Below are 57,671 nucleotides of genomic sequence, written 5' to 3'. Positions count from 1 at the left end.
CCTGCTGCAAAATCAAGGCAGCCGTGGTGGAACAAGATGAAACCGAGCAAGGTTCCAGGGCTATTTTAAACTATGGACATACAGTGGGTCATGCCCTGGAGTCTCTAACGAACTATGAACGTTACTTGCATGGTGAGGCGGTTGCTGTGGGGATGGTGGCGGCAGCTCGTTTGGCCTTGCAGCAGGGGTTATTATCAAAGCATGATTATCAACGGATTCATTCTTTATTGGACAGAGTAGATCTTCCCACGGCAATTCCAGCGGATCTGAAACCAGAAAGCATAACGAGATTAATGTTTTATGATAAAAAAGTGAACAATGGCAAGTTAACCCTAATATTACCGCTAGGCATTGGCAAGGCGAAAATTTCCCTGGATTTTCCTGAGAATCAATTGTCTGGTTTATTTACTAATGGAGTGAGTTAGTGTGCCGCCACCAAAACAGAGCAGAAAACTCCTGGGAGATATATTGATTGAAAATAGAATTATCACACAGGAACAATTAAATGATGCTCTGAAAATTCAGCAGCATACCGGGGACAGGCTGGGGGAAATCTTAAAGCTTGGCTTCGTTACAGAGCGGGATTTGACCAACATGTTAGAAGCTCAATTGGGTATTCCCCAGGTAGCTCCGGGCTATTGGATGAATCTGGAGCTAATGAATCTGATCCCGGAACATATTGTCCGTCGGTATAAAGCCCTGCCGGTATCCAAAGAGGGCAACACTCTTACCGTGGCTCTGGTGGACCCCTTAAATTTAGTAGCTATTGATGATTTGCGGTTAATCACTGGCCTGGAAATTGACACTGTACCGGCTTCGGAAAGGGACATCGAGTACGCATTACAAAAATTCTACGGCATGCCGGAACTGGAAAGGGAATTACAAGATTTTGAAGTGGTAGAGAACCAAGCCCTTCATTTGGAACAGCCCGATGACATGATGGATGAAGCTCCCATTGTGCGGTTAGTTAACTCTATTATTATGCAAGCAATCAATGATAAAGCCAGTGATATCCATATAGAGCCCTCGGAAAATGGGGTGAAGGTCCGCTACCGTATAGATGGTGTGCTTCGGGAAGGTATGGTACTACCTAAACAGTCCCGGGCTTCCCTGACATCCAGGTTTAAAATTCTTTCCCAGCTAAATATTGCAGAAAAAAGAGTTCCCCAAGATGGCCGTATTAAAATCAAGTACGGGGAACGGGAGCTTGACCTAAGGATTTCTACCATGCCCACGGTTTTGGGAGAAAAAGTAGTAATTCGGGTATTGGATCAAGCCAACCAGGTCACAGGCATTGAGCAACTGGAGTTTTCCCAGGAGAACAAGAAGAAATTCCAAAAATTGTTGAATACATCCTATGGTATGTTCCTTATTACTGGTCCTACGGGGAGTGGTAAAACCACCACTCTTTATTCAGCCCTAGCCCAAATCAATGATATGAAAAGAAATATTGTCACCATCGAGGACCCCGTAGAGTATATGCTGGAGGGGATCAGCCAAACCCAGATTAACCCCAAGGCCGGGTTGACTTTTGCCACTGGCTTGCGGGCTATCCTTCGCCAGGATCCGGATATCATTATGATTGGTGAAATTCGTGATAAAGAAACAGCAGAAATAGCCATACGGGCTGCCACCACGGGTCATCTTGTGCTGTCCACTTTGCACACCAATGATGCTTCGGGAGCACTAACCCGTTTGATGGATATGGGCATTGAGCCCTTTTTGGTCTCCTCTTCGGTTTTGGGTGTGGTGGCTCAGCGTTTAACCAGAAGGATTTGCCAACACTGCTTGCTGGAATATACCCCTGCCCCGGATAGCCCCGAGAGGATTTTTATGGGGCTAGGAGCTAATGCGCCGGTTCGTCTTTACCGCAGCCAGGGTTGTCAGGTTTGTAACAATACCGGTTACCGAGGACGGATTGCCATTCAGGAAGTATTAACGTTGACTCGGGAGATTAGAAAATTGGTGAATGAAAAGGCCTCATCTGACGAAATTAAACGGCAGGCCTTGCAACAGGGACTGGTTACCCTAAAGGAAGATGGAATTGCCAAGGCCATGGAGGGGTTAACTACCATTTCTGAAGTGATGCGCGTAGCCTACTCAGACGAGGATTAAAAAAGGGGGAGGCAGGTGTGGATATAGATAGTTTGCTCACAATAGCCTGCGAGGCAGGGGCTTCGGATGTGCATTTAGCCGTGGCCTGTCTACCAGTCTTCCGAATAAGTGGCCAATTACTGCCTGTGGATGATCCCTGGTTTGCAAGAAATAAATATATGATACCCGAAGACTTACAAGTAAAATTACTTCCCGATCAAATGAATGCTATGGCTAAACAGCTGATGCCACCCGAAGGCTTCCAAAAATTTATGGCTACCGGGGAACATGACTTTTCCTATGCCATTGCCGGAGTCAGCCGTTTCCGTATTAATGCCTATAAAGAGCGGGGTAACAGCTGTCTTGCGATTCGCCTGGTGAGTCAAAGCATCCCTTCCTATCAAGATTTGGGTCTGCCCGATGTGCTAGTCCAATTAGCCAAACAGCCCCGGGGTTTACTCTTGGTTACAGGGCCTACGGGCAGTGGTAAATCAACTACCCTAGCCGCCATGATTGATGTACTCAACAGCGAAGAGCGATTACATATTATCACCCTGGAGGATCCTATTGAATTTCTGCATTGCCACAAGAAATGTATGATCAACCAGCGTGAAATTGGCCAAGATACCGATAATTTTACCGTAGCGCTCCGTTCCGCTTTGCGGCAAGATCCCGACGTTATTCTAGTGGGAGAAATGCGTGATACTGAAACCATCTCCACTGCCATTACTGCGGCAGAAACCGGTCATTTGGTGCTGGCTACCTTGCACACCTCCAGTGCCGCCCAGACCATCGACAGGATTATCGATGTCTTTCCTCCGCACCAACAGCAGCAAATAAAAACTATGTTTGCTAATACCATCCAAGGGGTGGTTTCCCAACAACTAATCCCCCGCCTAGATAGAAAGGGCAGAGTCGTGGCCTGTGAAATCATGGTAGCCACGCCAGCCATCCGCAATTTAATCCGCGAAGGGAAGTCCTACCAAATCCTTTCACAAATGCAAACTGGTTCCAAGTATGGCATGCAAACCATGGACGGGTCATTAAAAGCTCTTTATCAAGCCGGCCAAATTTCTCTGGAGCAGGCCTTGGCATTTAGTGTTGACACAGAAGCTCTGAAAAGAATGATTTAGCTTGTCAAATTTTTGCCAAAAAAATAAAAATTAACCACTTTAGTTAAGTATAAAAGGATATAGTGGCTTCTTTGTAGAATATTGTTAACTGAATTATCCAATTTATCAAATAATTATACTGATTGGGAATTTTCTTTCTCAAGATATATTTAACCAACAGATGGAGTTGCTTATGCCTCAATATGCATACCGTGCCAGGGATAACGTCGGGCAATTGCAGACAGGCTTCATAGAGGCTCCCCAAGAAAGTACCGTAGCTTCCCAATTACGGGAGCGTAACTTGTATATTGTAGCTATTAAACTTGCACCGGGAAAGAAAAGGGAACTATTTTTGGCCAAAGGTGGCATGGGATTGGCCCTGCCAAGGGTCAAACTTAAAGATTTGGCTGTATTTTGTCGTCAGTTCGCCACCATTATCGAAGCGGGTATCCCGATTCTTCAAGCTCTTCATATCTTAATCCAGCAGGCCGAAAACAAAAAATTAAAAGAAATCCTGGTAGGAGTAGGGGAACAGTTGGCAGCTGGCCGCACCTTGGCAGAATCGCTAAAGCGCTATCACCAAGTCTTTCCCAATATTTTTATTAGCATGGTGGAGGCAGGTGAATTAGGCGGTGTGCTGGATCAAGCACTGCTTCGTCTGGCAGATCACTTTGAAAAGGAGCACGATATCAGGGAAAAAGTTAAGTCGGCCATGACCTATCCTATCATGGTCATTTGCTTAGCACTGGCTGTCGTTGCGGTTTTGCTGACCTTTGTATTACCCCAATTTATTACCATGCTCACGAACATGAACGTAGCATTACCGCTGCCGACCAAGATTGTCATGGGTATCAGTAATTTTCTGCAACATAGCTGGTATTTGAGCCTAGCAGGCATGATTGTAATCCTGCTGGCTCTGCGACGTTTTACCAGAACTGAAAGAGGCTCCTTGGTCACCGACAGACTAAAATTAAAGCTGCCGCTGTTTGGTAAATTAAGCCAAAAAGTGATTATCTCCCGGTTTTGCCGAACCCTCGGTACACTGCTACATGCCGGGGTGCCCATTCTGGTGGCACTGGAAGTGGTAAAAAAGACTGCCGACAACCAGTTGGTGAGTAATGCCGTAGCAAAGGCAGAGGAAAGCGTCCGGGAGGGTTTAAGCATAGCCGAGCCGCTGGAACGCAGCGGGGTCTTTCCACCCATGGTAACGAAGATGATAGCCATTGGCGAGGATACCGGCACTTTGGATAATCTGCTGGAACGGGTAGCCCTCTTTTATGACCGTGATGTCAACGATCTGGTATCCCGGTTATCTTCTCTGCTGGAACCTATTTTGATGATGATCATGGGTTTGGTCGTTGGCTTTATTGTGATCTCAATGCTGCTGCCGATGCTTACCATCTTCAGCAGTGCAGGAATGAGTGCCTTATAGCGGTTTATTTTATAGTCTACAAAGGAAAGGGGTGGACCTGGAATGAAAAAGTGTCAGGTTTTGCTGAAAAAGCTTACGGAACAAAAAGGTTTCACCCTGGTAGAAGTGATGGTAGTGATTGTTATTATCGGTATTCTGGCGTCCGTTACTATACCCCAGTTTTCCAAGCAGGCTGATAAGGCTAAAACAGCTCGGGCAGAGGTAGAGATGAAGTCGATGGCCAATATAATAAACATCTATTATGCTGAGAAAGGGCAATATCCTATGAAATCTAATGACGATACCGATGGCACCGTTGCAAAGGTATTAAAGGACAACGGGCTAAAATGGGGTAGTAGCGATGCGATTAAGGATCCCTGGGGAAATGCATATTTCTACGATGCAACCGTAGAGAGTTCCAAAGTGACAGGCTTCAAATTATATTGTTATGGCTCCGATCAAGCAACTGATAAGGAGAGCAATATTACCATATCTGGTAACAAAGATAGTGTTACTGCTCCTACAACAGGAAAAGTAACAACAATAACCGGTGTGAAAAGTGATGGTAGCACCTAATAAGACAAGACACTTTGGTTTCATTAGAAAATAGTAACACCATATCCATACTAACCTTTCAGTTATTATCAAGATAGAAATTTCTATGGAGATATTTCGTGAAATGTACATAGTTTTATTCTTTTTGGGTCTCATTTTAGGCAGCTTTTTAAATGTTTGTATCTATCGAACTCCACGGGGAGAATCCATTGTTTCACCACCATCTGCTTGCCCCAAATGCAAAAATAGACTTTTAAAAAGAGATCTAATTCCTGTCATCAGTTACTTATGGTTATGGGGAAAGTGTAGATTTTGTCATGACTCCATCAACCTTCGCTACCCTATCATAGAACTACTTACGGGCTTATTATTTGCCACAACCGCCTACAAACTTGACTACTCCATAGTTACTATCCAGGCATTACTCCTAATTTCTGCTCTGATCGTTATTTCCTTCATAGATCTGGACCATTACATCATCCCGGATAAAATGTTAATTTTTCTTCTAATCACCTGGATAGCCTTCCTGCCTTTTACAACCGTAGACTACCTAAATTCCTTTGCCGGTTTAGCTGCTGCAGGAGGACTTTTCCTTATGATCACGTTCGTTAGCAAGGGTGGCCTAGGTATGGGGGATAGTAAGCTGGCTGCGGTGCTTGGCCTCTATTTAGGCTGGCCCAATGCCTTGTTGGCCATGTTTTTGGCCTGCTTTCTAGCGGGAATCGTAGGCATTTTCCTAATCCTCTTAAAAATCAAATCCCCGAAGGACATCATTCCCTTTGGACCTTTTATGGCGTTGGCTGCCTTTATCACACTTTTATGGGGAGACCAGATTTTGCATTGGTACACGAGTCTCTTATAAAATAAGAGGTTTACATAAAATGAAAAATCTTAAAATAAAGCTTTTACACTTTGTTCGTTCAAAAAAGGGCTTTACTCTCGTGGAGATGGTGGTTGTTATGATGATCTTAGGGGTTGTTGTGGCGATAACGCTCCCTAATTACAGCCGCCCCTTTAGTGATTACAAACTTTACACAGCCGCCAGACAAATGCAGGTTGAGATAAGATCGTTACAGCAAAAATCAATGGCTTTAGATAATACGATTCTGACCAATAGTATGCAATTCGGTCAGGGTATCAATACCTATACGATTACCGAAGTAATTTCGGTTTCTCCCGGTAAAGTCCAGTATCGGCCGCCGCGAATGATCAAATTGCCCGAAGGCATCAGTATCCTTGCTACATCTTTAAACAATAACCAATTAAACATTAGTAAAAATGGCAGTGTTAGTACTGGTGGTACGATAACACTGAGTAGTGCTGTGACTGGCAAGAGGCTCTATGTTATTGTTGCCACCGGGGCGGGTAGAGTTCGACTGAGTAATCTATTGCCAAAATCACAGGATTCATAAGGGGAGAGCTGATTGCCTAAGGGAAAAGCAAGAAATGGTTTTACCTATATTGAGGTTGTCATTAGCGTCCTACTTCTGAGTGTCGTTTTAATCCCCTTATTTGAGTTGCTTGTTCGCAGTAATTTGCATGCTGTCGAGGCGCAGAAATCAACTATCGCACTCTATTTAGCTCAAAGTAAGCTGGAGCAGTATAGTAACACGCCTTTTTGCGATATTAACTCGGTAAATAAACAAACCTATCCCAATAATCCGGGATACGATTATGCTGTTGCGGTAAAGGAGACGGCCCATGTCAGGGGCTATCAAGCTAAGACCATCACAGTGATTATTTATTATCTGGTTGGCCAGGTAGAAAGACAGGTATCTTTAACCATGGAGAAGACAAACCGAGATGTTAAAGCTGACCAACAAGCAGACTAACCATTTCAACCAGGGGTTTACCTTGGTGGAAGTGATGATTTCAATGGTTATTTTGTTAGTTATCCTTTCAGCCATTTTAATGATCTATCAACAAAGTGTCCACCTCTTTCGCCAAAACGATGTGAGAGCGGAAGTTGTAGACAATTTGAGAATAAGTCTGGACCGAATGACCAGGGAATTAATGACCTGTAAAGAACTGAAGTCCGCTCAAAATGGTCAATTGGAGTTTACCACCACCAAATCGAACGGCAAAGATATGGTGGTTACGTACTATCTGCTTCCCGCTCAAAGTGAGATCACTGATGAGGCTACCAACGAATTGGTTCGTAAAGTGGGTTCTAATCCTGCCAACACCATTAGTCTGTTTATCAAGCACATGCAAGTGGAGCGTATCGATACGCCCATCCCCTATAGCAATGCCCCAGAGGGTATCTGGTATGCCACCAGTGTGCGAATAACCTTAACCGGCGGTTCTAAATTTCTGTCTAAAGACATTGTGATGAGTTCAGAAGTTTCCCTGCCATCTCTGAGAGATGTTCGGTACTAAGGGGTTTGCTTATGCCAATCAGTAAGAATGAACAAGGATATGCCATGTTGTTATTGATGATGGTTATATCCTTTACGGTGTTACTTAGCACCGCTGCCTTTTCCATTGCCACCGAAAATAAAAAATCAGGTGTGCTGGGGCAACAGCAACTGCAGTGCTACTATATTGCGGCAAGCGGTTTGGAACATGCCCTGGCTCGAGCAACCACTGAGCTGAATACTGCCCAGGATAAATTATATGGCATGAGTTCCACCTCTTCCCTTACCGAGTATGCCCTGGGAAATGTTGCTGATGGTTCCTACAAAGTATCTGTAGAGAAAATAGGAACGAGGGAATATCGATTCAAATCTGTAGGAACGTTGGGGAATATCACCAAATACTTGGAGGCCGTAATTCAACTGAATAATGATATGGATTTTGCCCGAGGCGTGTGGGTAGGTGGTAATCTTATTAACAGTGGGGATTTGTCGGGGCAATGTATTACAATGAATTCTGATATAACGGTAAAAGGTTACACAGATATCAGTCAAGTTCTGATTAAGGGCAATCTACATTCAGACAGTTATGCAAGATTGCGGGGAGTTAAGGTTAATGGCAAGGTTACTTCTGCCACCGGTTTTGTGGATATTGATGCTTATAACGGGTTTGGCATTGATAGATGCTCCGTGGTGGGTCATGTCACAGCGGCCGGAGATGTTGCCGTAAAAGGAACTGCCGGGGATATTTACAGCGGAGGAGCCGTTACGATTCAAGAAGATTCGCAGAGAGATGGATCGAAGGCAGGGAATATAACCTGTCGTAACGGTGCTGTTATCAGTAATTCCACGGTTAACAGCATTAATTCCGAAGGAAATATTACCATCCAGTCCTCTACGGCAGGGGGCATTCTAACTAACGGGATGGCCAATATTCAAGATAGCACTACCGGTAGCATTAAATCGAAATTGGGCCTAACAATTAATAACACCGCCCAAAACAAAAACCAAGAGAAAATCAATGGCAGCTTGTATTCGGCAGGCGATATTCGTGCGGCTGGCACCACTATTGAACAAAATGTTTTGGGCAATAGTATTTACTTAGATAGTTCTGAAGTAAAGGGCTATGTCTTTGCAAAATCCGGCGTGGTACAAAAAACTAACGGCTCTGTGGTGAGGGGAGTTTTTCCGCCTAATCTTAGTTATGAATATAAAGATAGGTTTACCTATGAAACCCAAAACAAGAATGTTTCAGCAAAGTTGCCATCCTTTATTAAGAACCTTGCGTGGTATAGTCAACGTACCCCGGAGGATCATAAAATACTTTTGGGCCCTAATGATTCCGCAATAGAAATTAATGATGACTCTACTGATAAACGATATGATCTTTCCCAAATGAGCGGTATCTATATCATCGAGTCACCCTACCTAAAACCAAAAGTATATGTCAGTGGTCGTTACCGGGGTAATGTAGTGATTGTTGTGGATGGGGATATCTATGTGCCAGGGGAGTTACAACCAGAAAAGAGTAGCGATAGCATGGCGTTAATTGCTAATGGTAATGTTATTTTAGGAAATCTGTATGATACACAAAACCCCTTTACTATTCGAGCTTTGGTTTATGCCAATAACGACATGTCTATTTATGGGGCTATAGTTACGGGTGCTCTTATTGTAAATAGAGATTTAGATATTTCAGCCTTACATACCTTTCATTATAATGCAGATTTGGTGAATTTACCCTTTTTTAATAAAGCAAAACCTCCCTTTACAGTGATACGCAAAGAAAAATATCCGGTGATGAGAGAGGAATCCTAGGGTGAAAGCAAACGTACGCAGCCTATCAGCACATCTTAATAGGGGAAACAATGTCGGGACAGGGTCAAAGACAGGTGGCTTATCCTCGTTAATTAGTTTCCTAACCAAGAAAAATTATGCCTTGGGAATCGATATCGGTAGCCGCTTCCTAAAAGTAGTTCAAATTAGTAAATCCGGCAAAGACGTGCAAATTGATTATTATGGTAGCATTAAGACTCCCCAGGAATTAGGGTCGAATTCTTTTCCCGAGGAAATGTTGGCGGCTGAGTTGGCCAGGCTGCTAGATCAACTCCCGGTTAAAAGGTGTCCCATCAACGTTACCATTGGTGCTAAGATTATCACCAGACATATTCGCATGCCCGAAATGCCAGCTAAGGAACTGGTAACAGCGATAAAATGGGAAGCGGAAAAATATATCCCTATTCCGGTAGATGAATTGGTACTGGATTATGTCAACCTGGGATCTCAGAACCCGGAGGGACACAAACAAAGTCATATTTTGCTGACAGCCATTACTCGAGAGACGGTGGAATTCTATCACCGTGCTTTTTCTTTCGCCAACTTACAGCTTGCCGCTGTTGATTTGTCCGCCTTTGCCATCTGGCGGGTTTTCGTAGGTATGAATAGAGACTTTCCCAAAGAAGTTACCGCCTTGCTGGATTTGGGTTACAGCAGCAGTCAGATGATTGTGGTTAAGAATCGGAAAATTGTTTTTACCAGACTGCTTCCCGTAGGTGCTCGGACCATTTTTGATACTTTAGCCCGAAATCTGCAGATGGACCTGCGGGACATTAGGCAAGCTTTTGAAACCGACCTGGAACGTCTGACGGTTGGTAACGATAACACCCCTGGTCTGCAGGAGTTTTTGGGAGAGGGAATTGGTGATTTTGTCCGAGAGGTTCGCAGATCACTGGAGTTTTTCAGCAATCAGGAAAAGGATGAAGTTAGCAGGATTGTGATTACTGGTGGTACCGCAAATTTTGCCGGCATTGATCTACTTTTGGCCGAAGAATTAAGGCTGCCTATTAAGATTGGCAGTAGTATGATCCCGATGAAGGACAGACGTAACGAAACCTTAGATCCCTCCTATACAGTGGCCTTGGGATTAGCCCTGCGGGAGGTGGTGAGAAGTGTACAAAGTTAATCTATTACCCCCGGAACTTATGGGCTGGCAGAAAAAGGTGGACAAGCGTCGACTGGTCATGGGTGCCCTTTGTTCAGTACTGGTCGGCATAATGCTGCTTGGCTATGGAAGATTTTTGTACAATGCCGATAACCTTCGCCGGCAATTGCAAGACGTAGAAACAGAACTGACACAGTACCAGGTAGCGGTTGCTAATGTACAGAAGCTGACGGTAAAAAAAGAACAGAATGAAAAAACTGCGGCAGCATTGCAGAGAATTATTGAGACGAGAAGAGTATGGGGGTCCACCCTGGAGGATATCAGTCTAACTATGCCTGTGGATCTCTGGTTGACGGGTTTACAAATTGTAGATGACAAAACGAAACTTCCCCAAAAATCCGTGACCACTGCCCAACCAGGCAATGAGGTTAATCAAACCACCCAAGCAGTGACTGGGAATCCTACGGAACAAACCATCACACCAAATCCACCCAGTGTGATGATCATCGAGGGAAAATCCGGCACCACTCCTTCCATTGGAGTTTTTCAAAAACATTTAACCAATCTTATTTATTTCTCCTCCGTCCAATTAGAAAATACGGAAGTGAGTGATGAGGATGGTACCTTTACATTCACGATCATTGCAGTTCTGAAAGAGAGTGACAGGAATGCTGCAGACTCTAAGTAAACGGGAAAAAATAATGCTCTCGGTAGTAGGGGTAGTTATGCTGGGGTTTGTCTTTAGTCAATTTATCCTGACACCTCAGGTTACTGCCTATAAGGAGATGAAAGCAGAATTGGAGGAACAAACACAGCAGTTGATACAAGTGAAAGCTCTGACTAAATCCGGTACCAATCAAGATCATCTGATCCACCAATCTGAAAAAAAGTTAAACCAAGTGGAAAACCAGTTTAAAACAGAGGTTTCTGATGGGGCGGGCATGGTCAAACTTGCCCTAGAAACCATTCATGAAAAAATAGAACTTATCGGCTTTAAACCTTTGCCTATCCAGGATAAAACCTATTACTACGAAGCTCCCTTTCGCATGGTCCTGCGGGGGGATTTTCTGGATATACTACGTTATTTTAAAAACTTGGAACAGCAGAAGATACTTCCTAATCCGGTTGAAATTAGGGATTTAAAAATTACCCAGCCAAAGCTAACGGATAACGATAAGCAAAATGACAATTCCGGAGGAATATCAATGGGAATGATCAATACCGAAAAAAATTTTAATTTAGCAACTGGGAGCGTGGAAGCAAGTTTTGTCTTGATGACCTATTCCACCCATGATCTACAATCCCGGTTGGCTCTGGAGGAGATTCGCCAGTGGGCAGTAGGACGGGAAAACCCCTTTTTGTATCCAGGCCAAATTTCTCCGTATCTTGAGGTTAAGCCAGTGGAAGGAAATACTATAATTATGGAAGAAGTATCTTTATCGGAAGAAACCCACGGATAGCTTGCCGTGGTTTTTTTCTGAAAAGAGTATAATATTGGCATAAATAAGAATAGAAAAGTAGACAATAGAATGATAAAAGAGCTAAACTAGTACCATGATTTTCTGGTTAGGGGGTATTGATTTGGTAGATAAACAAATCCTTAAAGAAGTATTGGATATGGCTTTAGGAAACGGCGGCGATTTCGCCGATGTTTTTGTGGAAAACAAGCAAGTAACCGGTGTTGGTATGGAAGCCGGACGCATTGAAAGGGTTAATTCGGGGCTTGATGTAGGTGCCGGTATTCGAGTGTTATCCGGGGATGCCACGGCCTATGCTTATACCAATGACATTAGTAAAGCCGGTTTGCTGGAAGCCGCCCAAATTGCCAGCCATGCTGCCAAGGGGGGTAAAAAGGATTTTACGATTGACCTCACTACGGTGAAACCGGTAGTTGACTTTCAGTTTACCAAACGTCCCGAAGACATTAAAACGGAAGAAAAGGTAGCGGTGGTTAAGGCTGCAGAAAAAGCTGCTCGAGCAGTAGATACACAAAAAATAAAACAAGTCATTGTGGGTTACGGTGATACTGTGCAAAGAGTAATCATTGCCAATAGTAACGGAACCTTTGTAGAAGATGAAAGAATTCGCACCCGTTTAATCGTTAATGCGGTGGCGGCAGAAGGTGATACCATCCAAACAGGTTACGATGCTGTAGGTAGTCTCTGTGGTTTTGAATTGTTTGATCGGCTAAACCCAGAGGATGTGGCCAAGCAGGCTGCAACTAGAGCAGTTCAAATGCTGACAGCAAAACCTGCCCCTGCAGGTAAAATGCCGGTGGTGATGGCCGGGGAGGCTGGGGGAACCATGGTGCACGAGGCCTGTGGACATGGTTTGGAGGCCGACCTCACCCAACGGAATCTGTCGGTATATGCGGATCAAAAGGGACAATTAGTGGCCTCTGAATTTGTTACAGTGGTGGATGATGCAACCTTACAGGATAAATATGGGTCTTACCGGTTTGATGATGAGGGAGTTCCCTCCCGCAAGGTAACGATGATCGAAAATGGGGTCTTAACAGATTATCTCTACGATTATCTTACTGCCACTAAGGAGGGGAGAGAATCCAATGGTCATGGCCGTCGGGAATCCTATCAGCACAAGCCTTTGCCAAGGATGGCCAACACCTTAATTGCTCCGGGGAAAATGGATCCTGAAAAGATTATCAGGGAGACCAAAAGCGGCTTATTGGTTCAGAAGATGGGTGGTGGCCAGGTTAATACGACCACCGGAGACTTTGTTTTCGATGTAGCCGAGGGTTATTTGATTAAGGATGGAGAAATCGGTTCGATGGTACGGGGGGCTACTCTGACAGGTAATGGACCGGAAGTATTAAAAATCGTGGATATGGTGGGATCTGATTTGGGTTTTACCATTGGTACCTGCGGTAAGGATGGGCAGGGTGCACCAGTTTCCGATGCTCAACCTACCATGCACATACCGGAAATCGTGGTGGGTGGAACTGCCCACGGTGATGATGATAAAAATCCTGCTATTAAGAGGATTAGGAGAATATAGCTGAGAAGAGGAATAAAAAGCGGCCCAAACAAAGGGTCGCTTTGCTATTTACAGATAAGTGGCCAGACACACCTTTTTACCACCCATCATATGTTATGGTAAGAATGACGCTAGGAGGCCTTATACCTGTATGGGTTGGATACGAGGAGTCTAGGGGGTAATGGGTGGTGAAAATAGGAGATATTGTAACCCGAAAGATTTATGGAGAGGATATGCAATTTTGTGTATTGGGTTTTTATACAAATCAACGAACTGGGGAAAAGGTAGCCATATTGGCCCTTTTAGACCCGAACCTGATAGTAGAGGCGTCGGTACAGGAGCTAAATCCGGTATCGGCCAGAAAGCTATTTGCCTTAACACAAAACTTTGTTCACTAACCGCCCAACTCAGGGCGGTTTTACTTTACACTTTTTGGCTAAAGTATAAGACATACATGCAACTAAATTTGGCTCCATCAGAAAAGGATCATGTTACAGGGTATGGTGTTATCCATACTAACCTTACAGTTATTATTAAGACAGAAAAACTAAGGCTCCCACTTGTATCAAGGCCTTGGCGCAATTCCGGGATCATCAGTCCCATCAATTATTATGTATTTAGTGCGGAGGAGTTAACAAAAGAAGTTAATTAAAAAATATAGCGCCAATCCATGGATTGACGCTATATTTTATGCCCTGATTCTAACAGATGATTAGTAAACTTTTGGATGTAATATATTTGGTTTTTTAAAACTCCTAGAACTTTGCCAGTGCCAGTGAACTTAGCTATAAAAATGGTACTCCTGGTTATAATAAATTTAACTACAAAATTATCTTTAAAATGGAAAAATTTTATCTCGGAAAGGGAGAACAATATGAAACAAAAAGGGGCCTTTTTTCTAACTGTAATCATTGTTTTTGGTTTATTAATAGTATCAGGATGTGCTGCTGATAAGGAGATTATTGAAAATGCTTCCTATATAGGTTCGGATGCCTGTATTAGTTGCCACCAAAATATTGCCAATCACTATGACATGACAACTCACGCCAAAATTTTTACAAGCTTAGATAAATATCCTGTAAACTGGGATCAAAATGTCACTATATGGGCTAGTGCCGAGGGGGAAGATCTCCAAAGTACAAAATTAAATTTGAAAAACTCCCTAGGAGTAATGTTGGATCACTATGTGGTCAGTAAGATAGAGGGAATTCCAGGTTTTCACAGAGTAGCTGCTTTAGAGAAAACGGATACCGGTTATGAGCTACACTCCATAGATATAAAAGATGGGAATGAAAAGGAATGGGTTGCCAAAAGTTATTCTAATTGTGCAGATTGCCATAGTCCCGGATTAAGCACTAAAGGAGTAGGAGCGAAAAGACTTAAAGCCGGGCTAAGTTGTGAAACCTGCCACGGACCTGGATCTGTCCATGCCCAAACAAAAAAACCAGAAACTATTATCGCTAATCAGAATGCCTGTATTACGTGTCACACTCTTGGCAAGCCAGAGCAGGCTAAAGATGGGAATTTTTTAATTGCAGATACCCATTACGGGGTTCGAAATTGGTTTGTTTCGGACCATTACACCAGCGGCTATTTAAATTGCTTAAGTTGTCATACTCCCCACAGCGCTAATAAACAGGGGAATATGCTAAAACAAGACTCCTTTAAAGAAAACTGTGCTACTTGTCATGGACGTAAGGAATTTAATCAAGATGAAATTATGTGGAAAAACCCTACAGATCTTCGCGGTCATTTCACCCGGGACCATAGTTTTGGTAAACTCCTATATGAAGATTTAGGGGATAATCCAGAAACGAAAGAAATTGAAATAACGAATCCTGAAGCTATTAAAACAATCAAGAACTCATCCAAAGGGGGGGAGTAAGATGATTAGCCTAAACAATCTTTATATCCAATATATTGGGTTATTAATAGTAATAGCAACTGTCGGGACGCTTATAATAGCGGTGGCTCATTATATTGCAGTTGGCCCTAATGCAAAAAGCTTAGGTAAATTGAAGCCGGAAATACAAAGATTTAATTTCCTAGAAATATCATCCCATTTTTTGAGAATGGCTAGCACGATCATTTTAGCCATTACTGGTATAGCCTTTGCTGTTTACAATACCCTTGGTTTAAGTTATCAATTTCTTTTACATATCCACCTTTTTTTTGCTGCACTATTTGCCCTTTCTTCAGTAGTATCAATCCTAATCTGGATGAAAGATAATACCTTTAAAAAATATGATTGGGAATGGCTTAAGGTAATGGGGGGATATCTAACCAAAAAAGAAATCCATGTTCCCGCCGGCAAATTTAACGCAGGACAAAAACTTTTTTTCTGGCTTACTACTTTTTTAAGCATTTTTCTCATATTTTCCGGCTATTTATTAACTTACCCAGCTCAATTCTCTGTCCACATAGTGTTATGGGCATCCATTATTCATGGTGTTTCAGCAGTTACGCTAATAGCGGTAGTGATAGGTCATGCTTATTTAGGTAGCTTTGCTAACCCTGGAACAATTGGGACTATTACCCATGGCATGGTAGCCAAAGAATGGATTAAACTTCATCATCCTAAATGCGGCGATTGATGGGTTTGAGAATGTTATAAATTTTGTAGCTAATGCGTAGATAGCTAATTTGTTTAGTTACTACGCATTTACTATCTAATGCGAAAGGGTACTAAGGGCAAGTCACGATCTTATTCAATTAAGAGTATTTTTTTCTGCAAAGAGAACATATTGTACACAACTGCTTGTTTTTTTGGATATAATTAACACTGGATAACTTATTTAACTCGGACTTTAAAATATTCACATAGGTTCTCCTAGAACAACTTACATGGGGAATTAATTTTCAGTTGCTAACCAAAGCACTTCGCAGGTAGTATGTAGTGCTTATAAAATCAATTCTAATAATTTAAAGTTCTACGGTAACAATACTTATGTGTGAGGAAGGAGTGTCATTCTTTTGACTAAACAATATTTACAGATAGCCCAGGATGCCGTGCAAAAGGCTACCAAGAGCGGTGCTGCCATGGCTGAAGCCTATTTATTAAGTAGTAAAGATTTATCTATCGAAATCCGGGATGCAGAAGTAGAAACCATGAAATTAGCTGAGGACCGGGGGTTGGGAGTCAGGGTAATTACCGATGGTCGGGTAGGCTTTGCTTTCACCACAGAGTTTAGTGCCAGTGGTTTAGACCAGGTGGTGCACCAAGCCTTAGCCAATGGTTCCAATACGGAACCAGATCAGTTTTATAAACTGCCCCAGGTGTCGGGAGAGTATCCAGAACTTAATCTCTATGACCCCGCCATCCGGGCAGCTACAGTGGAACAAAAGATTAAAATGGCTGTAGAAATGGAAAAAACAGCCAAGGATTACGATAAAAGAGTAAAAATTATTGAAAGTGCGGCTTACCAGGATGCCGAAGTGGAAGTAAGCATTGTCAATTCTCAGGGGTTGCAGGCTCATTACGAGGGGGCTTATTGCGGTATTTATTGTGCCCTGGTGGCTGGGGAAGGGGAAGACAGTCAAACCGGTTTTGCCATGAAATATGGCCTGAAATTTGCTGAACTAGACCCTACAGTTATTGGACAAGAGGCAGCCCGGCGGGCAGTACGTATGTTGGGAGCCAAACCAGTTAAGTCTCAGCGGGTGCCGGTGGTGTTAGATCCCTACATTGTTACTAATTTTCTGGGTCTGCTTTCTCCGGCTTTGTCCGGTGAAGCTGTCCAAAAGGGTCGGTCCTTGTTCGCCGGGAAAGTGGGTCAAAGGGTTGCCAGTGAGTTGATCACCATTGTTGACGATGGCCGCCTGGCAGGAGGAATTGCTTCGGCACCCTTTGATGGGGAGGGCGTGCCCACCTCTGAAACAGTGCTCATAGATGCTGGTCAATTGAAAGGGTTTCTGTACAATACCTATACCGCTGCCAAGGAGGGGCTTACCTCCACCGGCAATGGTGTCCGGGGCTCCTTTAAAGGTACACCGGAGGTAGGAACCACCAATTTCTTTATCCGACCTGGCAAGATGAATCATGAACAAATGATCAAAGAAGTTAAAAATGGGCTGTATGTAACCGAGGTGATGGGTATGCACACCGCGAATCCCATCTCCGGGGATTTTTCTCTAGGTGCGGCAGGCATTTGGATTGAAAATGGCCAATTTACCAAACCCGTTCGTGGTGTAGCCATTGCAGGCAATATTATGGAACTGCTTAGTGCAGTAGATGCCGTAGGGAATGACTTGGAATTCTTCGGTGGCAAAGGGGCACCCACTGTTCGTATAGCTTCGTTGTCCTTAAGCGGCAGCTAAGGTTGTTTATTACGACAAGCGCATGAATGCACAGATTGTAAATTTTCTATTAGAAAAATGTGTATTGTACCCTGTAGGGGCGAGCTTTGCTCGTCCGCAAGCCCGATACCCTAAAGGGCACAAGAAAATGGCATAAGATCATGATTTTCGGGCGTGCAAAGCACGCCCCTACAAAAACCCCTTCCGCATTAATAGAAAATATGGTAAAATGTGCTCTGGTAACGCAGATATGACGTTTGTCTAGTTGTAGGGAGATATTCAAATATGAAAATTTTGATCCTTCACGGCCCCAATTTAAATTTCCTGGGAAAACGAGAACCGGGTATTTATGGTTCTACCACGCTGGAAGAAATCAATAATAGCTTGCAGGTACTGGCACAGGATTTGAAGGCTGAAGTAGATTTTTTTCAATCCAATCATGAGGGTGCCTTAATTGATAAACTTCAGTCAGCACACTCGTTAGTGGATGCAGTGGTGTTTAATCCCGGAGCCTACACCCATTACAGTCTGGCGTTGCGGGATGCTGTGGCTTCTATGCAAGTTCCGGTCATTGAAGTGCATTTATCCAATATTCATGCCCGGGAAGAGTTTCGCCATCAATCTGTGATAGCTCCGGTGGCTGCAGGCCAAATCACTGGCTTTGGCCCGGCTAGTTATCTGCTTGGATTAAGGGCAGCAGTAACCCTGGTCCAATCCGGGAGGAAAAAAATTTGAACCAGAGAGTAAAGAGACTTCGGGAACAAATGTTCCAACAGGACGTTTCTTATCTTTTGATCACCGATCCAAAAAATCGATTCTACCTCAGTGGATTTACCGGTTCCACTGGGGTTTTACTGATTGGGTTAGAGGAATGTTTTTTTCTTACAGATTTCCGGTATATTGAGCAGGTCAAAGAACAATGCCCCGGTTACAAGTTGATAAAAGTAGAGCAGCAATCGCTCTTTGCCTCTTTGACTCAAGTATTAAAGGGATCTAAAGGTGATACGCTATCTTTTGAAGAAAACCACCTAACTGTCAAAGAATATTTGGAGTTAAAGGATATGCTACCGGGCGTAGCCTTACAACCGGGCAGTGGTCTGGTGGAAGACCTAAGAATGATCAAAGACTCTGCTGAAATTCCGATTATTCGGCAGGCTATGACCATTGGAGATAAAGCCTTTCAACATATTCTCGGTTTTATTAAGACAGGCATCTCGGAGAAAGAATTAGCTTTGGAGCTGGAGTTTTTCATGCGTAAACAGGGAGCCTCCGGCATTGCCTTTGATACCATTATGGCCTCCGGCCCACGGTCGGCCCTCCCCCATGGAGTGGCCAGTGAACGGAAACTGCAACGGGGCGATTTCCTAACCATGGATTTTGGGGCTATCTATCAAGGATATCATTCAGATATGACCCGTACCGTTGTGCTGGGTGAATCCACGAACAAACAAGATGAAATCTATAAAATTGTGCTGGAGGCCCAGTTGGCTGGTTTAGCTGCTGTTAAAGCAGGGGTACCGGCTAGGGAAGTCGACGAAACTTCGCGTTGGGTAATTACTGAGCGAGGCTATGGCGAATACTTTGGTCATGGCACTGGCCATGGCGTGGGTTTAGCTATTCATGAAAGACCTCGTGTGAATACCAAAGACGATACCATTCTGCAGCCAGGCATGGTCATCACCATTGAACCAGGCATTTACCTGCCCGATTGGGGTGGGGTGCGTATAGAGGACAGTGTATTGGTAACCGAACAAGGTTGTGAGATACTTACCTCTTCACCTAAACTTGAATTGTTAAAACTTTAGTTTTTAGGAGGGCGAATTATTTGATCTCTACCAGTGATTTTAGAACCGGTCTCACCCTTGAGGTGGACAATGATGTGTACCAAATCGTGGAGTTCCAGCACGTAAAACCCGGTAAAGGTGCTGCCTTTGTGCGTACTAAAATGAGAAATATGCGTACCGGGTCTGTAATTGAAAGAACCTTCAACCCTAACGAAAAATTCCCCCCGGCTCGGATCGAGCGCCAGACAGTACAGTATCTATACAATGATGGTGAAAACTTTAATGTTATGAACAATGAGACCTTTGATCAGTTTGCTATTTCCGCAGCGGACATGGGTGATGCTGTTAAGTGGCTGAAAGAAAACATGAACCTCACCATTGCCACTTACAATGGTGCTATTATGGGAGTAGAATTACCCAACACTGTTGAACTGGAAGTAACCGATACCGCACCGGGCATCAAAGGGGATACCGCCTCCGGTGGCGGCAAACCGGCTACCCTGGAAACCGGTGCAGTGATTAACGTACCTTTCTTTGTTAACGTAGGTGACATACTGCAGGTAGACACCCGCACCGGCAGCTATATTAAACGGGTATAATTCCAGAACCAGAAGTTGCCCGCTTGCAAGTGGCCCCTCCACCGGGGCGTGGATAGAAACAAACCAGATTATGTTTAAAACCCCCTGAACTGAGGAATAATACTGTAATGTATTTATGGTATTAAGTAAAGGGGGTTTTTGCATGGATACTTTAAAGTCAAAAGTAGCCTATCTACAAGGATTAGCAGATGGTATGAATCTATCTGCAGACAGCAAAGAAGGTCGGCTCTTCCATGGTATAATCGACGTTCTGCAGGATTTTGCTGAGCAATTGGATGGCTTGGAAGAAGCCCAGGAGCAGTTGGAGGACTATGTAGAGACCATTGATGAAGATCTTTATACGCTGGAAGAGGATCTAAATGACTGTGAGTGCTGTGATGAGGAAGATTATGTTGAAGTAGACTGCCCTGGTTGTGGTGAAACAGTTATGTTCCACTCAGACATTTTGGAAGACGACGATGTTATTGAAGTTACCTGTCCAAACTGCGATGAAGTGGTTTTTATTAACGATGATCAATATAGCAGTGCTGATGAGGTCGAAAATATGGAAGGCTACGAGCATAACAGGTGATCGTAACTGGTTTACAGGGGACAGGGCTATGGGGCGCTGTTCCTTTATGTTATTTTTAGGGATCAAGAATTTTTTCTTGCAAAGGGCTTTAAACTGAGATAAAATAGATAAAAATTGATACCGAATGTCTATGAAGGAGAAAAGTAGGACAGATCCCAGTCTCACAGGGAGGAAACGTCACCGACTGTAAGCGTTTCCAGGCATGGCTGACTGAAGTTCTCTCCGGAGATGCCGACTGAACGAAAGAAGTAGGTTAGGCCGTAGTTCCCACGTTACAGGGAAGGGGGTATCGGACTTGGTTCCCGTACTCTGCACAAGGGGGTCTCTTTTTCTTTTGGAGAGATCAACTAGGGTGGTAACGCGGCAAGCTTTAGGCTTCTCGTCCCTATTGGGATGAGAAGCTTTTTATATTTTAGCCGTGTTTGATACGAGACAGTCCTGTACTCCTAGAGGGGGTCGTTGACCAATAAGGGTGGTACCGCGGAAGTCTGTTGACTTTCGTCCCTTAGTAAATTTCAAAGATTAAAATTTACGGAGGGATTTTCTATGGTAGTGGTTATGCAACCCCAAGCAAGTAAAGAACTCATTTCAGAGGTAAATGCCAGGCTAACGGAAGCAGGTTTTTTGACACAGGTGATTTACGGGGTGAAACGGACGGTGGTAGCCGCTGTGGGCGATCGCCGGGCCATTGAGTCCATGGGTTTGGAAGCTTTGCCCGGTGTAGAAAAAGTGGTGCCGATTATGCAACCCTATAAACTGGCCAGCCGGGAAGTAAAAGAAGAGAGAACCATCATTAACGTTAAAGGTGTAACCATCGGCGGAAGGGAATTAGCGGTTATTGCCGGTCCCTGTGCTGTGGAAAGTAAGGAGCAATTAATGGAGGCTGCTTACTCTGCCCGTCAGGCAGGTGCTAGATTGCTCAGGGGTGGTGCCTTCAAACCTCGGACTTCTCCCTATAGCTTTCAGGGTATGGAAGAAAAAGGACTGGAGTTGTTGGCTCAAACTGCACAGGAGACCAACATGGTTACGGTAAGTGAAGTTATCGATGAAGAGAGCCTACAAATGTCTCTGGACTATATAGATGTGCTGCAAATTGGCACCAGGAACATGCAAAATTTCCGTTTATTAAAAGCAGCAGGTAAATCGGGGAAGCCGATTCTATTGAAAAGAGGCCATTCCGCTACCGTAGAAGAATGGCTGATGGCTGCTGAGTATGTTATGTCCGAAGGGAATCAGCAGGTAATTCTCTGTGAGCGGGGAATCCGTACTTTCGAAACCGCTACCCGTAACACACTGGATCTCAGTGCTGTGCCGCTGATTAAAGGTTTAAGCCACTTGCCCGTGGTGGTAGATCCCAGTCATGCCACTGGTAAACGGGATTTGGTTGCCCCGATGTCCTTGGCTGCAGTGGCGGCCGGTGCCGATGGACTTTTGGTCGAAATGCACCCGGATCCGGCCCGTGCCCTATGCGATGGTCCGCAGTCTTTAAATCCCCGGGAATTTTCCGAACTAATGGAAAGAATGAGACCGGTAGCAGCTGCAATGGGTAAAGAGCTATAGGTGGGGGATAAAATGAGAAAAATTGGTTATCTAGGACCCCGGGGAACATTTTCTGATCAGGCGGCGCTACAATATTTGGGAGAAGAACAGGCAGAATTGGTGCCTTGTAATACGTTAGAGGATGTTTGTCGGAGCGTTATAGAGGGGATTTGTTCTGAGGGGATACTTCCCATAGAAAACCTCATTGAAGGCTCTGTGAATCCAGTATTGGATTTGTTGTTGGAAACTCCCCAGGTAACGATACAGGCAGAATTTATGTTGCCGGTAGCGCATTACCTGTTAGCCCCGTCCGAGAGATCTCTATCGGAGATTAAGACAGTACTCTCTCATCCTCAGGCTTTGAGCCAGTGCCGTCAATATTTGGCTAACCATCTTCCGCAGGCAATATTAGTGCCTGTGGAAAGTACGGCTCTGGCTGCCAAGCGGTTGGTCGAAGAGGGGGGGCATGGCATGGCTGCCATTGCCCCCTTGGCTTCAGCCAACAGATATGGTTTAGCCATCCTTGATAAAAATATTCAGGACCAGCCTCATAACTGCACACGTTTTGTGGTGATTGGCACGGAGCCTGTTCCTATGAAAAATGACACTTATAAAACCTCATTGGCTGTTTCCGCCATTGATTGTCCAGGAGCACTCCACAGCATTCTAAAAGAATTTGCCTGGCAGGGGATTAACTTAACTCGTATTGAATCCCGTCCGGCTAAGACATATTTAGGGGAATACATTTTTTATATAGATCTGGAAGGCCATCGCTGTCAGCCTGAGGTTGCCGAGGTTCTGCAAAAGCTGGCGGATGAAAGCCGGGGCATCAGCATTCTGGGGAGCTATCCGGCCAGCCGGCGGCTACAGGGCCAGGAACCAGAACCGTCAATGGCCACTCTGCAGTCTCTCCGGTCAGATATTGATCTGATTGACAGGCAGTTGGTACAATTGCTTGGCAAACGACTTAAGCTGGTGAAAAGGGTGGGAGAATTAGAGCAGCAGCAAGGCTCTGTCAAGGAGCCCTCTCCCCCAAAGGAACAACAGGTGCAGGTGGCAGCTATCCGCCAATTGGCTGTCCAACAGGGTCTCTCCCCGGATGTAGTGGAAAAGTCATACAGATTATTGTTAGATTATTTTGTACAAATTTAGACGGAATAGTTAGCATATCGGCCATAGCCAGACTTAGAATAGATATTTGCATTGTAGTAAAAGATAAGTTTTAGTAAAAATATCAAACCTTAATTTGGAGTAAATTCCAATCTTATTGACCCGAAGCATTTAACGACCTTATAATATATTTGTTGAAACTTTTTACGAAATGGGGGAGAAACTCTTGTCAGGCAAAAAAATTCTTATTATCGGTGGTGTAGCTGCAGGTCCTAAGACTGCCGCCAGAGCTCGCCGTTTAGATCCTGAGGCTCAAATTACCATTCTTGAAAAAGGAAAACACATATCCTATGCTGGGTGTGGCATGCCTTTTTATCTTTCCGGGCAAATTCATGATTTCGACCACTTGTATTCCACTGCCTACGGTGTGAAGAGAGACCCCGCTTTCTTTAAAGCGGAGCGTGGTGTGGACGTAATTCTGGGCATGGAGGCCATCTCCATCGACCGGGCCAATAAGAAAGTGGTTGCCCGCAATGTAGATACCGGTGAAGAAACAGTTTTTGAATATGACAAACTAGTTTTGGGCACGGGTGCTTATCCCATTACGCCGCCCATTGAAAACCTGGATTTAAAAGGTGTTTATCGCCTGAACCACTTAACCGATGCTGAAAAGATTAAGCAGGCTATGGATGCCGGTGAAGTAAACGATGTAGTGGTTATCGGTACTGGCTTTATTGGCATGGAAGCCTTAGATGCGGTATTTAACCCCATGCGTACAGTGACCGTAGTGGAATTTAGAGATACTATGCTACCGGGTATTCTGGATCCCGATATGGCCAAACTCCTGTATAAGAACCTTTACGAACAGGGTATTGAAGGTCGCTTTGGCGAAAAAGTACTCCGTTTGGAAGGTGAAGAGGGCAAAGTTACCCGTGTTATCACCGACAAGAGTGCCATTGATGCTGATGCTGTTATTCTAGCTGTGGGAGTACGTCCCAATGTGAAGCTAGCTCAAGAGGCCGGGCTTACTATTGGTGAAACCGGAGCCATCAGTGTTAACGAATATATGCAGACTAACGATCCCGACATCTATGCCTTGGGTGATTGTGCCGAGAATACCAATCTGATCACCGGCAAGAAAGTCTTTGCTCCCATGGCTACCTATGCTAATCGCCAAGGGCGTGTGGTGGGTGACAACGTGACAGGTGGCAAATCCACCTTTAAGGGTATCCTGGGTACCGGTGTACTGCATTGCATGCATGTGAATGTGGCTCGCACTGGCCTCGGTGAAGTTCAGGCCCGTGCTTTAGGATATGATATTGAGACTGTTCGGGTTTCCACCTTTGATATGACTCACTATCATCCCAGCAGCAATAAAGTGTTGTTTAAAATGATTGTCGAGAAAAATACCGGCAAGATTTTAGGCATCCAAGGCCTTGGCCAAGGTGAAGTGGCCAAGCGGATTGATGTGGTAGCTACCATGATTCAATACGGTGGCACCCTGGATGACCTGTTGGAACTGGATCTGGGCTACGCACCTCCTTTCAACACACCCATTGATCCTATGGTACACACTGGCAACACCTTAAAGAACAAGTTGGCGGGTGTGGCCAAAACCTATACTCCTGAAGAAGTTGAAGCAAAGCTGGAGCGCGGCGAGGACTTTCTTTTGCTGGATGTCCGTACTCCCCAGCAGTTTAACATGCGCCACATTGAGGATGACCGGGTGCAGCAGCTTACCTTGGGTGATCTAAGAGATAAACTGGATCAAGTACCCCGGGATAAGGAAATTGTTACTGTCTGTGTTATGGGTTCCCGGGCTTATGAAGCAGCTCGCATCTTGGAGGGCGCTGGGTTTAAAGATGTAAAATTTATGGAAGCCGGCATGGAAGGCTGGTCCTTTGATATGGATGAATAGGAAATAACCAAAAGGTCCTGTGCGAAACTTCGCACAGGACCTTTTTAACACTTTCAGAAAGTATAAAATTTCTATTGACGAAAGTATAAGAAAAACTAAAGTTTTTGCCTGCCCCTATAGGTTGTGACCTTTAGGTTATGCCCTATAGGGTACGTCAAAGACTTGGTGCAAGACAAGTTTTTCTAAGAGTCAGCAGTTTTATAAAAAGTTCGAATTAAGCTATACCAGAATACAAGAAATAGTAATTCTATACCAGGGCTAATATAAAAGAAGTAAAAGAGTGGTGTCCTAGGTATAAACAGTGTCAACATGAGTAAGGCCAAGATTAAATAAACAAAATTAATTTTTAATTTGCCAGGTTTAATCAATATTTTGATGTAGTCTATCGAAAAAAGAATAGTTAACAGGAATGTCCAAACTATTTTCCAAATATATACAGGCAGATAATTGAAATGTGTAGAAGAATAGCTGAGAATATATTTCGTTAAAAAATAGTATCCCGTCAGAAAAAGTACAATTAAAATTGCGGTTAGTATATCTGTTGGCTTTAAAGACTTCATAGGAAGATATTTGCCCCCCCTCCCTTTTGAGCATAGTAGCACTATTGAACTAAAATGTAAATATAGTGTCTAGTGTCAAGGGGACGGTTCTCTTGACACCTAATAGCACCTAATAGTATGGATATAGAAAGATTGGTGGAAGAAGTAAGCAAAGCACAAAAATAAAAAAATCTATGATTGGGTGCCTTTAAGGCACTCTTTTTTGTTTTTGGCTACCTTAAAATGGAATAATTTGGAGCATTAGCCAATATGTATAACATAGGGAGGGACAAACTATGTCAATCTTAAGGCCAATGCAGGTGCTGGATGCCGAACAAACAATGTTGGATGAAGTACTCACTTTATTACCCCCCAGCCTACGTGATATTCTAAGTAATTTGCCGGTGGCCATTAAGAACTCTGTTGAAGAAATACGTGTTCGCCAGGGGCGCCCACTTATGTTAGGTCTAGCTCAGCGAGATGGTTACGTTTCTCACCAAGGTGCAATTTTGGATTCTGAAGTAGGGGCCTACCAGGTTAGTGCAACAGACATTGAACGAGTTACTCAACTGGTAAGCAGAAGCTCTCTCTATGCCTTAGAAGAGGAATTAAGAAACGGTTTTATTACCTTGCCCGGCGGGCATCGCGTGGGTATTACCGGTAAGGTGCTCACCGAACAAGGACGGGTAAAAAATATTAAATACATTTCCAGTTTTAATTTTCGTATTTCCCGGGCCGTGCTAGGAGCTGCAGACAGGGTGCTGCCTTATCTGATAGCGCCGGACGGTAGATTTTTTCATACCGTGCTGGTGTCACCGCCTCGTTGTGGTAAAACTACCCTGCTAAGGGATCTCGTCCGGCGGTTGAGCTCGGGGGTGCCGGAATTGGGGTTTCCGGGAGCTACGGTGGGAGTGGTGGACGAGCGTTCCGAGATTGCAGGCTGTTACCGGGGCGTGCCCCAACGGGAGGTTGGCCCTCGTACCGATGTGCTGGATGCCTGTCCGAAGGCGGCAGGTATGATGATGCTGCTGCGTTCCATGGGACCCACGGTGATTGCGACGGATGAAATTGGTCGCCAGGAAGACATTGCTGCACTGGAAGAAGTGATTAATGCCGGTATTAAAGTTCTGACAACCATCCATGGTTCTTCCCTGGAGGAATTGGCAGACCGACCGGCACTGCAATATTTGTTTCAAATTAAAGCCTTTCAGCGGTTTGTTATACTGGGCCGCTCCAGAGGTGTGGGAACGGTGGAAGACATTATTGACGGCCAGACCCTACGGTCGTTGGGGGTGAAGTTATGCTGAAATTATTGGGAGCCGCGGCAGTCGTTTTCTCCTGCACCTTGATCGGTATGACAGTGGCTAGTGGCTACAGTCGGCGGCCCATGGAAATTCGGGCGTTATTAAATGCCCTGCAGATGCTGGAAACGGAAGTGTCTTACGGGGCGACCCCTCTACCGGAGGCCTTGGCCTTGGTGGCAGAGCGTTGTGATCCACGGATTGCTTTGCTGTTTAACCGAGCCAGCGAGGAATTGCTAACTCTGCGGGGCATTACCGCCAGGGAGTCCTGGGAAACAGCTCTCAAGGAATTTTATCCTAAGTCAGCTCTCAACAGGAGTGATCGTACCATCCTGCTGGAACTGGGCAACAGCCTGGGGGTTTCCGATCGGGAAGATCAATTAAAACATTTAGCCCTGACCAGGGAGCAGCTTAAACTGGAGCAGGCTAAGGCGGAGGATGACTCGCAGAGAAATACCAAGGTTTATAATTACCTGGGTTTCCTGGGGGGACTTACTTTGGTGCTTATCTTCATCTAGTTAATCAGGAAATGTGGAGGGAGAGAAAAATATGGGCAATATCGACCTCATTTTTAAAATTGCCGGTGTAGGTTTATTGACTGCCGTACTCAGTACCCTGTTAAAGGAATATAAAAAGGATGACTACGCGATCTTGGCTACCCTAGGGGGACTTACGGTAGTGCTTTTTTGGGTGGTTCAATTGCTGGGCAGCCTGTTCGACCAAGTGAAATCAGTTTTCAAGTTGTTTTAATACTAATCTGCATTTAATTAGTTCCCATAAAGCGGATTAGTAGATACTATTTTCCGCTGTTGCGGACAAACATTTGTCCGCATTTTAAATGAAAAATAGTATAAGCGGGCGTCAAGGGATGGTGTCGAGGTATGGACATTTTTCAAATTGTCGGATTGGGCATGGTGGTTTGCGTTTTAGCGATTATTTTACGCCACCAAAAACCACCCATGGCCACATTACTAACCATGACGGCTGGCATCATCATTTTTATCATTATGCTGCCGCAAATTACTGCAGTATTTAGCATTTTTAGAGATTTATCCAGTCAGGCCAATGTCAACATGGTGTACATGGGAACCATTTTAAAAATTGTCGGCGTGGCATACATTGCGGATTTTGGTTCCCAAATCTGCCGTGATGCTGGAGAAGGTGCTTTAGCTTCTAAAATTGAGTTTGCTGCCAAGATCATTGTTTTGGTAATGGCAGTACCCATTATCGTAGCCGTTTTACAGTCCTTACTAAAACTGGTGCCTTAAGGTGGAGATCGGATGCCTAGAATATTCTATATCACGCTACTCTTTTGTTTGCTGTTATCCCCAATTCCTGTACAAGCAGCACCGGAACAGCAGGTCCTCAGTCCAGAGGGGCAGTTGGCTGAACTGGAGATAGGCAAGCTGGAGGAATTTATAGATCATCTGAATGAAGAAATTGAAGGAGCCATACCGGAGCTAAACTTTAAAGAATTAGTGCTTCAGGTTATTAAAGGAGATGTGGATGTACAAGTATCCGATATCTTCACCGGCTTATTTAAGTATTTGTTTAAAGAAGTGGTAGCTAACAGCTCTCTGCTGGGAAAATTAGTGGTTTTAGCGGTTATCTGTGCCGTATTGCAAAACGTAATGTCTTCTTTTGAGAAGGGAACAACTGGTAAACTGGCCTATGCAGTCAGCTACATGGTACTAATGACCTTGGCGGTGGGTTCCTTTACCTTAGCATTGAATATTGGCCGGGAAGCTATCGATACGATGGTGCTCTTCATGCAGGCACTGTTGCCGTTGCTACTTACTCTGTTAGCTGCCATGGGAGGAGTGGCTTCTACGGCGATTTTCCATCCTATTATTTTTGGTTCCATCACGGTGATTGGCACAGTCATTAAAGTAATTGTGTTTCCCTTGCTTTTCTTCTCGGCAGTACTAAACATTTTAAGTTATTTCTCCGAGAAATTTCAGGTATCTCGTTTGGCGGATCTAATGAAAACCGTAGCCATGACAGTATTGGGACTTTGCTCGACAATCTTCCTGGGTGTTTTTGCCATTAAAGGAGTGGCCGGTTCGGTAACGGACGGAGTAGCAATTCGGACGGCTAAGTTTGCCACGGATGCCTTTATTCCTGTGGTAGGTGGTATGTTTTCCGATGCTTTGGATGCCGTGATCGGATCTTCGTTATTAATCAAAAATGCTGTGGGTATAGTCGGTGTCATTATCATTTTTATCTTGACTATTTTACCGATGCTAAAGATTTTTGCGGTGGCTTTTGTCTATAAACTGGCCGGAGCCCTGATTCAACCGGTGGGGGACAAGCAAATGGCCGACTGTCTCACTGGCTTAGGAAAAAGTCTATTGTCGGTTTTTGCAGCGGTGGCCACCGTAGGGTTGCTGTTTTTCTTCGCCATTACCATTATTGTGGGAATGGGTGATTTAATGACCATGTTACGGTAAAGAGGGGTGGTGATGAGTTGGAAAGTATCAAGGCGTTGGTACAGGTTTTAGTCATCATCATCGTTATGACGGTATTTATTGAAATGTTGCTACCCAGCAGTATTATGCATGACTATGTCAAGCTGGTGATGGGCCTGCTGGTAATTGTAGTGGTGCTGGAAGCGGGTGCTACTCTGGTAAAACAGGATTTTAAGTTTGCCTTACCTGCTTTACAACAAAACTCCCCGGGTCCTCCCCTAGCAACCATTATCGGGGAGGGACAGAGATTGGCTAGTAAAAACAAAGAACAGGCTCTGACAGAGTACCAGCAGGGTTTAGCAAAACAAGTATTAGCCCTGGCAAGATTACAAAAAGACTTAAACGTAACCAATGCACAAGTGAAAACCACCGGCAACCCCGAGGATCCTGAATATGGCCGTTTAGCCGGTGTGGTGTTAGAAGTCTCTGATTCCCCGATTGAAGGTGGTTCTCAGACCGTAGAAAAGGTGAGCCCTGTGGAGATTACCGTGGGGACCAATGGTTCGGTAAAGGATAGCACGGGCACCATTCTGGTAAACAGTGACCAAGCTAAAAAACTAGCCCAGACAGTGGCAAATTTTTATAACATTCCGGTGGAGCAGGTGCAAGTAGTGCGGGCGGGGCAGGAGTAATCAGATGTAATTAGGTAATTTATGTTGATTTTAGCTAGGAGCATTTTGGCCTTAGGCCATCTTTAGGGGCTACGAGTAAAGGTTTATCCAAAACCCAAGAGTTTAAGGCCGATTCAAAAGGAGGTAACCCTATGAGCTTTCTCAAAAATCTTTTCGGAGCTCCAGGCTCCGACGGACCACACAAAGAACAAGCCAAGAAACTAAAATGGTTGGCCGCCACAGCGTTGATTGGTATTTGCCTCTTGTTTGCAGGGGGGCTGGGAAAGGACAACGCTGCTAAAGTTCCTACCCCGGAAAAAGAGCATGCTGTGGCTAAGCAGGAGAGGCAGACAACCGAACAGAAGGCTATGGCCACCGAGGAAGATTATCTAGCAGAAAAGGTATGCAAAATGCTGGAAGAGGTGGAAGGTGCAGGTAAGGTAAAGGTAACAGTACGCTTAGACACATCCACTCAAACGGAATATGCAATAAATACCAGCACGGGTAAGAAAACCACCCAGGAAAAGGACCAGTCCGGTGGTACTCGAGTTCTCACAGAGGATACCGATACCGGACAACTGGTGCTGGTCACTCGTAATGGAGAAGAAACTCCGGTGATGAGCCGAGAGATTGCGCCCAATGTAGCTGGAGTACTGGTGGTTGCGGAGGGGGCCAGTGATCCCGAAGTTAAGGCCCGGCTATTTCGGGCCACCCAAGTAGCACTGGGTGTAGAATCTCATAAAGTAATCGTTATGGCCAGGAAGGCAGGTGAATGAATATGTCTAAGCGGTATTGGTTTCTGGGGCTATTAACGGTGGCAGGAGTTGCGCTGTTAGCCGTAGGGTGGCAGGGTGGTATGAATAAAGTAAACCACGCTGTTAAACAGGCAAATTCTGTTAGCGTTGAGAAAAAAACAGATAAACAAACAAAGGATGACATTCTCATAAAGCCTGACACTAAGCCCTCTGGCAATGCAGTGGAGGTAAAGCAGGAGAACAAACAAGAGAACAATGCTAAAATAGATGATGCAATGACAACAGGCAGCGGTTTCTTTGTGGAATACCGGTTAGAACGGGAGAGAAGCAGGGGACAGCAAATTGAAATTGCCCGGGAAATTATCAACAATGCCGATTCTGACCATGAGGTTCGTAAAAAAGCCCAGGAACAAATGTATCAAATTAGTGATGTTTTGCAAAAGGAGCTGGAAGTCGAAAGTCTCATCCGAGCTAAAGGTTATAGAGATTCCGTGGTATTCCTAGAGGGGAAAACCGTTACCGTGGTTATTCAATCGAGAGATCTTAATCAGGAGGATGCTATGAAGATTACCGACTTAGTATCCCGCAGTACCCAGGTTAGTCCACAGAATATCGTGATAATACCGAAGTATTAAAGGTTATTTGCCATTGGTTTAGAAGATGGGCCTAAAAATTCTGCCAAAATTTTATTGTCCCGAAAATTTACATTATTTGACTAACCTACAGAAAAAGACTTTTTTAAAGCCGAAGTCTTAAACAACTGCTTTCTCAAAAAGCCGATGGCCAAACAACCTTTTGACTTTACGGTAACTCTTTGCTACCATAGAAAAAGTTGGTACAAAAACCAAAACACTGGTACGAGCCATAGAAATATTGTATACTTATCTTTACTTGGTAGCCAAATTCTCACTCCTTCTATATAATTTACATTGTAGCTATATTCAGTCTTTATTAAGCAATTGACAAACACTCTCAGGTTGTTTACTTGCATAATAACCTGAGTTTTCTATTGTTTTTAGTCGGGAGGGGAATTTATGTCACATCGTTTAAAAATTACCGATACAACTCTACGTGATGGGCATCAAAGCCTGTGGGCTACTCGTATGGCCACTGAAGATATGCTGCCCATTCTAGAGAAACTGGATCAAATGGGCTACCATTCTCTGGAGGTATGGGGCGGAGCAACCTTTGATGTTTGTCTGCGTTTTCTCAATGAAGATCCTTGGGAACGTCTTCGTCTGATTAAAAAACATGTTAAAAACACGCCTCTGCAAATGTTGCTACGGGGGCAATCATTGCTTGGCTATATGCACTACCCCGATGATGTGCTGGAAGCTTTTATCCATAAAACAGTTGAAAGCGGTATGGATATTATCCGTATTTTTGATGCTCTCAATGACATTCGCAACATGGAAAAAGCATTACAGGTCACTAAGCGGACCGGTGCCCACGCGCAGGCTACCGTAGTTTATACCGTCAGCCCTGTTCACACCATTCAGCACTATCTAGATACAGCCCTTCGCTTGGAAGAAATGGGTGCCGATTCTATCTGCATTAAAGATATGGCTGGTCTGTTGGCTCCCTTTAAGTCCTACGAACTGGTTAAACTCTTTAAGGCTCATTTGAGTGTGCCGGTGCAACTGCACTGTCACTACATTGGTGGTATGGCTGTGGGGGCTTATCTCAAAGCCGCTGAAGCAGGGGTAGATGTGGTGGATACTGCTTCAGTTCCTATGGCATTTGGTGCGTCCCAACCGCCGGTTGAGACAGTTGTCCGGGCTTTTAAAGGCACTCCCTATGATACCGGATTAAGTATTAAATCCTTGTTTGAGGTAGCTCAATATTTTGAAGATCTCCGCAAGGAACTGGGGCAGCAACGCGGCGTAACCCGAATTAACGATATGCGGGTATTTGAACATCAAGTACCTGGTGGTATGATTTCGAATCTAGTATCTCAGTTAGAACAACAGAAAGCCCTTCATCGTTTGGATGAAGTGCTGGAGGAAATTCCCCGCGTCAGAGAAGAATTAGGTTTCCCACCCTTGGTTACCCCTACCAGTCAGATTGTGGGTACCCAGGCGGTGCTAAATGTGCTCACCGGGCAACGATACAAACTGATACCCGGTGAAGTGAAAATGTATGTCGAGGGCTGGTATGGTCAACCCCCGGCTACCATTGACCCGTCCATCAGCCGTAAGGTTTTGGGAGATAAGGAGCCCATCACCTGCAGGCCTGCTGACTTACTGGAACCCAAACTGGATAAACTAAGGGAAGAAATAAAAGATTTGGCCATTAGCCAGGAAGATGTACTGTCCTATGCCATGTTCCCCCAGGTAGCCCGTAAATTTTTCGAGGCCCGTAAAAAGGGAGAAACCGGACCACAGCGTAAGGCAGAATCAGTTAAACCGGGGGCACCAGCCGATGCTAGTGGTACCAAGAGGACCAAGGAGGCCAAAAACGTGAATCTTAGCGAATTAAAAGAACTAATTAAAGTATTAGACCAAACTGATATAACTGAAATAGATTTAGAGAGCGATGGTGTAAAAGTATCTATTCGTAAGGGTGGTAAAGTATCTGCCACGGTGGCCGCTCCTGCGGTAGCACCGGTTACCGAAGCAGGTAAGGCTGCGGAACTACCAACCACTACGATGGTTACAGCCAGCCCTGTGGAAACTGCTCAGCCTGCTGAGGATTTAATCCCGGTTACTGCACCGATGGTTGGTACTTTTTATCAGTCCCCTGCACCGGATGCGGACCCCTTTGTTAAGGTGGGAGATACTGTAAAAATGGGTCAACCCTTATGCATTATTGAAGCCATGAAATTAATGAACGAAATCGAAGCCGAAGTGGCTGGAGAAATCGTAGAAATTCTGGTAGAGAATGGCCAGCCGGTAGAATATGGACAAAAAATGTTCTTGATTAGGAAAAAGTAGGGAGAGCACATGTTTAAAAAGATTTTAATAGCAAACAGGGGAGAAATAGCACTGCGGATTGTCCGTGCCTGCCAGGAGTTAGGAATCAAGACTGTCATGGTCTATTCCGAGGCAGATCGGGATAGTTTGCCGGTACGTCTAGCCGATGAAGCCTATTGCATTGGGCCGGCCCCCTCGGGTAAAAGTTATTTAAACATCACCAATATTATTAGTGCAGCGGAAGTCTCCGGGGCAGATGCCATTCATCCAGGTTATGGTTTTCTGGCAGAGAACGCCAACTTTGCAAGTATTTGTGAAGACTGTGGTATTACCTTTATTGGGCCTTCACCCCATGCCATCGAATATATGGGTAACAAAGCCTTAGCACGCAACACGATGATTAAAGCAGGTGTGCCAGTGGTGCCTGGTTCCGAGGATGCCATTAAGAGTGAGCAGGAAGCTGTGGCAACTGCCAAGGAGATTGGCTATCCGGTATTAATTAAAGCCTCTGCCGGCGGTGGCGGGCGAGGCATGCGAGTGGCACATAGCGAAGAAGATTTAGTAAAAGCTATCAACACCGCCAGGAACGAAGCCCAGGCCGCTTTTGGCAACGGAGATGTATATCTGGAAAAATATGTAGAGCAACCCCGCCATATCGAATTTCAAGTGTTGGGGGACAAAGAAGGGAACATTGTCTACCTGGGCGAAAGGGATTGCTCTGTCCAACGCCGCAACCAGAAGGTTATAGAAGAAGCCCCTTCAGTGGCTCTATCGCCCTCCTTGCGTCGAAAAATGGGTGACATAGCCGTTAAAGCAGCCAAGTCAGTGGGCTACTATAATGCGGGCACAGTGGAGTTTCTCTTAGACAAACATAACAAATTTTATTTCATAGAGATGAATACCCGTATTCAGGTGGAGCATCCTGTAACCGAATTAATTACCGGCATTGATTTGCTTAAAGAACAAATTCGTATAGCGGCTGGGGAACCTCTGGGTTATGGTCAAAACGATATCCGCATCGACGGTTGGGCCATGGAGTGCCGCATTAATGCCGAAGACCCGGACAAAAACTTCATGCCCCATCCTGGTACCATTGAGTTATATCATCCCCCAGGGGGACCTGGGGTGCGGGTAGATAGTGCCGCCTTTACCGGGTACAAGATCCCTCCCTTTTATGATTCTATGATTGGCAAGTTAATCGTTTGGGGCCGCGATCGGGATGAGGCTATCCGTCGGATGCAGCGGGCATTGGATGAATTTGTGGTGGAAGGAGTACCTACTACCATTTCTTTTCACAAAAAGGTTCTAAATAATGCCTTCTTTAGACGTGGGGAAGTTTACACTAACTTTATTCAAAGACGCATTTTACCCGAACAATAAGCCTTTGTTGTGATTAATTGCCAAAATATGCTATAATACAGTTGACTCAATAATGGCAAAAATGGAGGTGTACCATGGAAGATAATAAGCGTGATATTGTGGTGATGACTCCTCAGGATGGCCTGGGTGGTATTCGCATTGCCGATGATGTGGTGGGAATTATCGCAGGCATGGCAGCAACCGAAGTGCCTGGAGTGGCCGGTATGAGTGGTGGCATTGGCGGCGGCATTGCCGAGATGCTTGGACGTAAGAACCTGTCCAAAGGAGTTAAGGTGGAGGTAGGCGAAAAGGAAGCCGCTGTAGACCTATTTGTTATTGTAGAATTTGGTGTACGGATTCCTGATATAGCCACGCAAATTCAAATGAATGTAAAACGGGCTATTGAAGGTATGACTGGCCTCAGTGTCGTGGAAGTAAATATCCATGTACAAGGAGTAACCTTCGCTACCACAGAGCAGAAAGAAGAAGAACCAAATCGCGTAAGATAATTGAAAAAATGACTAACCGCAGTCGGAACCAATGTGCCCATTGGTTCCGCATTTTATATTTATAACTTAATAGAACTATAGTATTCTAGGAAAAAATCTTTTATTTTTGTGCTCTATATAGTATTATAGTAAAAGGAGGGAGTGGCATGACCCCCTTTGACCGTGGTTTACTGATTATCTATACCGTAGTAACAACGGTTTTAAGTTCGTTGTTGCTCATGATTATCTCTGGTTGGTGGCAACAACCCCTGTATTTTCTTTGGCAGGGTCCTTATGTGTATAACGGACAACTGTATCTTGCCCTTATTTTTGGCGTACTGCTCCTTATCGGGTTGCGCCTTTTCTGGGTATCCTTGACTCGGCGAAATAATTCAGGCAAGGCTGTGGTTCATGACTATAAGCTAGGACAGGTACGTATTTCTGTACTGGCCATTGAAAATTTAGTGAAGAAAGCAGTTGGCCAGATGTCTGGGATTAAAGAAGTTAAGCCCCGAGTGGTGGAGCATAAAAAGGGCATGGGTTTACACATTCGGGCTGTGGTAACCCCTGATATTAGCATACCTGAGGTTAGCCGTGAAATTCAGCAAAAAGTACAAGAATATCTGGCCCAAACAACGGGTATTACAGTAAGCGAAATCAAGGTAATTGTCGATAATATATCAACCACCCGTCCTCGGGTAGAATAACCTAACGGAGGAGGGTGGACACAATGTGGTTAAGATTTCTTAGTTACATACTAGAAAATCACCGGGGGAAAGCCCTAGGGGTTATCCTTGGTCTATTGTTCGGTTTTCTTGTGGTATTTTTAGGCTTTTTTAAAGCTGTTTTTGTTGTTCTTTGTGTTATCTTAGGTTATTTCATTGGTAAGGGGGTGGATGAAAGTTTCGATTTCCGGGGAGCTTTCAACAGGTTTTTTCGGGACCGTTGGTGACAGCTACGTATTAATTCATGTAAAATAATAGAATGGGAAAAACTAGGGTGAAAACTAAGACTTTTGAGGAGGTCCTAACTTGGGTAGAAGGCAGGCCAGAGAAACTGCGCTGCAGATACTGTTTCAAATTGATGTAGGAAAAAACGAACCGAACTTTGCAATTAAAAATACTGCAGAGGAGTTTGGGGCCGGTCCCCAGGAATTGGAATTCGCACGACAATTAGTTATAGGTACCCTGGAGCATATAGAAGAAATCGATCAAATGATAAGCAGGGTAAGCAAGGAATGGCAATTAAACCGTATGGCCAATGTGGATCGCAATATCATGCGCTTGGCCTTGTACGAAATGAAGTTCAGACAGGATATACCTAGCAGCGTTTCCATCAATGAAGCGGTAGAATTGGCTAAGATATTTAGTAGCAGTGATTCTGCCAAGTTCGTCAATGGTATATTGGGGAAATTTGTTCAAGTAGAGACGGAACAAACTGTTTTGCCAGAAGAAGCAGCTTTACTCAATACCAATGATTAGTATATTCTACCAATAAATTACAAAAAGGTCTTTACTATACTACATTAAATATTTTTGTGTTTTGGAGAGGAGGAGGCCAGGATGTACAAAATAGTAGCTAAGAAAACTCTGGCACCAGCAATTCACGAATTTGATATCCTTGCTCCTAAAGTGGCTAAGAAGGCCAAAGCAGGGCAATTTATTATTGTGCGAGTGGACGAGAATGGTGAGAGAATTCCCCTTACGATTGCCGACTATGACCGTGAAGCAGGTACCATTACTATTGTATTTGCTGAGGCTGGATACTCCACGAAGAAATTAGCATTGTTAAATGCAGGGGATGCAGTTCAGGATTTTGTCGGTCCCCTAGGAGTTCCTTCTCACATAGAAAAGTTTGGCAACGTGGTGATGGTAGCTGGGGGTGTGGGTGTAGCTCCTGTATTCCCCATTGCCAGGGAAATGAAGGCTGCAGGTAATCACGTGGTGGGTATCATGGGGGCTCGCAATCAGGAACTTATTTTCTGGGAAGAAAAAATGAAAGAGGCCTGTAGCGAACTGCTGGTAACTACCGATGATGGTTCCTACGTGAGAAAAGGCTTTGTCACCGATGTTCTGCGGGAGTATGTGGAGAAAGAAGGGAAACCAGATCTGGTCATGGCCATTGGTCCTCTGCCGATGATGCGTGCCGTTGCCAATCTGACGAAGGAATTTGAAATTAAAACCATGGTTAGCCTCAACTCCATTATGGTGGATGGTACCGGTATGTGCGGTGCCTGCCGGGTTACCGTAGGCGGTGAAACTAGATTCGTCTGTGTAGACGGACCTGAATTTGATGGTCACTTAGTTGATTTCGAAGAACAATTAACGCGTTCTCGTCAATATAAAACAGAAGAACAACACGCTCTTAACCGGGGCGGTTGCGGTTGTGGTGGAGGAGGTAAGTGCCATGGCTAAGCAGATTATTCCCAAAAAATATGCGATGCCCCATCAGGACCCACAGGTACGGGCCAAAAATTTTGATGAAGTGGCACTGGGTTATACCGAAGAGTTAGCGGTTGCTGAAGCTGAACGCTGTCTGAACTGTAAGAAGCCCTTCTGCAAAGAGGGCTGCCCGGTAAGTGTAGATATTCCTGAGTTTATTGCTCTGGTTAAGGAAAGAAAATTTGAAGAAGCCGCAAAGGTAATCAAGCGGACCAATGCACTACCGGCTGTATGTGGCCGGGTGTGTCCCCAAGAAAACCAGTGTGAAAAGTTTTGTGTTGTTGGCAAGAAAAACGAACCCGTTGGCATTGGCCGTCTGGAACGCTTTGTAGGTGACTACATTGTGCAAAAGGACGAAAGGATAGAGAAGGCGGAGCCTACTGGCTACAAAGTCGCCATTGTTGGTTCTGGCCCTGCGGGACTAGCCTGTGCTGCCGACCTAGCTCGCTTAGGTCACAGCGTGACCATGTATGAAGCCCTGCACACTCCTGGTGGAGTATTAATGTATGGTATTCCGGAGTTCCGTTTACCCAAGGCTATTGTACAGAAAGAAATTGAAAACCTCAAAAAAATGGGTGTAGAGATAGAGACCAATGCCATTATCGGACAAATTGCCTCTTTAGATGAATTGTTTAAGGAAGAAGGCTTTGACGCTGCTTTCCTGGGCACTGGTGCAGGTACTCCCTATTTCATGAACCTGCCCGGGGAAAACTATAATGGTGTATATTCTGCCAACGAGTTTTTAACACGCTCTAACCTAATGAAAGCCTATTGTTTCCCAGAGTGCGACACCCCTGTTAAAGTTGGGAAGAAAGTAGCTGTACTTGGCGGTGGCAACGTAGCCATGGATGCAGCTCGGACAGCCCTACGCTTGGGTGCCGAGGAAGTATATATTGTTTACCGGCGTTCCCGGGCGGAACTGCCTGCCCGCTTGGAAGAAGTAGAACATGCTGAAGAAGAAGGCGTTCAGTTCTTATTCTTAACCAACCCCACCCGCTATGTTGGCAGTGAAGATGGTTGGTTAACCGGACTTGAATGCATTAAAATGGAACTGGGTGAACCGGATGCTTCCGGTCGCCGTAAGCCCGTGCCGATTCCAGGCTCCGAATATGTGCTGCCCGTTGATGTAGCCATCGTTGCTATTGGCCAGGGACCTAACCCCTTGCTCACCAATACCACCCCGGATTTGGAAACCAACAAGCGGGGTAACATTGTTGCCGACGAGTCCACTGGTAAAACCTCTAAAGAAGGTGTTTATGCCGGCGGTGATGTGGTAACCGGTGCGGCTACTGTAATTAAGGCCATGGGTGCCGGCCGGACTGCGGCCAAGAGCATACATGAGTATTTATTGAGTAAATCCTAGGGTTTTGGTGTGTAATCAAAAGTGTATCGCTTCGTAGGGGCGGTACACTTTTTCTTTTGGTTCATAGGTTTTTGCATAACTTATCTTAGGTGTCGCTTATTGTCATAAAGCGGTGTGACTGGTATGATACATAATATGTAAAATAGTCCATAATTTTAGAATCATATAGCAAAAAAGCTACGGTCTACGTCAGTAGGAAGGTAATTAAAACCTAGTAGAGAGGGTATCTATGCGAATAGTAACGATCTCCGAACTCACCAAATATATCAAAGATAAACTGGAATCCGACATGTCGCTGGCTAATGTCTGGGTCAAAGGGGAAATTTCTAATCTCAAACTACATAGCTCTGGGCATATTTACTTAACGTTAAAGGACCGGGATGCTTGCCTTAAAACAGTGATGTTTCGCTCCCGGGCCCGGACTTTATTGTTTTACCCTGAAAATGGTATGTCTGTGCTTGTGCGCGGCTATATCTCGGTTTATGAGCGGGATGGTGGATATCAACTTTATGCCGAGGGTATGGAGCCGGAAGGAATTGGTGCCCTTTATGTGGCCTTTGAACAACTGAAACAGAAATTAGCCGCTACAGGGATGTTTGACCAAGATAGAAAGAGACCCATTCCGAGAATCCCCAAAGGCATTGGCATCATTACTTCACCCACTGGCGCAGCGCTTCAGGATATGCTTAACATTGTGCGACGACGCTGGCCAAGGGTGGATATCATCCTAGCTCCGGTTTTAGTACAAGGGGAAGGGGCACCCGCTTCCATTGCCAGAGCCATTGCCCAAATGAATCAATTGAATCAGGTTGATGTTATCATTGCTGGGCGTGGTGGTGGTTCCCTGGAGGAACTATGGGCTTTTAATACAGAGGAAGTGGCATTGGCCATCTATAACTCTAGAATTCCCGTAATTTCTGCCGTGGGACACGAAACGGACTATACCATTGCCGATATGGTGGCAGATTTACGTGCGCCAACCCCTTCTGCTGCTGCCGAATTGGTGGTGCCGGACAGTCAGGAAATGAGCCGCCATCTGCAAAGTATTAATAAGAGATTAGAAAAGGCTGTGGTCAATAGGCTAGAGCGAACCAGACAAAGGCTAACATATTGCACTGCCAGCCAATCCTTGCAGAGACCCTACATAATCACCGGAAATCGGCAACAAATTCTGGATACCGTAACCAATAACCTGCTCCGAATGGGTAAATTGAAGGTAGCTGATAAGTCTGCCCAACTAGCAGGATTGGCTGGAAAATTAAATGTACTCAGTCCTCTGGCAACATTGGCTAGAGGCTATAGTATTTGCACCGATGCTATGGGCAAAGCTGTTACCGAGGCCCGGACGGTGGAACTGGGAGCAAGGGTGGATGTCTTGCTTGATAAGGGCACCCTTCATTGTAAAGTAGAGTCGAAAGAGAATAGTCATAGATCAAAGGATCTTTTAAGCTAAGAGATACATCGATTTGATACCTACAGTAGCAGACAAAAATCTATGCAATAAATAATTACAGGCCTACGGCCTAAGGCTGATGGCCAAAATGGTTTTCTGACCCAAAAAGGAGCGACGAAATGACAAAGATACTAGACGGCAAGCAAGTGGCAGCTATGCTACGGGAAGAACTATATCAAGAAATAGCAGCACTGAAAGAACAGGGAACAGAACCCCAGTTGGCTGTTCTTTTAGTGGGAGAAGATCCTGCTTCCTTGGCCTATGCCATGTTTTTAGAAAAGGTAAGTAAAAATGCAGGGGTACTCTTTATTCTACATAGATTATCCAACCAGGCCAGTGAATTAGACATTAAGCTAAAAATAGAAGATTTAAACTCGGATGCAAAGGTGCATGGCATTCTTCTAATGATGCCATTACCGCCTCATGTAAACAAACAGAGAGTGATGGAGGTCGTATCCCCATTAAAGGACGTAGACGGCCTACATCCCTTCAATCGGGGGCATTTAATCAGTGGTGGAGTTTGCTTACAGCCTGCTACTCCCATGAGTTGCTTAGAAATTATGAAACGTTCGGGTATCTCCCTGTCAGGGAAACACATGGTGATCGTTGGCAGGGGGGAAACCGTTGGTAAACCGCTGGTATTTATGGCTCTGGCGGAAAATGCAACGGTAAGTGTTTGTCACAGTCGTACTGCTGACTTGGCTTTCTTTACCAAGCAGGCAGATATTGTAATAGCTGCCGTAGGAAAACCAGGCTTAATCACTGCCGAGATGGTAAAACCCGGGGCGGTGGTGGTGGATGCCGGAATTAGTGAGCTGAATGGTCAAATAACCGGTGATGTTGATTTTGAGCGGGTTAAAGAAGTGGCAGGGGCCATTACTCCGGTGCCTGGTGGAGTGGGCAGTTTAACCACGGTTCTAATGCTAAAGAATTTGGTCAAAGGTATCCGCTTGCAGCAACAGGTTCAGGAAGAGGAGGAATCATTCCCATGTCCATAAGTTACTTGCGTTGGTCAGTAGAAGAACTCTTCGAGAAATCTAGCTCTGCTGCTCCAGAGCCTGGTGGTGGAGGGGTATCTGCTATGAGCGGCTGCCTGGGATGCGGTATGCTGACGATGGTGGCTCGAATTACAGCCAGTAAAGTGAAAGACATCGACGTATCCAAAGAAATAGCCCTGGTAATTTCAAGTCTTGAACAAAATATGGAGAATTTAAAGAATCTTGCCCAAAAGGATATGCAAGCCTTTCAGCATTTTATGGATGCTTTAGCTTTACCCAATAGTACACCGGAAGAAAAGAACCTGCGTGAAGAAAAAAAGCAGCAGGCAGCCCTACTATCTGCAGAGGTTCCCCTGGAAATCGGACGCAATTGCCTGGCCGCTCTTCACCAAGCGAAGATTATTTCCTCCCTGGGCAGTAAACTGGCTATTAGTGATGTGGCTGTGGGAGCCTACTTGCTGGAAGCCTCTCTTAAGGGTGCATTGTTAATGGTAGAAGCGAATGTTCCCTACCTAAAGGATGCAGCGAAGGTGGAAGAATTACGTAAGGAAAAAGAGATGCTTACATTGGCAGCAGAAGAGTTAGGCAGAGATACACTGCAGCGGGTAAAGACCCGTATGCAGGAGTAATGTGGGAGGTTAAGGATTGAACATGGGAACTGAGAAGCAAACCTTTGAAGAGGCATTGGCCAGATTGGAAGAGGTGGTACGGGAGTTGGAAGCAAGCCAGCTATCCTTAGATCTTGCCTTGGAGTTATTTGCCGAAGGAATTACTTTATCGAAATACTGTAACAGTTGCTTGGAACAAGCTGAGCAAAAAATACAAATGCTAATGACAGATGGCGAGTTAAAAGATGCTCCAGCCAATCTAGTAGGGGGTAACCGCTAATGAATTTTAAAAATGAATTGGCAGCATGGTCTAAACTGGTTGACGATGCCCTAGACCGCTACCTGCCAAAAGCAGACGAATATCCCACTACCATCCATGAGGCTATGCGCTATAGTATTTTTGCCGGGGGCAAGCGGCTGCGTCCGGTTTTGGTGCTAGCTTCAACGAAGGCAGTAGGCGGCAGCGTGGAAAAGGCACTGCCGGTGGCCTGTGCCTTAGAACTTATACACACCTATTCTCTAATACATGATGATTTGCCTGCCATGGACAATGATGATTTTCGCCGGGGACGTCCCACCAACCATAAGGTTTATGGAGAAGCCATGGCTATTTTGGCGGGCGATGCTTTGTTGACCCTGGCCTTTGAACTTATTGCCAGCAGTGCGGCAGCATTTTCATTGGATAGGGTAAACCTTGTTACCTTGGAAATTGCCCAAGCATCGGGTTCCCGTGGTTTAATCGGTGGTCAAGTGGTCGATATGTTATCAGAGAACCAAGCCATTACCGGGGACATCATGGAATATATTCATCGTCACAAAACCGGAGCTTTATTCCGGGCGGCGGTGAGAGCCGGTGCCATCCTGGGTGGTGCCGATGCAGAGCAGCTGACCAGTCTTACCAACTATTCAGAACAAATGGGTTTAGCCTTTCAAATCAAAGATGATCTGTTAGATATTGAAGGTGATGAGGCTAAGCTTGGTAAACCAGTAGGCAGTGATGTAAAAAATCAAAAATCTACCTACCCGTCTTTATACGGTTTGGAAGAAGCCAGAAGAATGGCTGATAAAGCTGCGACTGATGCCTGTGCAGAATTAAAAATTTTTGGGCCAGAAGCGGAATTTTTACGTTCTTTGATGCATTTTATTATCAATAGAGATCATTAAACTGATGAAAGATTTCGCGACAGCAAGCCTGAGCGATAGCTTATATGATTTAAGCAGATAGAAGCGAAAAAATCACCCTTCAAGCATTACGGTAACCTTCTTTAGGATAATTTTGACCTTTGAAGAGAGATATTTTGCATGCTATAATTCAAAGCGTATTCATTAATTTGTGAGTAACTTAAAAATAAGTGATGCAGTATCCTAGTCAGTATGGTCTTTCTGAAGGCGGGCCTAAAAATCCGTCAAGGGCACATCGATGAAGTTCCTGGTGCTGGCTTTTGACGCCCAGTTGGGGGCTGGTACTGGGAGTTAAGGGGAAGGGGCGACCTGCAATGGCATGTGGGCATCGACCCCCTCCCCGTGGAGACTCAAGTGCGTGGGGAGCCGGAAACGGCAAACTATGGCTTGGCTGTTAACCTGCATGTGGTAGGAAGCTGCGTGCAGTGTAGCCTGACTTGAAGTGGCACTGGTGGATTCCTCTGGTACAACAGTAGCATACGGGCCCGTAAGCTACTGTTGTGGGATGAAACCTTTGCTGCAACAGAGTCTAAGAAAGATGCGTGCTGTTGAGGAAAACTCCTAGGCTGTTTGGCACACGTCAGGGTGGGTCAGGGATTAAAGTGTGGACTAAGTGGTAATCTAGTTCTGAGAGCGGTGACGCCTCAGATAGGGTTTAAAGGGTAACCGCCGGTTTGGCGACAGCCGGTACCGCTATGGGAAAACCTGCTAGACCTAAGCCACAACATTTACCTGACCTGCTATCACTTATTTACTTTACCATATACCATGGGGTGAAAAAGTTTTTGGGAAATCAGAAAACGAATATTTCGATACATTACTTACTTTTAGTATTCTTTGGTTCCTTTGTTTTAGCAGTGATTTTTTCCTTATTATCAGAGACACTCACCAGAGCGGTGCAAAGTGTAATTATATCCTTGGCAGGTTTGCTGTTTATTATACTTATCGGTATTCTTGCTGATATTATAGGAACAGCAGCTACTGCTGCTCAGGAGGCACCTTTTCATGCCAAAGCGGCCAAACGTGTTCGCGGGGGTAAGGAGGGTGTTTTTTTGTTAAGAAACGCCGATAAGGTAGCGAATATCTGCAATGATGTAATTGGTGATATTGCTGGTACCGTTAGCGGTGCTTTAGGGATCTCAATTATGGTTAAAATAGTAAGTGAAAATCCCGGTATAGATGCCTTTATTGCCAACATAATGTTTACTGCCCTCATTGCTTCCCTAACGGTATCGGGTAAAGCACTGGGAAAAACACTAGCCTTATCACGGGCAAATGATGTAATATTCTTTGTAGGAAAGTTTTTTGCCTACTGGGAAAAATTGACTGGTAAAAGCCTGGGCAAGAAAAGTCGAGCCAGGTCTTAGAGAAGAAGGTGGACAAGTTTGGGAGTATTACTAAAGAAAATATTTAGTCCTCAGGATTTGCAACAATTTAATGTAAAGCAATTACAAGATTTAGCCACGGAGGTTCGGGAAACGATTATTCATACTGTGGCGGAAACGGGAGGCCACTTGGCCCCCAATCTGGGTGTGGTGGAACTTACCATTGCTATGCATCGGGTCTTTAATTCAGCAGTGGACCGTATTATCTGGGATGTTGGTCACCAGAGTTACGTACATAAATTGCTGACCGGCCGGTGGTCGCAATTCCACACCTTACGCCAGCATGGGGGCATCAGCGGTTTCCCTAAGCCAGAGGAAAGCATTCATGATGCCTTTGCCACCGGACACAGCAGTACTTCCATTTCTGCTGCTCTAGGTCTGGCCTTGGCTAGAGACTTAAACGGCGATAAACATTCTGTAGTGGCAGTTATCGGGGACGGTTCCATGACTGGTGGCATGGCCTTTGAGGCAATGAACCACGCAGGTCATTTAAAAACAAACTTAATTGTGATTCTAAATGATAATGAGATGTCCATAGCACCCAACGTGGGAGCGTTGTCGAGCTACCTGAGCAGGCTCAGGACCGACCCCAAATATTCTAAAGGCAAAGATGAAATTGCTGAATTATTACAAAAAATCCCCCATGGCTCCAAGCTTTTAAAAGTAGTGGATCGGCTCAAAGACAGTTTAAAATATTTAGTCGTACCAGGTATGTTATTTGAGGAACTAGGGTTCACTTACCTTGGTCCGGTGGACGGACATGATCTGAAAGCTGTTATGACTGTATTGCAGCAAGCAAAGGCTGCCAATGGTCCGGTGCTAGTACATGTGCTGACGCAAAAAGGTAAAGGTTACCAGCCAGCAGAACAAAATCCAGATCGTTTCCATGGAGTAGGGTCCTTTGATGTTGCCACCGGGGAAGTGAAAAAGTCCGAGGGTGCCCCCAGCTACACCGAAATATTTGGTAAAACCCTAATCAAGTTGGCCCAAAAGGATGAAAAGATTATTGCTATCACAGCAGCTATGCCTGGTGGAACAGGGTTAAACCCCTTTGCTAAGGAATTTCCCAAGCGTTACTATGATGTAGGGATTGCCGAACAACATGCCATTACCATGGCTGCCGGTATGGCCACAGCAGGCTACCGACCGGTAACAGCCATTTATTCAACCTTCCTGCAGCGTGCCTACGACCAGGTGCTGCATGATGTATGCCTACAAAACCTGCCAGTAGTATTTGCTTTGGATCGGGGCGGCCTAGTGGGCGATGATGGCCCTACCCACCATGGTGTTTTTGATATTGCTTTTCTACGCAATATTCCTAATATTGTGTTGATGTCTCCTAAGGATGAAAATGAGCTGCAGCATATGCTGAATACCGCCATTTATTATAACGGTCCGGTAGCTGTTAGGTATCCCCGGGGCAACGGGGAAGGCGTTGCCATGGATGAAGAATTACAATGCCTACCGATCGGCAAAGGTGAAGTTTTACGAAAGGGCGAGGACGTTGTACTGCTGGCTGTTGGCAATCTGGTTGCCGAGGCCCTGCAGGCCGCCGAAAAACTTACCAGTCGGGGTATTGAAGCCACTGTGATAAATGCCCGCTTTATGAAACCTCTGGATCAAGATTTAATTTTGCAGTACGCCCGCAGGATTAAAAAAGTAATAACTTTGGAAGAACACGTGCTTATGGGAGGCTTTGGCAGTGCCGTGCTAGAGCTGTTTGAAACGGAAGGCCTTTGCGATATAAAAATAAAACGTTTGGGTATTCCAGATGAATTTGTCGAGCACGGTAAGCAAAACATCCTACGTGCCAACTATGGCCTCACTGCAGAGGGAATTGTTGAGGCGGTTTTAGGCTTGGAAAAGGAAGGTAAGAAAGTACATCGGTTGAAGGCTGTATTAGGCCGGAGGATGTAAACCCGGACGATCAGTCATCTGCCATTGGTTTAAAAGAATGGGGGCTGTTGCAAAACGAACATTACGAGCGGTTAATAACCGCTCCCTACAAAATATTGAGGAACGCTTTGCAGCATTACCACAATATGTAGGGGCGATTATGAATCGCCCGCCGTTTTGCAACAGCCTCTAATACTAATCCACATTAAATAAGTTCCCTTAAAGTGGATTAGTAGATACTGTTTTCCTATGTTGTGGACAAATATTTGTCCACATTTTAAAATAAAAACAGTATAAAAATCTTGGTTCTGTTCAGAACCACGTGGAGGATTTCTAACTTGGCTGTTACTAAAGAACGCTTAGATATATTCCTGGTCAATAACGGTTTTTTTCCTAGCCGGGAAAAGGCCCGTGCCGCGGTGATGGCCGGGCTTGTTTTTATTGATGGGAATCGGGTGGACAAACCCGGTCATCCAGTAAAACAAGGAGCAGATGTGCAGGTACAGGGAAATCCCCTTCCCTATGTAAGCAGGGGAGGACTAAAACTGGCCAAGGCTATGCAAGCTTTTACCATTGATTTAACAGATCGGGTGGTCATCGATATCGGGTCCTCGACGGGCGGTTTTACCGATTGTGCCTTGCAGAATGGTGCTAAAAAAGTTTATGCTGTGGATGTGGGCTATGGACAGTTGGCCTGGAAATTACGGTCAGATCCCAGAGTAACTTCTCTGGAAAGAACGAACATACGGTATTTGGAGCCCACTGCTTTACCCGAAAAACCGAGTTTTGCCACCATTGATGTATCCTTTATCTCTCTCTCCTTGGTACTACCCCGAGTCGATGTGTTAACAGAACCCCAAGCAGAAGGGATCGCCTTGATTAAACCCCAATTTGAGGCGGGCAAAGAGCGAGTTGGCAAAAAAGGTGTCGTACGGGAACCAGCAGTACACAAGGATGTTATACATAAAGTATTAGCTGTGGTGGATAGCCTTGGCTGGCAGGTGGGGGGCTTAGACTTTTCTCCCGTCCGTGGCCCGGAAGGAAATATTGAGTATTTGTTGTATTTCTTAAAAGGACCGGGACGTGAGTCGACGGTTGTGGATGTGGACAAAGTGGTGGCAGAAGCACATGGGACGTTGGAGAGATAATGCCCATTGGCCAGTGGCCAGTGGCCTTTTGGGTTTAAAATGATTAACTAGATTACGCTCTACATTGAATATTTGAGATTTGACATGGCTTTACGATAAGTCCAAGTTTGGCTAATGGCAATGGAGGTGTTTGCGTGCTTCCAGGTGATCTTCTGCTAATAGGCATACTCATCGGTGCTATTTTAATCTATAATATAATTAAATTTGGACAATCCTATAGGGCTAGAAGGCGGGTGCTAAAGGCAGGAAGAGCCGAGGTAGCTGCCAGGAGATTTTTGGAGGCACAGGGTTATAGCATTCTTGCTGTTCAGGAGAGAGTCCCCATTGTCACCAAGGTTAACGGTAAGCCCCATAAAAGCCATATTCAGGCCGACTTAATTGTACAAAAAGGGAAGCAGGTATTTGTGGTAGATGTAAAAACAGGGGCAGTGGCAGAGAGACCTGCGTCGCCAGACAACAGGCGACAGTTATTGGAGTATTACCTGGTATACCGACCTGATGGTGTGCTGATTCTCGATATGGATCATGAGAAGCTTTATGCAATAGATTTTGACATCAAATTTCCGGCTGTCAAGGGACCTAAGACCCTACCTATCCCCTATTTGGTTTGTTTTTGTGCAGGGGTAATTGTGACTTTTATCTTATTATATAAAGGGGGAACTATCAGTTGAACACCATCGGACTGGTGGTCAACAGCAGCAAGGGTAATGTTGCAGAACCCGTGAGCAGGTTGGTTTCCTGGTTAACCGAGAGAAAAGTAACCGTACTCTATAACGAGGAAAGTGCCTCCTTATTAGGCTTGTCGAGTGGGCTACCCACAGGAGAATTAGCTCATCAATGCGACTGTATCATGGTGTGGGGAGGGGATGGCACTCTCCTGAACTGTGCCAGGCAAACAGCTGCCACTGGCACACCTATCTTTGGAGTAAACCTGGGCCGATTAGGCTTTTTAACGGAAATAGACATACCTGATCTTAGAGAGAAAATGCTTGCCCTTTTAGCAGGGGAGTATTTTATTGAAGAAAGAATGATGCTGCAGGCTACCGTTTTGAGGAATAATGAAATCATTGACCAGGCCATTTGCCTAAATGATGCAGTGGTTTCCAAAGGAGCGTCCTTTCGGATGGTCCATCTGACGATGAAAGTGAACGGAGAGCACGTGGGAACCTTCGCGGCAGACGGTCTTATTTTAGCTAGTCCCACCGGCTCTACGGCCTATTCACTTTCTGCGGGCGGACCCATCATTTCTCCTGAAGCCCAAGTTTTGTTGATTACGCCTATTTGTCCCCATTTATCGAACCGACCGCTGGTAATATCTCCGGAAAGTGAAGTGGAGGTAGTGGTATTGCCTGCTGTGGAAGATGTGCGATTAACCTTGGATGGTCAGTATGGTGTAACCCTAAAGGTCGGAGATAAAATAATAGTCAAGAGAGCCCCTGTGAAGGCGCGGTTTTTAAAAATACAAAAAACCAGCTTCTTTGATGTTTTACGGGGTAAACTAAAGGAGTGGCAGAGTGGCCTTGATTAATTGGTTTATGGTTGCCCAATTGGGTCACCATTTTCTCTTAGAAAGGTTACAGGATGGAGATATTGCTTTGGACGGCACCATGGGTAATGGGCATGACACCCTAATGTTAGCCGAAGCTGTGGGTTCCCAGGGTAAAATTTATGCCTTTGATGTACAAACACAGGCTCTTACCAATACCAGAGAAAGACTGGCTGCTGCCAATCTACTGGATGAAAGGATAAAGTTAATCCAGGATGGTCACCAAAATATTTACCAACATGTCAAACAACCCATTCAAGGAGCTATTTTTAATTTAGGATATTTGCCAGGTAGCGATAAGGAGCTTATCACGCAAACCAATACTACCTTGGAGGCATTGCAACAAACACTCCATTTACTAGCAGTGGGCGGGCGTCTGGTGATCGTTGTCTACCCAGGACATCCGGGAGGACAAGAAGAAAAGGAGGCTATAGAAAATATGGCTTCTCAATTGAATCCAAGCCAGTACAAAGTGCTTAAAATAAACCTATTTAACCGGCCACCCTCAGCACCGGGAGTCATTTTGATAGAGAAGGTGGTGGACATTGCATGAAAACACAGCGTCAGGCAAAAATAGCAGAACTGGTTCGTGAGAGAAATATTGAAACCCAGGAAGAATTGGCCACTGCTTTACGCTCAGAGGGTTTTGAGGTAACCCAAGCCACGGTATCTCGGGACATCAAAGAGCTTAGTTTAATTAAAATACCAGGAGAAAATAACACTTCTTACTATTCATCGCCCGATGAGCCACTTTTGCGTCGGGGTGGTGAAGATCGCCTAAAGCGTTTGGTACGGCTTTCCCTAAGTGATATTAACTCCAGTGAAAACTTAATTATTATTAAGACACCTCCCGGCGAAGCCCAGGGTATGGCATCAGCTATCGATCATATCCACTGGCAAGAAATCATAGGAACCGTAGCGGGGGATGATACCATACTGATCATTGTGAAACCGAAAGAGGCCACACCACAGGTTGTCCAGAGATTTTTGGATTTAGCAAGGGGGTAAGCCCGTGCTCCATTCATTGTATATTAAAAATTTTGCTTTGATTGATGATATTGAGGTAACCTTTGAAAAAGGTCTCAGTGTGGTTACCGGTGAAACTGGCGCTGGTAAATCTATGCTCATTGATGCTTTACAAGTAGCCCTGGGAAGTCGTGCCTCGTCTGATTTTATCCGGGCTGGCAGAGAAAAGGCGGTTGTACAAGCCACCTTTGATGTTTCCGAATTGCCCTTTGTGAAACAACGATTAGCTGAACTAGGTATCGATTGCGAAGAAGATCCGTTACTGATCTTTTCTAGGGAATTGGCCCGTAGTGGCAAAAATGTATGCCGGGTGAACGGTCGCCTGACAAATCTTAGCGTCTACCGAGAAGCAGGTATTGGGTTGGTGGATATGTTGGGTCAACACGAACAACAAACTCTGCTCAACCAAGATAGGCATCGCTGGCTTTTGGATAGGTTAGGCGGTGGGGAGCTGTTAAGCCAAGTTCAAAAAATCAAAGGGATTTATCAGCAATGGAAAGAAGCAACTGCCCAATTGGCAGAACTGGAGAAGAGTGCCCGGGAGTTAGCCAGACGTTTGGACATGCTTACTTTCCAGGTGCAGGAAATCAATAAAGCAGAACTGACAGTGGGGGAAGAAGAGGAGTTATTCAATGAGCGTCGCCTGTTGGTTAACTCAGAGAAAATTTCCCGCTTAGCCGGAGAAATTTACCACTCCTTATATGGAGGCGAAGCCCGAGTCAAACCCGCGGTAGAAACAGTGGGTATGGCTGCTTCCTCTCTACGAGAATTGTGTCAGATAGATGAAAGTCTCAGCGGCCTACTAGAGATGGTAGAAAGTGCCCTGTACCAGCTAGAAGATGTGGCCAGGGAAATCTCTTCCTACAGCGACAAGATAGAATACAGTCCCGAGCGGTTGGATATAATTGAGCATCGGCTCTCACTGATTAAGCAACTAAAATACAAATACGGCTCCACCGTGGAAGAAATATTGGCTTTTAAAGATACAGCGTTGGTGGAAATAGATCATTTAGCCAACAGTTCGGACAGGGCTGAGGAGTTAAAAAGAAATATCACTGCCTTGGCAAAGGAGTGGCATAAGGAAGCTACAGTACTCGGCAAGCTGCGTCGAAAAGCCGCTGGTAAGTTGGAGGAAGATGTAGCCAGGGAGTTAAACTACCTGGAAATGAAAGGCCTTGCCTTTAAAGTAGGAATAAAACAAAGAACAGACCTATCTTCCCAGGGGTTAGAGGAAATCGAATTTTTGATAGCACCGAACCCAGGGGAACCGCCGCGGCCACTGCAAAAAATAGCCTCGGGCGGTGAACTCTCCAGAATCATGTTGGCACTAAAGGTTTTGTTAGCCAGATTGGACGAAGTACCTACCCTTATTTTTGATGAAGTAGATACCGGCGTAGGAGGCAAGGCCTTACAAGCCATTGGCGAAAAACTGGCTCACATTGGCGGTAGCAAGCAGGTTATTTGTGTTACCCACGGACCCCAAGTGGCTTGTTTTGCCGATACGCATTATTTAATTAGTAAGTCTGTGGAAGACGGGCATGCCAGAACATCTGTCGATCGTTTGGATGAGGCAGGCAGAGTAACTGAATTAGCTCGCATGCTGGCAGGCAGGGAAATAACCGATGTGGTAAAAAACCACGCCAGTCAAATGCTTAAAATGTCTGCAGTTTATAAACAAAATACTTAATTTTAGAAACCGAGGCTAGATAACCAAGCCTCGGTTTTATTATTTTTAAAGTTAATTAAAGTGGTATAATTTAAATAAAATAGTAAATTTTTAAAATATTCAGCAGATTATTGAGGTATGAAAATGAATGTTTTTAAATTTGTTTCACCAGAAATTATTTTTGGACCAGGAACTCTATCAGAATGTGGCTTGAGTGCTAGCCAACTCGGGGCACGGCGTATTTTTGTGGTAACGGACAAGGGTGTACAAGCCAGTGGGTGGTTACAGCAGGCATTAGAAAATTTATCTGACAATGGCCTGGAGTATGTAGTGTGGAAGGATGTATCACCAAACCCCAAGGACTACGAAATTTATACCGGGACGCATAAGTATATTGCTAATGGCTGTGATTCTTTGCTGGCTATTGGGGGTGGCAGCCCAATCGATGCAGCGAAAGCGGTAGCTTTGCTAGTATCCAATGGTGGTGAGCTTTCTGATTATGAAGAGATTGACAGTATCAGACGGCCGTTGCCACCGATGATAGCCATTACCAGCACAGCTGGTTCCGGTTCTGAGGTATCCCAGTTTTCCATTATCTTAAATGCACCGGAGAAGCGGAAAATGACCCTCGTTTCCAAGTCCTTGATACCCTATATCTCTATACATGATCCTGAGTTGTTGGCAACCTTGGATACCAAAGTGATGATATATTCCGGGGTGCATGTATTGACGCATGCCATCGAAGCCTATGTTTCCAGAGTAGCTACTCCGCTCTCTGATTTAAATGCATTAAATGCCATCAAATTAGTCGCAGATACCCTTAGGTTGGTAAAGAATGGCTCGCGCAGTAAGGAGGTTCACGGGTGTCTGGCTATGGCCAATCTCCATGCAGGACTAGCCTTTTCCAATGCCATATTAGGAGCTGTACACGCCATGACTCACCAGATCAGTGGTTGGTTAGACATACCGGCTGGTGTAGTGGACGCAGTTTTACTACCCCATGTGGTGGAATTTAATTTACCTGCCAATCAACTAAAGTATGCCAGAGTAGCCGAAGCTATGGGCGAAAAAGTTACCTCCGTAGATGATGGTGCAAAGAAAGTAATAGGTGCCTTTAAAAATTTATTTGCTGAATTGGAATTACCGGACAAGCTTTCCCAACTGGGTATTAATAGTAAGCTATACCCTATTTTAGCTCAAAATATTATTCGGGATGTGTGCTTGGTAACAAATCCCAGGAAAATCCAAATGAACAATATTACTGAGATATTAAGAAGGGCCTACTAAAATGGACAAACCAATATATGATCAAGATTTATTAAATAAGCTCACGGGTGTTCGCTCCACTAGACTTAGTCATTACGTAGAGCTTAGACGAACAATTGAAGAAATGACCAAGCAAAATAAAAGATTGGCAATCATCAATCAGATTGCCCGCAGTATTACTGTGGCCATGTCGTATGATGAGATTATCGACCGGGTGGCAGAACCCCTTAAAGAAGTAATTCCCTATGACCTGTTAAGCTTTTGTCTGCTGGACGGGGAACAACTGGTGATTAAATCGGGTATCCCCAGGGAACAGGTGATTTTAGGGGTAGGAACGGTATTGCCCCAAGAAAAATCGGCTCCCTGGCGTGCCATGGCAGAGAAAAAATGTTTCCTGCGGCAAAATATCTGGGACGATCCAGAAACATATGGGGAGGATAGTGAGCTTAAAAAGGTAGGTATACGCTCAGCGATTATGGCACCACTGTTAATTAAAGATGAGGTAATTGGTACTTTGAATTTTGGCAGCAAAAGAACCTTTGCTTATTCTCCGGGTGAATTTGTTTTTGTTCAACAGCTAGCAGATCAATTGGCTGTTTGCCTTCAGAACAGTAGATTATATGGTGAGGTATTGAAAAATCAAAGGGCATGGGAAGAAACATTTCGCGCTGTCCCAGATACCCTCTACACAATCAATAGTGATTTTGCAATTATGAATATTAATAAGGCACAACTCAAGGGTATCGACTATCGCCAGTTATTAGGAAGAAAATGTTATGACGTATTTAGTGACGACAGCCAACCGTGCGAACCCTGTCCGGCCAGGCAGGCCTTAAACATCGGTAAGCCGGCCTACGAACAAATAACCCGTGAATTATCTCGGATACTTGATGTCTATGCCTTCCCGGTTGTCAATGAGGCTGCCCAGGTTGTGGGGGTAGTCAACTACACCAAGGATGTTACGGAACAAATCCATATGCAGGGCCAGCTTATCCATTCAGTCAAATTAGCCGCGGTGGGGGAGATGGCCGCCGGGGTAGCCCATGAGCTGAATAGCCCCTTAACAGCTATTTTGGGCAATGCCCAGATTTTATTACGTCGTTTAGGACAAGAACACCCGGGCTACCCTCTGTTGGTAGATGTTAAGAATTGCGGTTCCCGGTGCAAAAGGATTATTCAAAACTTGTTAACCTTTTCCCGTCAGGAACAATGTAACCTTGAAGAGGTCCACTTGAACCAGGTTGTGGAAAATAGTCTGGCTCTTGTCTCGTATCAAATAAATAAAAGTAATATAAAAATAACCACGCAGCTTCATCCCAATTTATCCACCGTGTTGGGGAAACAGCAGCAGTTGGAACAAGTTATTGTTAATCTACTGCTCAATGCCAGAGATGCTTTAAAAGGCTTGTCAGAGGGTGTAATTAACGTAACCACGGGTTGTCTTAAAAGAGAAAGCGGGTTAACTGAGGCCTTTGTTTCTGTTAAGGACAATGGGTGTGGCATAGAAAAGCAACATCTGGCAAAGATATTTAATCCTTTTTTTACTACAAAGGATATTTCCAAAGGAACTGGTTTAGGGCTTTCAGTAAGTTTTGGTATAGCTCAAAGCCATGGAGGGCGAATTGTAGTGCAGAGCGAGCCCGGTAGGGGAAGCAATTTTAGTTTGCTTATTCCCCTGGGTGAGAAGGAGAGAGCCAAGTGAAGCGTCAAATAAATGTTTTAGTGGTTGATGATGAAGTGGAAGTATGCAATTTTTTTGTTTTTTTGCTTGACGATAAAGGTTATCATGTGAGCACTGCGTACACTGGCCAGGAGATGCTGCAGCAGCTAAACAGACAGTCCTTTGATTTAGCCTTAGTTGATTTAAGGCTGCCAGATACCGATGGCCTTAAATTGCTGGAACAGATCAAGGCCAAACAATCTCAGTGCCAAGTTATCATTATGACTGGCTATAGTACCGTAAAAACGGCGGTAGATGCAATCAAATTAGGAGCTTACGACTATGTTGAAAAGCCTTTTGAAGAGATTACTGATGTAGAGCGGTTAATTGAAGCAGCCCTTAAAGAAACAGAATGTATGTCTAACCAAAAACATACCCATATGGTTGAGGAACTAGCGGACAACGGTTTCATTTGTTGCCAGGACAGCCCTTTGATAAAAATACTTGATTTAGCCAAGAAGATTGCCAATAAAAATTTAACAGTACTTATTCAAGGAGAAACAGGTGTTGGTAAGGAGATCGTGGCTCGCTATATACACAGCCAAAGTCCCAGGGCCAACAATCCCTTCATTGCGGTAAACTGTGCGGCTTTTACGGAAAATCTGTTGGAAAGCGAATTGTTTGGCCATGAGAAAGGTTCTTTCACCGGTGCTCAGAGTGCCCGTAAGGGAATATTCCAAATTGCCAATGGTGGTACTTTGTTTTTAGATGAAATTGGGGATGCCAGCCCGGGTATTCAAGTCAAGCTGCTACGAGTACTGGAAAGTGGCGAATACTTGCCCGTAGGCGGCGAGAAATTTCAGAGGACGGATATCAGAGTAATTGCTGCCACCAACCTACCCTTGGCGGAAGCCGTTGCCTCAAAAAAATTTCGTGAGGACTTGTATTATCGTTTAAACGCTGTGATTCTTGAAATTCCTCCCTTACGAGAAAGGCTGTGCGATATTGAGTTGTTGGCCTACTATTTTGCCAGAAAGCTACCTTATCTTGATGCTCGGGAAGATGTTTTGATTCAACCTGAGACCTTGAAAATGCTGTTCAATTATCCCTGGCCTGGCAATGTCAGAGAACTTGCCAATGTGATGGCTCGGGCCGTTGTTTTAGCTGAACGAGGAAAAATTACAACAGATACCCTACCGGATATCATTATAAACCAGCGGAAACAGGAAACTCCTGGCTTGCCATGGCTAGCTGGTGAGGATACAGGGGAAATAATAGAACATTTTTCCCAGGTAGTGGCTGACAATTTGGCATCCCTACCGGTTGATTTGAATGACCTCACCCGAAGGCTTAAAGAGGCCCAGTACTATATTATCCGAAGGATTGTTCAGGAGGCATTAGCCCGTGCCCAGGGAAATCGTGAGCAAGCCGCCAGAGAAATGAACTGCACCACCAGAGTATTAAGGTATTATCTAAATGAGCGGGGTTAGTAAATAATTCAACGGCACGAGCCGACTTTTCGGCCTTGTGCCGTTTTTTTGGCATATCAGACCAACATGCTGCTTGGTGATACCACTGATAAATGAAAATAGGCTTACTTTTCAGGACAGAAAATATAAAATTTCCGATATGCCTAAAGGCAAACTAGGCTTACTGTGACCTTTAGGTTACGCCCTTTCAGGGTATTGCGGCAAGGACTAATTATTAATTAAAGTCAAATTATTCAGTCTATTCCAATAAAGATGGCATGAAACTTGCGTAATTAGTTCTGAAGATACCCACTGAAAGACAGTGGAGACAAAGGGAGGTAGTGTGGTGTTAAAAGACTATATACTGGCTACGTCAATTGAAGAGGCCTTGGTCTGCTTAAAGACTTATGCAGGCCAAGCTAGGATTATTGCCGGTGGAACCGATGCAATGTTAGATCTTTCTGCCAAAAAGATAACAACCAGTTGTTTGCTTGATATTACCAAGGTTAAAGAATTAAAAAAGATTGAGTCTATGGATGGTCAAATAGTCATTGGGGCCGCAGTAACTCACAGTGAAGTGAAAAACTCTGATTTAATTAGGACCAAAGCTCCTCTCTTAGCCGAGGCTTCCGGTTCAGTTGGCTCGTTGCAAATCAGAAATACAGCCACTGTGGTGGGAAACGTAGTCAATGCTCAGCCAGCTGCTGATGCCGCGGTAGCTCTGATGGCTCTCGGGGCAGTGGTGGAAATTACAGAAGACGCTGGAACCAGCTATGTACCTATAGAAGAAATGTATCTGGGGGTAGGGAAATCAAAGGTAGATTCCACTAAGCAAATGGCTACTTCGATTCGA

General features: G+C 44.8%; 58 protein-coding genes and 1 other annotated feature (2 of these 59 cut by a window edge). All 58 genes read left to right on the top strand.

All coding sequences use genetic code 11. From position 1 onward, the window contains the following. A protein-coding gene (gene aroB, locus BUA78_RS02910) for a 3-dehydroquinate synthase (RefSeq protein WP_072910794.1) crosses the window boundary here: on the top strand, window positions 1–425 show its end. 664 nt of this gene lie to the left of the window's left edge; the window shows 425 of its 1,089 coding nt (coding positions 665–1,089); its start codon lies beyond the left edge, outside the window; it ends in the stop codon at window positions 423–425. A gap of 1 nt (window position 426) precedes the next feature. Further along, the gene (locus BUA78_RS02905) at window positions 427–2,115 is read left to right on the top strand and encodes a GspE/PulE family protein (RefSeq protein ID WP_072910793.1); all 1,689 of its coding nucleotides are present in this window, start codon (window positions 427–429) and stop codon (window positions 2,113–2,115) included. A gap of 17 nt (window positions 2,116–2,132) precedes the next feature. Continuing rightward, on the top strand, window positions 2,133–3,227 hold the full coding sequence (locus BUA78_RS02900; protein ID WP_072910792.1) for a type IV pilus twitching motility protein PilT: 1,095 nt from the start codon (window positions 2,133–2,135) through the stop codon (window positions 3,225–3,227). A gap of 172 nt (window positions 3,228–3,399) precedes the next feature. Then, on the top strand, window positions 3,400–4,638 hold the full coding sequence (locus BUA78_RS02895; protein WP_072910791.1) for a type II secretion system F family protein: 1,239 nt from the start codon (window positions 3,400–3,402) through the stop codon (window positions 4,636–4,638). A 42-nt stretch (window positions 4,639–4,680) separates the two neighbouring features. Continuing rightward, on the top strand, window positions 4,681–5,193 hold the full coding sequence (locus BUA78_RS20455; RefSeq protein WP_072910790.1) for a type II secretion system protein GspG: 513 nt from the start codon (window positions 4,681–4,683) through the stop codon (window positions 5,191–5,193). Window positions 5,194–5,296: 103 nt separating this feature from the next. Continuing rightward, on the top strand, window positions 5,297–6,034 hold the full coding sequence (locus BUA78_RS02885; RefSeq protein WP_072910789.1) for a prepilin peptidase: 738 nt from the start codon (window positions 5,297–5,299) through the stop codon (window positions 6,032–6,034). A gap of 19 nt (window positions 6,035–6,053) precedes the next feature. Next, window positions 6,054–6,584 carry a type II secretion system protein gene (locus BUA78_RS02880; RefSeq protein WP_072910788.1) on the top strand — a complete coding sequence of 177 codons (531 nt, stop codon included), beginning with the start codon at window positions 6,054–6,056 and terminating at the stop codon, window positions 6,582–6,584. A gap of 12 nt (window positions 6,585–6,596) precedes the next feature. Then, entirely contained in the window at window positions 6,597–7,004 is a 408-nt protein-coding gene (locus tag BUA78_RS02875; protein WP_072910787.1) for a type IV pilus modification PilV family protein, read from the top strand. Beyond that, window positions 6,976–7,551, top strand: a complete 576-nt coding sequence (locus BUA78_RS02870) for a PilW family protein (protein WP_072910786.1) — start codon at window positions 6,976–6,978, stop codon at window positions 7,549–7,551. The genes BUA78_RS02875 and BUA78_RS02870 overlap by 29 nt, the downstream gene beginning before the upstream one ends. Before the next feature lie 11 nt (window positions 7,552–7,562). Further along, window positions 7,563–9,344: a hypothetical protein gene (locus BUA78_RS02865; RefSeq protein WP_072910785.1), complete on the top strand. Its 1,782-nt coding sequence runs from the start codon at window positions 7,563–7,565 to the stop codon at window positions 9,342–9,344. A 1-nt stretch (window position 9,345) separates the two neighbouring features. Then, window positions 9,346–10,488, top strand: a complete 1,143-nt coding sequence (gene pilM / locus BUA78_RS02860; protein WP_072910784.1) for a type IV pilus assembly protein PilM — start codon at window positions 9,346–9,348, stop codon at window positions 10,486–10,488. Then, complete coding sequence (locus BUA78_RS02855) at window positions 10,475–11,155, top strand: PilN domain-containing protein (RefSeq protein ID WP_072910783.1); 681 nt, start codon at window positions 10,475–10,477, stop codon at window positions 11,153–11,155. Before pilM ends, BUA78_RS02855 begins: the two co-directional genes overlap by 14 nt. Beyond that, the gene (locus BUA78_RS02850) at window positions 11,136–11,927 is read left to right on the top strand and encodes a type IV pilus inner membrane component PilO (protein WP_072910782.1); all 792 of its coding nucleotides are present in this window, start codon (window positions 11,136–11,138) and stop codon (window positions 11,925–11,927) included. The genes BUA78_RS02855 and BUA78_RS02850 overlap by 20 nt, the downstream gene beginning before the upstream one ends. Window positions 11,928–12,048: 121 nt before the next feature. Further along, window positions 12,049–13,482, top strand: a complete 1,434-nt coding sequence (locus tag BUA78_RS02845) for a TldD/PmbA family protein (protein WP_072910781.1) — start codon at window positions 12,049–12,051, stop codon at window positions 13,480–13,482. A gap of 164 nt (window positions 13,483–13,646) precedes the next feature. Further along, entirely contained in the window at window positions 13,647–13,859 is a 213-nt protein-coding gene (locus tag BUA78_RS02840) for a sporulation peptidase YabG (protein WP_011877409.1), read from the top strand. Window positions 13,860–14,335: 476 nt separating this feature from the next. Then, a complete protein-coding gene (locus BUA78_RS02835) occupies window positions 14,336–15,346 on the top strand; it encodes a nitrate reductase cytochrome c-type subunit (protein ID WP_072910780.1) in 1,011 nt (336 codons plus the stop codon). A 1-nt stretch (window position 15,347) separates the two neighbouring features. Continuing rightward, window positions 15,348–16,055, top strand: coding sequence for a formate dehydrogenase subunit gamma (locus BUA78_RS02830; RefSeq protein ID WP_072910779.1), 708 nt, complete (start codon window positions 15,348–15,350; stop codon window positions 16,053–16,055). A gap of 379 nt (window positions 16,056–16,434) precedes the next feature. Next, a complete protein-coding gene (locus tag BUA78_RS02825) occupies window positions 16,435–17,778 on the top strand; it encodes a TldD/PmbA family protein (protein ID WP_175548956.1) in 1,344 nt (447 codons plus the stop codon). Between the two features lie 264 nt (window positions 17,779–18,042). Next, the gene (gene aroQ / locus BUA78_RS02820; RefSeq protein WP_072910777.1) at window positions 18,043–18,492 is read left to right on the top strand and encodes a type II 3-dehydroquinate dehydratase; all 450 of its coding nucleotides are present in this window, start codon (window positions 18,043–18,045) and stop codon (window positions 18,490–18,492) included. Then, window positions 18,489–19,562, top strand: a complete 1,074-nt coding sequence (locus tag BUA78_RS02815; RefSeq protein ID WP_072910776.1) for a M24 family metallopeptidase — start codon at window positions 18,489–18,491, stop codon at window positions 19,560–19,562. The genes aroQ and BUA78_RS02815 overlap by 4 nt, the downstream gene beginning before the upstream one ends. A gap of 20 nt (window positions 19,563–19,582) precedes the next feature. Beyond that, complete coding sequence (gene efp, locus BUA78_RS02810) at window positions 19,583–20,140, top strand: elongation factor P (protein ID WP_072910775.1); 558 nt, start codon at window positions 19,583–19,585, stop codon at window positions 20,138–20,140. Between the two features lie 142 nt (window positions 20,141–20,282). Then, window positions 20,283–20,711, top strand: coding sequence for a CD1247 N-terminal domain-containing protein (locus tag BUA78_RS02805; RefSeq protein ID WP_072910774.1), 429 nt, complete (start codon window positions 20,283–20,285; stop codon window positions 20,709–20,711). Window positions 20,712–20,832: 121 nt separating this feature from the next. Next, window positions 20,833–21,101, top strand: a binding site (T-box leader). 156 nt (window positions 21,102–21,257) lie between these two features. Beyond that, window positions 21,258–22,271 carry a 3-deoxy-7-phosphoheptulonate synthase gene (gene aroF / locus BUA78_RS02800; protein ID WP_072910773.1) on the top strand — a complete coding sequence of 338 codons (1,014 nt, stop codon included), beginning with the start codon at window positions 21,258–21,260 and terminating at the stop codon, window positions 22,269–22,271. Between the two features lie 12 nt (window positions 22,272–22,283). Then, window positions 22,284–23,402 carry a prephenate dehydratase gene (gene pheA, locus BUA78_RS02795; RefSeq protein ID WP_072910772.1) on the top strand — a complete coding sequence of 373 codons (1,119 nt, stop codon included), beginning with the start codon at window positions 22,284–22,286 and terminating at the stop codon, window positions 23,400–23,402. Window positions 23,403–23,586: 184 nt separating this feature from the next. After that, a complete protein-coding gene (locus BUA78_RS02790; protein WP_175548955.1) occupies window positions 23,587–25,278 on the top strand; it encodes an FAD-dependent oxidoreductase in 1,692 nt (563 codons plus the stop codon). Window positions 25,279–26,113: 835 nt separating this feature from the next. Continuing rightward, the gene (gene spoIIIAA, locus BUA78_RS02780) at window positions 26,114–27,124 is read left to right on the top strand and encodes a stage III sporulation protein AA (RefSeq protein WP_072910769.1); all 1,011 of its coding nucleotides are present in this window, start codon (window positions 26,114–26,116) and stop codon (window positions 27,122–27,124) included. Further along, window positions 27,118–27,636 carry a stage III sporulation protein SpoIIIAB gene (gene spoIIIAB / locus BUA78_RS02775; RefSeq protein ID WP_072910768.1) on the top strand — a complete coding sequence of 173 codons (519 nt, stop codon included), beginning with the start codon at window positions 27,118–27,120 and terminating at the stop codon, window positions 27,634–27,636. Before spoIIIAA ends, spoIIIAB begins: the two co-directional genes overlap by 7 nt. A 31-nt stretch (window positions 27,637–27,667) precedes the next feature. Continuing rightward, window positions 27,668–27,868, top strand: a complete 201-nt coding sequence (gene spoIIIAC, locus BUA78_RS02770) for a stage III sporulation protein AC (protein ID WP_072910767.1) — start codon at window positions 27,668–27,670, stop codon at window positions 27,866–27,868. Window positions 27,869–27,999: 131 nt separating this feature from the next. Further along, on the top strand, window positions 28,000–28,386 hold the full coding sequence (gene spoIIIAD / locus BUA78_RS02765) for a stage III sporulation protein AD (protein WP_072910766.1): 387 nt from the start codon (window positions 28,000–28,002) through the stop codon (window positions 28,384–28,386). A 12-nt stretch (window positions 28,387–28,398) separates the two neighbouring features. After that, window positions 28,399–29,568: a stage III sporulation protein AE gene (gene spoIIIAE, locus BUA78_RS02760; protein WP_072910765.1), complete on the top strand. Its 1,170-nt coding sequence runs from the start codon at window positions 28,399–28,401 to the stop codon at window positions 29,566–29,568. A 17-nt stretch (window positions 29,569–29,585) separates the two neighbouring features. Beyond that, window positions 29,586–30,218, top strand: a complete 633-nt coding sequence (locus BUA78_RS02755) for a stage III sporulation protein AF (protein WP_238456693.1) — start codon at window positions 29,586–29,588, stop codon at window positions 30,216–30,218. 131 nt (window positions 30,219–30,349) lie between these two features. Next, a complete protein-coding gene (locus BUA78_RS02750; RefSeq protein WP_072910764.1) occupies window positions 30,350–30,973 on the top strand; it encodes a hypothetical protein in 624 nt (207 codons plus the stop codon). Next, window positions 30,970–31,587 (top strand): SpoIIIAH-like family protein, encoded by a 618-nt coding sequence (locus BUA78_RS02745; RefSeq protein WP_238456692.1) that lies wholly within the window; start codon window positions 30,970–30,972, stop codon window positions 31,585–31,587. The genes BUA78_RS02750 and BUA78_RS02745 overlap by 4 nt, the downstream gene beginning before the upstream one ends. A gap of 399 nt (window positions 31,588–31,986) precedes the next feature. Further along, a complete protein-coding gene (gene accB / locus BUA78_RS02740; RefSeq protein WP_072910763.1) occupies window positions 31,987–33,885 on the top strand; it encodes an acetyl-CoA carboxylase biotin carboxyl carrier protein in 1,899 nt (632 codons plus the stop codon). A gap of 9 nt (window positions 33,886–33,894) precedes the next feature. Beyond that, window positions 33,895–35,244 carry an acetyl-CoA carboxylase biotin carboxylase subunit gene (gene accC / locus BUA78_RS02735; protein ID WP_072910762.1) on the top strand — a complete coding sequence of 450 codons (1,350 nt, stop codon included), beginning with the start codon at window positions 33,895–33,897 and terminating at the stop codon, window positions 35,242–35,244. 74 nt (window positions 35,245–35,318) lie between these two features. Continuing rightward, a complete protein-coding gene (locus BUA78_RS02730; protein ID WP_072910761.1) occupies window positions 35,319–35,732 on the top strand; it encodes an Asp23/Gls24 family envelope stress response protein in 414 nt (137 codons plus the stop codon). A gap of 146 nt (window positions 35,733–35,878) precedes the next feature. Continuing rightward, window positions 35,879–36,418 carry an alkaline shock response membrane anchor protein AmaP gene (amaP, locus tag BUA78_RS02725; RefSeq protein ID WP_072910760.1) on the top strand — a complete coding sequence of 180 codons (540 nt, stop codon included), beginning with the start codon at window positions 35,879–35,881 and terminating at the stop codon, window positions 36,416–36,418. 23 nt (window positions 36,419–36,441) lie between these two features. Then, complete coding sequence (locus tag BUA78_RS02720; protein ID WP_072910759.1) at window positions 36,442–36,663, top strand: DUF2273 domain-containing protein; 222 nt, start codon at window positions 36,442–36,444, stop codon at window positions 36,661–36,663. A gap of 79 nt (window positions 36,664–36,742) precedes the next feature. Continuing rightward, window positions 36,743–37,192 carry a transcription antitermination factor NusB gene (gene nusB / locus BUA78_RS02715; protein WP_072910758.1) on the top strand — a complete coding sequence of 150 codons (450 nt, stop codon included), beginning with the start codon at window positions 36,743–36,745 and terminating at the stop codon, window positions 37,190–37,192. Between the two features lie 81 nt (window positions 37,193–37,273). Further along, entirely contained in the window at window positions 37,274–38,125 is an 852-nt protein-coding gene (locus BUA78_RS02710; protein ID WP_072910757.1) for a sulfide/dihydroorotate dehydrogenase-like FAD/NAD-binding protein, read from the top strand. After that, the gene (gene gltA / locus BUA78_RS02705) at window positions 38,118–39,515 is read left to right on the top strand and encodes an NADPH-dependent glutamate synthase (RefSeq protein ID WP_072910756.1); all 1,398 of its coding nucleotides are present in this window, start codon (window positions 38,118–38,120) and stop codon (window positions 39,513–39,515) included. Before BUA78_RS02710 ends, gltA begins: the two co-directional genes overlap by 8 nt. Window positions 39,516–39,744: 229 nt before the next feature. Further along, window positions 39,745–40,968, top strand: coding sequence for an exodeoxyribonuclease VII large subunit (xseA, locus tag BUA78_RS02700; RefSeq protein WP_072910755.1), 1,224 nt, complete (start codon window positions 39,745–39,747; stop codon window positions 40,966–40,968). A 119-nt stretch (window positions 40,969–41,087) separates the two neighbouring features. Continuing rightward, a complete protein-coding gene (locus BUA78_RS02695; RefSeq protein WP_072910754.1) occupies window positions 41,088–41,966 on the top strand; it encodes a bifunctional 5,10-methylenetetrahydrofolate dehydrogenase/5,10-methenyltetrahydrofolate cyclohydrolase in 879 nt (292 codons plus the stop codon). After that, complete coding sequence (locus tag BUA78_RS02690) at window positions 41,957–42,595, top strand: cyclodeaminase/cyclohydrolase family protein (RefSeq protein ID WP_072910753.1); 639 nt, start codon at window positions 41,957–41,959, stop codon at window positions 42,593–42,595. Before BUA78_RS02695 ends, BUA78_RS02690 begins: the two co-directional genes overlap by 10 nt. 22 nt (window positions 42,596–42,617) lie before the next feature. Continuing rightward, entirely contained in the window at window positions 42,618–42,854 is a 237-nt protein-coding gene (gene xseB, locus BUA78_RS02685; protein ID WP_072910991.1) for an exodeoxyribonuclease VII small subunit, read from the top strand. After that, the gene (locus BUA78_RS02680; RefSeq protein WP_072910752.1) at window positions 42,854–43,738 is read left to right on the top strand and encodes a polyprenyl synthetase family protein; all 885 of its coding nucleotides are present in this window, start codon (window positions 42,854–42,856) and stop codon (window positions 43,736–43,738) included. The genes xseB and BUA78_RS02680 overlap by 1 nt, the downstream gene beginning before the upstream one ends. An 803-nt stretch (window positions 43,739–44,541) precedes the next feature. After that, window positions 44,542–45,123 carry a hypothetical protein gene (locus BUA78_RS02675; RefSeq protein WP_072910990.1) on the top strand — a complete coding sequence of 194 codons (582 nt, stop codon included), beginning with the start codon at window positions 44,542–44,544 and terminating at the stop codon, window positions 45,121–45,123. Window positions 45,124–45,141: 18 nt separating this feature from the next. Continuing rightward, entirely contained in the window at window positions 45,142–47,058 is a 1,917-nt protein-coding gene (gene dxs / locus BUA78_RS02670; RefSeq protein ID WP_072910751.1) for a 1-deoxy-D-xylulose-5-phosphate synthase, read from the top strand. Window positions 47,059–47,375: 317 nt separating this feature from the next. Next, entirely contained in the window at window positions 47,376–48,185 is an 810-nt protein-coding gene (locus tag BUA78_RS02665; RefSeq protein WP_072910750.1) for a TlyA family RNA methyltransferase, read from the top strand. Between the two features lie 134 nt (window positions 48,186–48,319). Continuing rightward, on the top strand, window positions 48,320–48,856 hold the full coding sequence (locus BUA78_RS02660) for a hypothetical protein (RefSeq protein ID WP_072910749.1): 537 nt from the start codon (window positions 48,320–48,322) through the stop codon (window positions 48,854–48,856). Next, the gene (locus BUA78_RS02655) at window positions 48,853–49,713 is read left to right on the top strand and encodes an NAD(+)/NADH kinase (RefSeq protein WP_072910748.1); all 861 of its coding nucleotides are present in this window, start codon (window positions 48,853–48,855) and stop codon (window positions 49,711–49,713) included. Before BUA78_RS02660 ends, BUA78_RS02655 begins: the two co-directional genes overlap by 4 nt. Further along, window positions 49,700–50,284 carry a tRNA 5-(aminomethyl)-2-thiouridylate-methyltransferase MnmM gene (gene mnmM, locus BUA78_RS02650; protein ID WP_238456691.1) on the top strand — a complete coding sequence of 195 codons (585 nt, stop codon included), beginning with the start codon at window positions 49,700–49,702 and terminating at the stop codon, window positions 50,282–50,284. The genes BUA78_RS02655 and mnmM overlap by 14 nt, the downstream gene beginning before the upstream one ends. Then, window positions 50,281–50,739: an arginine repressor gene (argR, locus tag BUA78_RS02645; protein ID WP_072910747.1), complete on the top strand. Its 459-nt coding sequence runs from the start codon at window positions 50,281–50,283 to the stop codon at window positions 50,737–50,739. Before mnmM ends, argR begins: the two co-directional genes overlap by 4 nt. Window positions 50,740–50,743: 4 nt before the next feature. Beyond that, complete coding sequence (gene recN, locus BUA78_RS02640) at window positions 50,744–52,444, top strand: DNA repair protein RecN (RefSeq protein WP_072910746.1); 1,701 nt, start codon at window positions 50,744–50,746, stop codon at window positions 52,442–52,444. Between the two features lie 123 nt (window positions 52,445–52,567). Then, window positions 52,568–53,710, top strand: coding sequence for an iron-containing alcohol dehydrogenase (locus BUA78_RS02635; protein WP_072910745.1), 1,143 nt, complete (start codon window positions 52,568–52,570; stop codon window positions 53,708–53,710). Window position 53,711: 1 nt separating this feature from the next. After that, window positions 53,712–55,391 carry a GAF domain-containing sensor histidine kinase gene (locus tag BUA78_RS02630; protein WP_072910744.1) on the top strand — a complete coding sequence of 560 codons (1,680 nt, stop codon included), beginning with the start codon at window positions 53,712–53,714 and terminating at the stop codon, window positions 55,389–55,391. After that, window positions 55,388–56,839 carry a sigma-54-dependent transcriptional regulator gene (locus tag BUA78_RS02625; RefSeq protein WP_084082282.1) on the top strand — a complete coding sequence of 484 codons (1,452 nt, stop codon included), beginning with the start codon at window positions 55,388–55,390 and terminating at the stop codon, window positions 56,837–56,839. The genes BUA78_RS02630 and BUA78_RS02625 overlap by 4 nt, the downstream gene beginning before the upstream one ends. Window positions 56,840–57,164: 325 nt before the next feature. Further along, window positions 57,165–57,671 carry the 5' portion of an FAD binding domain-containing protein gene (locus BUA78_RS02620; protein ID WP_072910743.1) on the top strand. The gene runs 357 nt beyond the window's last position, so the window shows 507 of its 864 coding nt (coding positions 1–507); it begins with the start codon at window positions 57,165–57,167; the stop codon falls past the right edge of the window.

The sequence above is a fragment of the Desulforamulus aeronauticus DSM 10349 genome (assembly GCF_900142375.1).
Classification (GTDB): domain Bacteria; phylum Bacillota; class Desulfotomaculia; order Desulfotomaculales; family Desulfotomaculaceae; genus Desulfotomaculum; species Desulfotomaculum aeronauticum.
The sequence above is the reverse complement of the archived record's forward strand: the minus strand, read 5'-3'. Positions and strand labels throughout refer to the sequence as shown.

Excerpts from the sequence above, each read along its gene's own strand:
- BUA78_RS02630 (WP_072910744.1), top strand. The coding sequence starts at position 53,712 with ATGGACAAACCAATATATGATCAAGATTTATTAAATAAGCTCACGGGT.
- spoIIIAC (WP_072910767.1), top strand. The coding sequence starts at position 27,668 with ATGGGCAATATCGACCTCATTTTTAAAATTGCCGGTGTAGGTTTATTG.
- BUA78_RS02880 (WP_072910788.1), top strand. The coding sequence starts at position 6,054 with ATGAAAAATCTTAAAATAAAGCTTTTACACTTTGTTCGTTCAAAAAAG.
- accC (WP_072910762.1), top strand. The coding sequence starts at position 33,895 with ATGTTTAAAAAGATTTTAATAGCAAACAGGGGAGAAATAGCACTGCGG.
- BUA78_RS02895 (WP_072910791.1), top strand. The coding sequence starts at position 3,400 with ATGCCTCAATATGCATACCGTGCCAGGGATAACGTCGGGCAATTGCAG.
- BUA78_RS02750 (WP_072910764.1), top strand. The coding sequence starts at position 30,350 with ATGAGCTTTCTCAAAAATCTTTTCGGAGCTCCAGGCTCCGACGGACCA.
- BUA78_RS02745 (WP_238456692.1), top strand. The coding sequence starts at position 30,970 with ATGAATATGTCTAAGCGGTATTGGTTTCTGGGGCTATTAACGGTGGCA.
- BUA78_RS02830 (WP_072910779.1), top strand. The coding sequence starts at position 15,348 with ATGATTAGCCTAAACAATCTTTATATCCAATATATTGGGTTATTAATA.
- xseA (WP_072910755.1), top strand. The coding sequence starts at position 39,745 with ATGCGAATAGTAACGATCTCCGAACTCACCAAATATATCAAAGATAAA.
- pheA (WP_072910772.1), top strand. The coding sequence starts at position 22,284 with ATGAGAAAAATTGGTTATCTAGGACCCCGGGGAACATTTTCTGATCAG.
- BUA78_RS20455 (WP_072910790.1), top strand. The coding sequence starts at position 4,681 with ATGAAAAAGTGTCAGGTTTTGCTGAAAAAGCTTACGGAACAAAAAGGT.
- BUA78_RS02870 (WP_072910786.1), top strand. The coding sequence starts at position 6,976 with ATGTTAAAGCTGACCAACAAGCAGACTAACCATTTCAACCAGGGGTTT.
- BUA78_RS02850 (WP_072910782.1), top strand. The coding sequence starts at position 11,136 with ATGCTGCAGACTCTAAGTAAACGGGAAAAAATAATGCTCTCGGTAGTA.
- BUA78_RS02680 (WP_072910752.1), top strand. The coding sequence starts at position 42,854 with ATGAATTTTAAAAATGAATTGGCAGCATGGTCTAAACTGGTTGACGAT.
- xseB (WP_072910991.1), top strand. The coding sequence starts at position 42,618 with ATGGGAACTGAGAAGCAAACCTTTGAAGAGGCATTGGCCAGATTGGAA.
- accB (WP_072910763.1), top strand. The coding sequence starts at position 31,987 with ATGTCACATCGTTTAAAAATTACCGATACAACTCTACGTGATGGGCAT.
- amaP (WP_072910760.1), top strand. The coding sequence starts at position 35,879 with ATGACCCCCTTTGACCGTGGTTTACTGATTATCTATACCGTAGTAACA.
- BUA78_RS02720 (WP_072910759.1), top strand. The coding sequence starts at position 36,442 with ATGTGGTTAAGATTTCTTAGTTACATACTAGAAAATCACCGGGGGAAA.
- BUA78_RS02885 (WP_072910789.1), top strand. The coding sequence starts at position 5,297 with ATGTACATAGTTTTATTCTTTTTGGGTCTCATTTTAGGCAGCTTTTTA.
- BUA78_RS02835 (WP_072910780.1), top strand. The coding sequence starts at position 14,336 with ATGAAACAAAAAGGGGCCTTTTTTCTAACTGTAATCATTGTTTTTGGT.
- spoIIIAB (WP_072910768.1), top strand. The coding sequence starts at position 27,118 with ATGCTGAAATTATTGGGAGCCGCGGCAGTCGTTTTCTCCTGCACCTTG.
- aroQ (WP_072910777.1), top strand. The coding sequence starts at position 18,043 with ATGAAAATTTTGATCCTTCACGGCCCCAATTTAAATTTCCTGGGAAAA.
- spoIIIAE (WP_072910765.1), top strand. The coding sequence starts at position 28,399 with ATGCCTAGAATATTCTATATCACGCTACTCTTTTGTTTGCTGTTATCC.
- BUA78_RS02635 (WP_072910745.1), top strand. The coding sequence starts at position 52,568 with ATGAATGTTTTTAAATTTGTTTCACCAGAAATTATTTTTGGACCAGGA.
- BUA78_RS02865 (WP_072910785.1), top strand. The coding sequence starts at position 7,563 with ATGCCAATCAGTAAGAATGAACAAGGATATGCCATGTTGTTATTGATG.
- BUA78_RS02730 (WP_072910761.1), top strand. The coding sequence starts at position 35,319 with ATGGAAGATAATAAGCGTGATATTGTGGTGATGACTCCTCAGGATGGC.
- spoIIIAD (WP_072910766.1), top strand. The coding sequence starts at position 28,000 with ATGGACATTTTTCAAATTGTCGGATTGGGCATGGTGGTTTGCGTTTTA.
- spoIIIAA (WP_072910769.1), top strand. The coding sequence starts at position 26,114 with ATGTCAATCTTAAGGCCAATGCAGGTGCTGGATGCCGAACAAACAATG.
- gltA (WP_072910756.1), top strand. The coding sequence starts at position 38,118 with ATGGCTAAGCAGATTATTCCCAAAAAATATGCGATGCCCCATCAGGAC.
- BUA78_RS02695 (WP_072910754.1), top strand. The coding sequence starts at position 41,088 with ATGACAAAGATACTAGACGGCAAGCAAGTGGCAGCTATGCTACGGGAA.
- argR (WP_072910747.1), top strand. The coding sequence starts at position 50,281 with ATGAAAACACAGCGTCAGGCAAAAATAGCAGAACTGGTTCGTGAGAGA.
- BUA78_RS02690 (WP_072910753.1), top strand. The coding sequence starts at position 41,957 with ATGTCCATAAGTTACTTGCGTTGGTCAGTAGAAGAACTCTTCGAGAAA.
- BUA78_RS02805 (WP_072910774.1), top strand. The coding sequence starts at position 20,283 with ATGGATACTTTAAAGTCAAAAGTAGCCTATCTACAAGGATTAGCAGAT.
- aroF (WP_072910773.1), top strand. The coding sequence starts at position 21,258 with ATGGTAGTGGTTATGCAACCCCAAGCAAGTAAAGAACTCATTTCAGAG.
- BUA78_RS02710 (WP_072910757.1), top strand. The coding sequence starts at position 37,274 with ATGTACAAAATAGTAGCTAAGAAAACTCTGGCACCAGCAATTCACGAA.